39 protein-coding genes (1 of these 39 running past the window's edge) are annotated in these 42,567 nt (G+C 75.3%); 28 read left to right on the top strand and 11 right to left on the bottom strand.

The genetic code is table 11. The annotated features are described in order from the left end of the window. The 17 genes from BJP25_RS10125 to BJP25_RS10205 all read left to right on the top strand — a co-directional run. Positions 1-9,057 carry the 3' portion of a non-ribosomal peptide synthetase gene (locus BJP25_RS10125; RefSeq protein WP_084793844.1) on the top strand. It extends 5,709 nt beyond the left edge of the window, so 9,057 of the gene's 14,766 nt are visible here — the last part of the coding sequence; its start codon lies beyond the left edge, outside the window; it ends in the stop codon at positions 9,055-9,057. A gap of 24 nt (positions 9,058-9,081) precedes the next feature. Next, entirely contained in the window at positions 9,082-9,294 is a 213-nt protein-coding gene (locus BJP25_RS10130; protein ID WP_075974567.1) for an MbtH family protein, read from the top strand. Positions 9,295-9,437: 143 nt separating this feature from the next. Beyond that, on the top strand, positions 9,438-10,178 hold the full coding sequence (fabG, locus tag BJP25_RS10135; RefSeq protein ID WP_075974568.1) for a 3-oxoacyl-[acyl-carrier-protein] reductase: 741 nt from the start codon (positions 9,438-9,440) through the stop codon (positions 10,176-10,178). Further along, positions 10,175-10,579, top strand: a complete 405-nt coding sequence (locus BJP25_RS10140) for a 3-hydroxyacyl-ACP dehydratase FabZ family protein (protein WP_075974569.1) — start codon at positions 10,175-10,177, stop codon at positions 10,577-10,579. Before fabG ends, BJP25_RS10140 begins: the two co-directional genes overlap by 4 nt. Next, a complete protein-coding gene (locus BJP25_RS10145; protein WP_075974570.1) occupies positions 10,576-11,040 on the top strand; it encodes a 3-hydroxyacyl-ACP dehydratase FabZ family protein in 465 nt (154 codons plus the stop codon). The genes BJP25_RS10140 and BJP25_RS10145 overlap by 4 nt, the downstream gene beginning before the upstream one ends. An 80-nt stretch (positions 11,041-11,120) precedes the next feature. Further along, on the top strand, positions 11,121-11,381 hold the full coding sequence (locus tag BJP25_RS10150) for an acyl carrier protein (protein ID WP_075974571.1): 261 nt from the start codon (positions 11,121-11,123) through the stop codon (positions 11,379-11,381). A gap of 1 nt (position 11,382) precedes the next feature. After that, positions 11,383-12,591: a beta-ketoacyl-[acyl-carrier-protein] synthase family protein gene (locus BJP25_RS10155; protein ID WP_075974572.1), complete on the top strand. Its 1,209-nt coding sequence runs from the start codon at positions 11,383-11,385 to the stop codon at positions 12,589-12,591. Beyond that, entirely contained in the window at positions 12,588-13,763 is a 1,176-nt protein-coding gene (locus BJP25_RS10160; RefSeq protein ID WP_075974573.1) for a beta-ketoacyl synthase N-terminal-like domain-containing protein, read from the top strand. Before BJP25_RS10155 ends, BJP25_RS10160 begins: the two co-directional genes overlap by 4 nt. Then, positions 13,747-14,880 (top strand): beta-ketoacyl synthase N-terminal-like domain-containing protein, encoded by a 1,134-nt coding sequence (locus BJP25_RS10165; RefSeq protein WP_233157989.1) that lies wholly within the window; start codon positions 13,747-13,749, stop codon positions 14,878-14,880. Before BJP25_RS10160 ends, BJP25_RS10165 begins: the two co-directional genes overlap by 17 nt. Further along, entirely contained in the window at positions 14,880-15,701 is an 822-nt protein-coding gene (locus tag BJP25_RS10170) for a beta-ketoacyl synthase N-terminal-like domain-containing protein (RefSeq protein WP_075974574.1), read from the top strand. The genes BJP25_RS10165 and BJP25_RS10170 overlap by 1 nt, the downstream gene beginning before the upstream one ends. Beyond that, positions 15,698-16,501 (top strand): alpha/beta fold hydrolase, encoded by an 804-nt coding sequence (locus tag BJP25_RS10175; RefSeq protein WP_084793845.1) that lies wholly within the window; start codon positions 15,698-15,700, stop codon positions 16,499-16,501. Before BJP25_RS10170 ends, BJP25_RS10175 begins: the two co-directional genes overlap by 4 nt. After that, complete coding sequence (locus BJP25_RS10180; protein ID WP_084793846.1) at positions 16,498-17,481, top strand: thioesterase family protein; 984 nt, start codon at positions 16,498-16,500, stop codon at positions 17,479-17,481. Before BJP25_RS10175 ends, BJP25_RS10180 begins: the two co-directional genes overlap by 4 nt. Then, positions 17,481-18,227, top strand: a complete 747-nt coding sequence (locus BJP25_RS10185) for a 2-hydroxychromene-2-carboxylate isomerase (RefSeq protein WP_075974575.1) — start codon at positions 17,481-17,483, stop codon at positions 18,225-18,227. Before BJP25_RS10180 ends, BJP25_RS10185 begins: the two co-directional genes overlap by 1 nt. Further along, positions 18,227-18,670 (top strand): cobalamin B12-binding domain-containing protein, encoded by a 444-nt coding sequence (locus BJP25_RS10190; protein ID WP_075974576.1) that lies wholly within the window; start codon positions 18,227-18,229, stop codon positions 18,668-18,670. The genes BJP25_RS10185 and BJP25_RS10190 overlap by 1 nt, the downstream gene beginning before the upstream one ends. Then, positions 18,667-19,926, top strand: a complete 1,260-nt coding sequence (locus BJP25_RS10195; RefSeq protein ID WP_075974577.1) for a methylaspartate mutase — start codon at positions 18,667-18,669, stop codon at positions 19,924-19,926. The genes BJP25_RS10190 and BJP25_RS10195 overlap by 4 nt, the downstream gene beginning before the upstream one ends. Beyond that, positions 19,880-20,473: a hypothetical protein gene (locus BJP25_RS10200; protein WP_084793847.1), complete on the top strand. Its 594-nt coding sequence runs from the start codon at positions 19,880-19,882 to the stop codon at positions 20,471-20,473. The genes BJP25_RS10195 and BJP25_RS10200 overlap by 47 nt, the downstream gene beginning before the upstream one ends. Before the next feature lie 11 nt (positions 20,474-20,484). Further along, positions 20,485-20,997, top strand: coding sequence for a DUF3995 domain-containing protein (locus BJP25_RS10205; RefSeq protein ID WP_075974811.1), 513 nt, complete (start codon positions 20,485-20,487; stop codon positions 20,995-20,997). Between the two features lies 1 nt (position 20,998). On the opposite strand, the gene BJP25_RS10210 is transcribed toward BJP25_RS10205, so the two are convergent. Together BJP25_RS10210 and BJP25_RS10215 are read right to left on the bottom strand one after the other, a co-directional pair. Beyond that, positions 20,999-21,394, bottom strand: a complete 396-nt coding sequence (locus BJP25_RS10210) for a PPOX class F420-dependent oxidoreductase (RefSeq protein ID WP_143218976.1) — start codon at positions 21,392-21,394, stop codon at positions 20,999-21,001. Between the two features lie 29 nt (positions 21,395-21,423). After that, on the bottom strand, positions 21,424-22,599 hold the full coding sequence (locus tag BJP25_RS10215; RefSeq protein WP_075974578.1) for an epoxide hydrolase family protein: 1,176 nt from the start codon (positions 22,597-22,599) through the stop codon (positions 21,424-21,426). Positions 22,600-22,704: 105 nt separating this feature from the next. Between BJP25_RS10215 and BJP25_RS10220 the strand changes: the two genes are divergently transcribed. Together BJP25_RS10220 and BJP25_RS10225 are read left to right on the top strand one after the other, a co-directional pair. Beyond that, entirely contained in the window at positions 22,705-23,337 is a 633-nt protein-coding gene (locus tag BJP25_RS10220) for a TetR/AcrR family transcriptional regulator (protein WP_198943413.1), read from the top strand. 53 nt (positions 23,338-23,390) lie between these two features. Next, on the top strand, positions 23,391-25,247 hold the full coding sequence (locus BJP25_RS10225; RefSeq protein ID WP_075974580.1) for a glycoside hydrolase family 5 protein: 1,857 nt from the start codon (positions 23,391-23,393) through the stop codon (positions 25,245-25,247). Positions 25,248-25,357: 110 nt separating this feature from the next. Here BJP25_RS10225 and BJP25_RS10230 read toward each other — a convergent pair whose 3' ends face one another. Next, positions 25,358-26,086: an SDR family oxidoreductase gene (locus BJP25_RS10230; RefSeq protein ID WP_075974581.1), complete on the bottom strand. Its 729-nt coding sequence runs from the start codon at positions 26,084-26,086 to the stop codon at positions 25,358-25,360. Next, positions 26,083-26,421, bottom strand: coding sequence for a darcynin family protein (locus BJP25_RS10235; RefSeq protein WP_075974582.1), 339 nt, complete (start codon positions 26,419-26,421; stop codon positions 26,083-26,085). Before BJP25_RS10235 ends, BJP25_RS10230 begins: the two co-directional genes overlap by 4 nt. A 40-nt stretch (positions 26,422-26,461) precedes the next feature. Here BJP25_RS10235 and BJP25_RS10240 point away from each other — a divergent pair, with 40 nt between their 5' ends. Both BJP25_RS10240 and BJP25_RS10245 read left to right on the top strand, forming a co-directional pair. Beyond that, positions 26,462-26,989 carry a TetR family transcriptional regulator gene (locus tag BJP25_RS10240; protein WP_075974583.1) on the top strand — a complete coding sequence of 176 codons (528 nt, stop codon included), beginning with the start codon at positions 26,462-26,464 and terminating at the stop codon, positions 26,987-26,989. A gap of 171 nt (positions 26,990-27,160) precedes the next feature. After that, a complete protein-coding gene (locus tag BJP25_RS10245; protein WP_233157990.1) occupies positions 27,161-28,078 on the top strand; it encodes an arsenic resistance protein in 918 nt (305 codons plus the stop codon). Positions 28,079-28,087: 9 nt separating this feature from the next. Here the strand turns inward: BJP25_RS10245 and BJP25_RS10250 are convergent, their stop codons facing one another. Beyond that, the gene (locus BJP25_RS10250; protein ID WP_075974584.1) at positions 28,088-29,665 is read right to left on the bottom strand and encodes an FAD-dependent oxidoreductase; all 1,578 of its coding nucleotides are present in this window, start codon (positions 29,663-29,665) and stop codon (positions 28,088-28,090) included. Positions 29,666-29,860: 195 nt separating this feature from the next. Here BJP25_RS10250 and BJP25_RS10255 point away from each other — a divergent pair, with 195 nt between their 5' ends. Genes BJP25_RS10255 through BJP25_RS10265 form a run of 3 tightly spaced genes read left to right on the top strand, consistent with a single transcriptional unit; the run spans position 29,861 to position 33,224 of the window. Then, a complete protein-coding gene (locus BJP25_RS10255) occupies positions 29,861-30,664 on the top strand; it encodes a carotenoid biosynthesis protein (protein ID WP_075974585.1) in 804 nt (267 codons plus the stop codon). Continuing rightward, positions 30,661-31,752 carry a glycosyltransferase gene (locus BJP25_RS10260; protein WP_075974586.1) on the top strand — a complete coding sequence of 364 codons (1,092 nt, stop codon included), beginning with the start codon at positions 30,661-30,663 and terminating at the stop codon, positions 31,750-31,752. Before BJP25_RS10255 ends, BJP25_RS10260 begins: the two co-directional genes overlap by 4 nt. Beyond that, a complete protein-coding gene (locus tag BJP25_RS10265) occupies positions 31,752-33,224 on the top strand; it encodes a phytoene desaturase family protein (protein ID WP_075974587.1) in 1,473 nt (490 codons plus the stop codon). Before BJP25_RS10260 ends, BJP25_RS10265 begins: the two co-directional genes overlap by 1 nt. Here BJP25_RS10265 and BJP25_RS10270 read toward each other — a convergent pair. Then, entirely contained in the window at positions 33,208-33,873 is a 666-nt protein-coding gene (locus BJP25_RS10270; RefSeq protein ID WP_075974588.1) for a CDP-alcohol phosphatidyltransferase family protein, read from the bottom strand. The two genes, BJP25_RS10265 and BJP25_RS10270, sit on opposite strands and share 17 nt — an antisense overlap. A gap of 55 nt (positions 33,874-33,928) precedes the next feature. Here BJP25_RS10270 and BJP25_RS10275 point away from each other — a divergent pair, with 55 nt between their 5' ends. Continuing rightward, positions 33,929-34,756, top strand: a complete 828-nt coding sequence (locus BJP25_RS10275) for a YhjD/YihY/BrkB family envelope integrity protein (protein ID WP_084793850.1) — start codon at positions 33,929-33,931, stop codon at positions 34,754-34,756. 46 nt (positions 34,757-34,802) lie between these two features. Beyond that, positions 34,803-35,807 carry a DUF5914 domain-containing protein gene (locus tag BJP25_RS10280; RefSeq protein WP_408607127.1) on the top strand — a complete coding sequence of 335 codons (1,005 nt, stop codon included), beginning with the start codon at positions 34,803-34,805 and terminating at the stop codon, positions 35,805-35,807. A gap of 7 nt (positions 35,808-35,814) precedes the next feature. Here the strand turns inward: BJP25_RS10280 and BJP25_RS10285 are convergent, their stop codons facing one another. The 5 genes from BJP25_RS10285 to BJP25_RS33165 form a co-directional block, all read right to left on the bottom strand. Next, entirely contained in the window at positions 35,815-36,510 is a 696-nt protein-coding gene (locus tag BJP25_RS10285; protein ID WP_075974590.1) for a class I SAM-dependent methyltransferase, read from the bottom strand. Further along, positions 36,507-37,490 (bottom strand): phytoene/squalene synthase family protein, encoded by a 984-nt coding sequence (locus tag BJP25_RS10290; protein ID WP_075974591.1) that lies wholly within the window; start codon positions 37,488-37,490, stop codon positions 36,507-36,509. The genes BJP25_RS10285 and BJP25_RS10290 overlap by 4 nt, the downstream gene beginning before the upstream one ends. After that, complete coding sequence (gene crtI / locus BJP25_RS10295) at positions 37,487-38,965, bottom strand: phytoene desaturase family protein (RefSeq protein WP_075974815.1); 1,479 nt, start codon at positions 38,963-38,965, stop codon at positions 37,487-37,489. The genes BJP25_RS10290 and crtI overlap by 4 nt, the downstream gene beginning before the upstream one ends. A gap of 11 nt (positions 38,966-38,976) precedes the next feature. After that, positions 38,977-40,101, bottom strand: coding sequence for a polyprenyl synthetase family protein (locus BJP25_RS10300; RefSeq protein ID WP_084793851.1), 1,125 nt, complete (start codon positions 40,099-40,101; stop codon positions 38,977-38,979). A gap of 148 nt (positions 40,102-40,249) precedes the next feature. Further along, the gene (locus tag BJP25_RS33165) at positions 40,250-40,894 is read right to left on the bottom strand and encodes an arsenate-mycothiol transferase ArsC (RefSeq protein WP_075974593.1); all 645 of its coding nucleotides are present in this window, start codon (positions 40,892-40,894) and stop codon (positions 40,250-40,252) included. Between the two features lie 44 nt (positions 40,895-40,938). On the opposite strand from BJP25_RS33165, the gene BJP25_RS34080 reads away from it, so the two are divergent. Together BJP25_RS34080 and BJP25_RS10315 are read left to right on the top strand one after the other, a co-directional pair. Next, entirely contained in the window at positions 40,939-41,487 is a 549-nt protein-coding gene (locus BJP25_RS34080; protein WP_075974594.1) for a hypothetical protein, read from the top strand. A gap of 567 nt (positions 41,488-42,054) precedes the next feature. Next, entirely contained in the window at positions 42,055-42,531 is a 477-nt protein-coding gene (locus BJP25_RS10315; RefSeq protein WP_075974595.1) for a hypothetical protein, read from the top strand. Positions 42,532-42,567 lie beyond the last annotated feature (36 nt).

The raw sequence follows: 42,567 nt of genomic DNA on the forward strand, positions 1-42,567 counted from the left end.
CTGACCCTCACCCTCGACCACCGCGCCGACGTGGTCGACGCCGAGGCCGCGCAGGCCGTCGGCGCCCGCCTGCTCGCCCTGCTGGCCCTGCTCACCGACGCCCCCGACACCCCCGTCGGCCGCGTCGACGTGCTCACCCCCGCCGAGCGGGAGCGGCTGCTGGCCGCCTCCCGGGGCGCCGAGCGCGACACCCCCGCCGACACGGTCCACCAGCGCTTCGCCGCCCAAGTCGCCCGCACCCCGGACGCGGTCGCCCTGCACACCGCGGGCACCCGGATCACCTACGCCGAGCTGGACGCGCGGGCCAACCGGCTCGCGCACCGGCTGATCGGCCTGGGCGTGCGGCCGCAGGACACCGTGGCGCTGTACCAGCAGCGGTCGGTCGACCTGGTCGTCGCCACCCTCGCGACGCTCAAGGCGGGCGCCGCCTACGTCCCGCTCGACGCCCGCAGCCCCCGCGCCCGGCTCACCGCCGTCCTGGAGACCACCGGCGCCGCCGCCCTGCTCACCGACCGGGCGCTGCGCGACGACCTGCCGGAGAACTCCTGCCGGGTGCTCGTCGTCGACGACGACCTGGCGCTGGCCGCCCAGCCCGCCACCGACCCCGGTGCCGCCTGCCACCCGGACGCGCTGGCCTACGCCATGTTCACCTCCGGCTCCACCGGCGTGCCCAAGGGCGTCGCGGTCACCCACCGCGACGTGCTCGCCCTGGCCACCGACAGCGCCTGGGACGGGCCCAACCAGCAGCGGGTGCTGCTGCACTCCCCGCACGCCTTCGACGCCTCCACCTACGAGCTGTGGACGCCGCTGCTGTCCGGCCGCGAGGTCGTGGTGGCCCCGGCGGGCGAGCTGGACCTCGCGGAGCTGGCGGAGGTCATCCGGACCGGCGGGGTGACCGGGCTCTGGCTCACCGCGGGCCTGTTCCGGCTGCTGGCCGAGGAGGACCCCGGCTGCTTCGCCGGGGTGCGCGAGGTGTGGTCGGGCGGCGACGTCGTGCCCGCCGCCCTGGTGCGCAAGGTGCTCACCGCCAACCCCGGCCTGGTCTTCGGCGACGGCTACGGCCCCACCGAGACCACCACCTTCGCCACCTACCACCGCGTCGACGACCCGGAGCGGGTCGGGCAGACCGTGCCCATCGGCAGGCCGCTGGACGGCATGCGCGCCCTGGTGCTCGACGACCGGCTGCGGCTGGTGCCGCACGGCGTCGCGGGCGAGCTGTACATCGGCGGCCTCGGCGTCTCCCGCGGCTACCTGGGCCGCCCCGGCCTGACCGCCCACCGGTTCGTCGCCGACCCGCACGGCGGCGCCGGGCAGCGGCTCTACCGCACCGGCGACGTCGTGCGCTGGACCGGCGCGGCGGACCGGCCGGTGCTGGAGTTCGTCGGCCGCGCCGACGAGCAGGTCAAGATCCGCGGCTTCCGCATCGAGCTGGGCGAGGTCGAGGCCGCCATCGCCGAGGTCGAGGGCGTGGCGCAGGTCGCGGTCATCGTCCGCGAGGACCGCCCCGGCGACAAGCGGCTGGTCGCCTACGTCGTCGGCACCGCCACCACGGGGGCGCTGCGCGAGCACGCCGCCGCCGCGCTGCCGGAGTACATGGTCCCCGCCGCGTGGGTCGAGCTGGGCACCCTGCCGCTGACCGCCAACGGCAAGCTGGACCGGCGCGCCCTGCCCGTGCCGGACCTGACCAGGGACAAGGCGTCGCGGGCGCCGCGCAGCCCGCGCGAGGAGCTGCTCTGCGGCCTGTTCGCCGACGTGCTGGGCGTGCCCGCGGTCGGCATCGACGACGGGTTCTTCGCCCTGGGCGGGCACTCGCTGCTGGCCACCCGCCTGGTCAGCCGCATCCGCACCGCCCTGGGCATCGAGGTGCCGGTGCGGGCGCTGTTCGAGGCGCCCACCGTCGCCGGGCTGGTCGGCGTGCTCGACGAGTCGGCCCGCGTCCGGGTGCCGCTGGTGCCCGCCGAGCGCGGGGAGCTGGTGCCCGCGTCCTTCGGCCAGCGCCGCCTGTGGTTCCTCGACCGGCTGGAGGGCGCCGAGTCGCCCTACAAGATCCCGATCGGCCTGCGCCTGCGCGGCACCCTGGACGTGCCCGCGCTCACCGCCGCCCTGCGCGACGTGGTGGGCAGGCACGAGGTGCTGCGCACCGCCTACCCCGAGGTCGGCGGCGAACCGGTGCAGCTGGTGCTCGACGTCGACGCCGCCGCCCCGCCGGTGCTGGTCCGCGAGCTGCCCGAGGCCGAGCTGCGCGCCGCGGTGCTCGACGAGGTCGCCAGGGGCTTCGACCTGGCCACCGAGGGCCCGCTGCACGTGACCGCCTACCGGGTCGACGAGCAGGAGTGGTTCCTGCTCATCGTCCTGCACCACATCGCCGGTGACGGCTGGTCGATGGCCCCGCTGGCCCGCGACCTGTCCACCGCCTACACCGCCCGGCTGGCCGGTGCGGGTCCGGAGTGGACGGACCTGCCGGTGCAGTACGCCGACTACGCGATCTGGCAGCGCGCGGTCATGGGCTCCGAGGACGACCCCGGTTCGCAGATCGCCCAGCAGGCCGCCTACTGGCGCGACACCCTCGCCGGGCTGCCCGACGAGCTGGAGCTGCCCGCCGACCGGCCCCGGCCCGCCGCGCCGACCTACGCGGGCGGCACCCTCCTGTTCGACCTCGACGCCGAGCTGCACGCCAAGCTCGGCGCCTTGGTCGCCGACGGGCAGGCCAGCCTGTTCATGGTGCTGCAAGCCGCCGTGTCGGCGCTGCTGACCCGGCTGGGCGCGGGCACCGACATCCCGCTGGGCTCCCCGATCGCGGGCCGCACCGATGAAGCGCTCGACGAGCTGGTCGGGTTCTTCGTCAACACCCTGGTGCTGCGCACCGACACGTCCGGCGACCCCACCTTCCGCGAGCTGCTCGGCCGGGTGCGGGAGACGGTGCTCGGCGCCTACGCCCACCAGGACCTGCCGTTCGAGCGGCTGGTGGAGATCCTGAACCCGCCGCGCTCGATGGGCCGCAACCCGCTGTTCCAGACCCTGCTGGTGCTCCAGAACAACCGCACCGGCGACCTGGCGCTGCCCGGCCTGGCCGTCGAGGTCGAGCCGACCGGGGCGCACGCCGCCCAGTTCGACCTGTCGTTCGACTTCACCGAGCGCACCGCCGACGGCCGCCCCGCCGGGCTCGCGGGCCGCTTCGACTACAGCAGCGAGCTGTTCGACGCCGCCACCGCCCAGGCCGTGCTGGACCGGCTCACCCGGCTGCTGCGCGCCGTCGCGGACGACCCGGACGTGCGCGTCAGCGCCGTCCCGCTGCTCGGGGAGCAGGAGCGCGCCCGGCTGCTGACGGAGTTCACCGACACCGCCGCCCCGCTCGACATCGCGGGCAGCAAGGGCATCGTGGAGCGGGTCCGCGCGCTGGCGGTGTCCACACCGGACGCCACCGCGCTCGTCGACGACGCGGGGACCTGCTCCTACGCCGAACTGGCCGCCCGGGCGGGCGCGCTGGCCGCCGAGCTGTCCGACGCCCGCACCGGCGACATCGCCGCCGTGCTGTCCGACCGCTGCGCCCTGGTGCCCACCGCGTTCCTCGGCGTGCTCTGGGCCGGTGCCGCCTACACCCCGCTCGACCCGAAGGCCCCCGCCGCGCGCTCCGCGGGCCTGCTGCGCGACAGCGGTGCCCGCTGGCTGCTGGCCGCCCCGGCCCGCGCCGAGCAGGCCGCCGCGCTGGCCGCCGAGGCGGGCACCGGCGTCCGGGTCGTCGTGCTCGACGAGGACCTGCTCGGGCGGCGCGGCCCGCTGCCCGAGGTGCGCGGGGAGGACGACGACCTCGCCTACGTCATCTTCACCTCCGGGTCCACCGGCAAGCCCAAGGGCGCCATGGTCCACCGGCTCGGCATGGTGAACCACCTGCTGTGCAAGGTGGAGGACCTGGAGCTGGCCCCGGGTGGCGCGCTGGTGCAGAACGCGCCGCTGTCGTTCGACATCTCGGTGTGGCAGATGCTCGCCGCGCTCGCCGCGGGCGGCACCACCCGGGTCGTCGGCGACGAGACCGCGCAGGACCCCGACGCGCTGTTCGCCCTGACCCGCGACGAGCACATCGGCGTCCTGGAGGTCGTGCCCTCGCTGCTGCGCACCGCCCTGGACGCCTGGGACGCCGGTGCCGAGGTGCCCGCCCTGGACCGCCTGCGGTACCTGGTGGTCACCGGCGAGACGCTGCCCGCCCCGGTGTGCGCCCGCTGGTTCGAGCGCTTCCCCGGCATCCCGCTGGTCAACGCCTACGGGCCCACCGAGTGCTCCGACGACGTCACCCACGCGGTGCTGGCGTCGATGGCCGACATCCCCGGCACCCGGGTGCCCATCGGCCGCTCCATCCGCAACACCCGCCTCTACGTGCTCGACGAGCTGCTCAACCCGGTGCCCCTCGGGGTCGTCGGGGAGCTGTGCGTCGGCGGCGTCGGGGTGGGCCTGGGCTACCTGGGCGACCCGGAGAAGACCGCCAGGGCCTTCGTCGACGACCCGTTCGAGCCCGGCGCCCGCCTCTACCGCACCGGCGACCGCGTCCGCCACCTGCCCGACGGGCGCATCGAGTTCCTGGGCCGGGTCGACCACCAGGTGAAGATCCGCGGCCAGCGCATCGAGCTGGGCGAGGTCGAGGCCGCGCTGCGCGGCCTGCCCGGGGTCTCCGACGCGGTCACCGCCGTGCACGCCGACCCCGCCGGGCAGAACCGCCTCGTCGGGTACGTGCTCGGCCTCGACGACGCCCGCGGCCTGCGCGACGCGCTCGGCGCCGTGCTGCCCGAGGCGATGGTGCCCTCGGTCGTGCTGGCGCTGGCGGAGTTCCCGCTCACCCGCAACGGCAAGGTCGACCGCAAGGCGCTGCCCGCACCCGACTTCGGCGCGGTGGCCACCGGCCGCGCGGCCCGCACCCCCGCCGAGCACGTGCTGTGCGCGGTGTTCGCGGAGGTCCTGGGCGTGGCCGCGGTGGGCGCCACGGACGACTTCTTCGACCTGGGCGGCCACTCCCTGCTGGCCACCCGCCTGGTCAACCGCGTCCGCGCGGTGCTGGGCGTGGAGCTGCCGGTGCGGGTGCTGTTCGAGTCGCCCACCCCGGCCGCGGTCGCGGAGCGGCTCACCGGGGCCGGTGGCGCCCGCGCCGCGCTGACCGCCCAGCCGCGGCCCGAGCGGGTCCCGCTGTCGTTCACCCAGCGCAGGCTGTGGTTCCTCAACCAGCTGGAGCCGGGGTCGGCCGCCTACAACGTGCCGCTGGCGCTGCGCCTCGACGGCGCGCTGGACGTGGCCGCGCTGCGCGCCGCGCTGGCCGACGTGGTGGGCAGGCACGAGAGCCTGCGCACCCGCTTCCCCGAGGTCGACGGCGAACCCCACCAGCTCGTCGTGCCCGCCGCCGAGGCCGCGCCCGCGCTGCCGGTGACCGCGCTGCCCGCCGCCGAGGTGGGCGCCGCCGTCGCCGCGGCCGCCCGCCGCGGCTTCGACCTGGGCACCGACCTGCCGCTGCGCGCCGACCTGCTCGCCGTCGGCGCCGAGGAGCACGTGCTGGTGCTGGTGGTCCACCACATCGCCAGCGACGGCGGCTCGGCGGGCCCGCTGGCCCGCGACCTGGCCGCCGCCTACACCGCCCGCGCCGAGGGCCGCGCCCCGGCCTGGTCGCCGCTGCCGGTGCAGTACGCGGACTTCGCGCTGTGGCAGCGGCGGGTGCTCGGCTCCGACACCGACCCGGGCAGCCCGCTGTCCGCGCAGCTCGCGCACTGGCGCACCGCCCTGGCCGGGCTGCCCGAGGGCATCGAGCTGCCCACCGACCGCCCGCGCCAGGCCACCTCCGAGTTCGCCTCCGGCTCGGTCGAGCTGGCGCTGCCCGCCGAGCTGCACGCCCGGCTCGACGGCGTGGCCAGGGCGCACTCGGTGAGCCTGTTCATGGTCGTGCAGGCGGCGCTGTCGGCCCTGCTGACCCGGTTGGGCGCGGGCACCGACATCCCGCTGGGCTCCCCGGTCGCGGGCCGCACCGATGAAGCGCTCGACGACCTCGTCGGGTTCTTCGTCAACACCCTGGTGCTGCGCGCGGACACCTCCGGCGACCCCACCTTCGCCGAGCTGCTGGACCGGGTCCGCGAGACCGACCTGGCCGCCTTCGCCCACCAGGACCTGCCGTTCGAGCGGCTGGTGGAAGAGCTGAACCCGCCGCGCTCGATGAGCAGGCACCCGCTGTTCCAGGTGGTGCTGTCCTTCCAGGGCCACACCCCGGTCGCCGCCGAGCTGCCCGGCCTGCGGATCACCGGCCTGCCGGTGTCCTCGGGCGGGGCGAAGTTCGACCTCACCGTCCACCTGGCCGAGCACCGCGCGGCCGACGGCGCCGCCGCGGGCGTGGCGGGCCGGGTCGAGTTCCGCCGCGACCTGTTCGACGCGGGCTCCGCCCAGGCCATCGGTGACCGGCTGGTGCGCTTCCTCGCCGCAGTCGCCGACGACCCCGGCCTGCGCGTCGGCGCCGTCGACCTGCTCGACGCCGCCGAGCGGGAGAAGGTCGTGGTCACCTGGAACGACACCGCCACCACCGACCCGGTGCTGCCCGCCCCCGCGCTGTTCGAGGCCCAGGTGGACCGCACCCCGGGTGCCACGGCCGTCGTCGACGGGGACGTGGAGTTGACCTACGCCGAGCTCGACGCCCGGGCCAACGGCCTGGCCGCCCACCTCGTCGGGCTCGGCGTCGGCCCGGAGCGGTTCGTCGCGGTGGCCCTGCCCCGCTCGGCCGCGCTGCTCACCGCGCAGCTGGCCGTGCTCAAGGCGGGCGGGGCCTACGTCCCGGTCGACCCGGACTACCCGGCCGAGCGGATCGCGTTCATGCTCGACGACGCCGACCCGACCCTGGTGATCACCGGCACGGGCGTCGAGCTGCCCGCCACGCCCGCGCCCCGGCTGCTGCTCGACCGGCTCGACGTGGCGCCCAGCACCGAGCGCAGGCAGCCGCCCGCGCTGCGCACCCCCGCCTACGTCATCTTCACCTCCGGCTCCACCGGGCGGCCCAAGGGCGTCGTCGTCGAGCACTACTCCTTCGCCGACTACCTCCAGTTCGCCGCCGCCTCCTACGACGGGGTGGGCGGGCTGGCCCTGCTGCACTCGCCCATCTCGTTCGACCTCACCGTCACCGCCACCTACGTCCCGCTGGTCACCGGCGGCACGGTGCAGGTCGCCTCGTTCGAGGAGGCCGACGACGCCACCGTCGCCCGGCTGCGGCAGCGGCCCGCGACCTTCGTCAAGGCCACCCCGAGCCACCTGCCGCTGCTCTCGGCGCTGCCGCCGGAGTACTCGCCCACGACCGAGCTGCTGCTCGGCGGCGAGCTGCTGCTGGGCGAGCTGGTCGACCAGTGGCGCGAGGACCACCCCGGCGCGGCCGTGCTCAACATGTACGGCCCCACCGAGACCACGGTGAACTGCAGCCAGTTCCGCGTGGCGCCCGGCACGGCGATCGGCCCCGGCCCGCTGCCCATCGGCGGCCCGCTGGACAACACGCTGTTCTACGTCCTCGACGACCAGCTGCGGCTGGTGCCCCCCGGCGCCCCCGGCGAGCTGTACGTGGCGGGCAACTGCCTGGCCCGCGGCTACCTCAACCGGCCGGGGATGACCAGCGCGAAGTTCGTGCCCGACCCGTTCGCCGCCGACGGCTCCCGGATGTACCGCACCGGCGACGTCGTGCGGTGGAACGCCGACGGCACGCTGAGCTTCCTGCGCCGCGTCGACGACCAGGTCAAGCTGCGCGGGTTCCGCGTGGAGCTGGGCGAGGTCGAGGCCGTGCTGGCCGGGCACCCGGCGGTGGCCCGCGCCACCGCCGTCGTCCGCGAGGACCGGCCCGGCGACCAGCGGCTGGTGGCCTACGCCGTGCTCGACGCCCCGGCCGAACCGGGCGAGCTGCGCGCCCACGTCGCCGCCGGGCTGCCCGAGTACATGGTGCCCAGCGCGGTGGTGGTGCTCGACGCGCTGCCGCTGACCCCCAACGGCAAGGTCGACCGCGCGGCGCTGCCCGCCCCCGACCTCGCCGCGGGCACCGGGCGCGGGCCGCGCGACCAGCGCGAGCGGCTGATGACCGAGCTGTTCGCCGAGGTCCTGGCCGTGCCGTCGGTGTCGATCGACGACGGGTTCTTCGACCTGGGCGGGCACTCGCTGCTGGCCACCAGGCTGATCAGCCGGGTGCGCGCGGTGTTCGGCGTCGCCCTCGGGGTGCGCACGCTGTTCGAGGCGCCCACCCCCGCCGAGCTGGCCGCCCGCCTCGACGGCGGCGACGAGCGCGCCGGTGCCTTCGACACGCTGCTGCCGCTGCGCGGCCGGGGTGGCCGGGCCCCGCTGTTCTGCCTGCCGCCCGCCAGCGGGTTCGGCTGGTCCTACGCCGGGCTGATGCGCCACCTGGACCCCGACGTGCCGATCTACGCGCTGCAATCGGCGGGCCTGGCCGAGGACGTGCCGCTGCCGACGACGGTGGCCGAGACCGCCGAGCGGTACCTGGCCGACATCCGCGCGGTCGCCCCGCACGGGCCCTACCGGCTGCTCGGCTGGTCCTACGGCGGTGTGGTGGCCCACGAGGTCGCCGCGCGGCTGGAGGCCGCGGGGGAGCGGGTGGAGCTGCTGGCGCTGCTCGACTCCTTCCCCAAGACCGACGCCGAGCGCGCCGGGGACCGGGTGGTCGACCAGCGCGAGCTGTACGAGGCCATGCTCGACCTCGCCGGGTACGACCGCTCCGGCCTGGCCGACCCGCTCGACGAGACCGCCGTGGTGGCCCTGCTGCGCGAGCAGGGCGGCGTGCTCGGCGACCTCGACGAGCGCGGCCTGACCGCCCTGCACCGGGTGTTCGCCAACAACACCGCGCTCGCCCGCGACTTCACCCCCGGCACCGTCACCGCCGACGCGCTGCTGTTCGTCGCCGCCCGCGACGCCGTGCCCGGCGCCGTCGACCGGTGGACCCCGCACCTGCGCGGTGGTCTGTCCACAGTGGATGTCGACGCCACGCACAACGACCTGACCCAGCCCGAGCCGCTGGCCGCCATCGGCGCGGTGCTGGCCCGGCTGCTCGCCTGACCCATTCCGAGAGGGAGACCCACCATGAGCACCAACCCGTTCGACAACACCGACGGCCGGTTCCTCGTCCTGGTCAACACCGAGAACCAGCACTCGCTGTGGCCGGTGTTCGCCGAGGTGCCCGACGGCTGGTCCGTCGCGCTCACCGAGTCCAGCCACACCGACGCGCTGGCCTTCGTCGAGCGCAACTGGACCGACATGCGCCCGGCGAGCCTCGTCGCGGCCATGGACCGCTGAGCGCGGTTGCAGGAAGTGGAAGAAGCGTTGGGACCCCCGCCGCGCCGCACTAGCGTTGGCGGCGCGATGGGGGAGACCCGGCCAGGCCCGGGGGAACAGGGCGCAGCGGCGCCGATCCCCGCGACGAACACGAGGTGACCGAGATGACTGAACGACGCCGCGCGCTGGTCACCGGGGGCTCCCGGGGCATCGGTCGCGCCGTGGCGCTCGCCCTGGCCGAGCGGGACCACGACATCGCCTTCTGCTACCGCGCCGAGTCCGACGCCGCCCGGCGGACCGCCGAGGAGCTGGCCGGGCTGGGCGCCAGGGTGCACCACGCCCCCTGCGACGTGGCCGACGGCGAGGCGGTGGAGACCTTCGTCAAGACCGCCGAGGCCGAGCTCGGCCCGCTCGACGTGCTGGTGAACTCCGCGGGCATCACCCGCGACAGCGCGCTGGTGATGATGTCGCCCGCCGACTGGTCGTCGGTCATCGACACCAACCTCACCGGCGTGTTCAACTTCTGCCGCACCGTCTCCTTCGGCTTCATGAAGCGCCGGGCGGGCACCATCGTCAACGTGTCCTCGGTGGCCGGGGTGTACGGCAACCGCGGTCAGGCCAACTACTCCGCGTCCAAGGCGGGCATCAACGGCATGAGCCGCGCCCTGGCCAAGGAGCTGGCCGGGGCCGGGGTCCGGGTCAACGTGGTGGCCCCCGGCTACATCGAGACCGACATGACCGAGGAGCTGTCCGACAAGGTCAAGAAGACCGCCATGGCCTCGATCCCGCTGCGCCGCTTCGGCACCGCGCGGGACGTGGCCGAGGTGGTGGCCTTCCTGGCCTCCGACCGGGCCGGGTACATCACCGGCCAGGTGATCCAGGTCGACGGCGGGATCGTGCTGTGACGCGCGCCTTCGCCGCACCGCTGACCGCGGTGGACCACGTCGAGCGGACCGGGCTCGACGCGGTCACCGCGGTCAAGCGGATCACCGCGGACGACCCCTACCTGGGCGGGCACTACCCGCACCTGACGATCTACCCCGGCGTGTTCAGCGTCGAGACCGTCTACCAGGCCGCGCGCGCCGAGGTGCTGCGCGACCGGGCGGGCGCGACCGCCACGCTGGTCGCGGTGGACTCGGTGAGCTTCCGCGCCCCGCTGCTGCCCGGCGACACCCTGCGCGCCGAGTGCACGCTGTCCGAGGTGGAGGACGGGCGGGTCACCGTCCGCGCCACCTGCAAGCGCTCCGACGGCCAGACCGCCGCCAAGGTGCGCATGACCCTCGCCGTGCGGGAGGACCAGCCGTGATCGAGCACTCCGAGCTCAAGCTGCTCCTGCCGCACCGCCACCCCATCCTCCAGGTCGACCGCGTCCTGGAACTGGTCCCCGGCGAGCGGGTCGTGGCGGTCAAGGCCGTCACCGGCTCCGAGCCCTGCTTCGCCGACCTCGGCGCGGGCGGCGACCACGGCTACCCCGTGTCGCTGCTGCTGGAGTCGCTGGGCCAGACGGCCGCGGTGCTCTGGCTGCGCTCCGCCGAGCTGGCTGGCCGCCCCACCGACGGCACCCTGGTCTTCGGCGCCGCGCGCGGCATCGAGGTGCGCGGCCCCGTGCTCCCCGGCGACGTGCTGCGCCACGTCGTCGAGATGGAGTCGGACAAGGGCGACACCGCGCTGCTGCGCGGCGAAACCTGGGTCGGTGAGCGGCGCGTGGCCACCGTCGCCTCGATGCACGTGGCCCTGCGCGGCGCCGCCGCGCTCACCCCCGCCTGAACCGGCGGACCCGACCCACCACCCCCGAAAGACCCCGCCGGGCGACGCCCGGCGGGACAACCCCCGAGGAGGAACCCCCCATGACCACAGCCATCAGCGCCGAGCGCATGCAGGCCCTGCGCGACATCGCGGTCGAGGTCCTGGAGATCGAGGACGACGAGATCACCGAGACCAGCCTGTTCGCCGAGGACCACGACGCCGACTCGCTGCGCGCCATCGAGATCCTCGCCCGCATCGAGAAGCAGTTCAAGGTGGACATCCCGCAGTCGGAGCTGCCGAACATGGTCAACCTGCAGGCGGTGTACGCCGTGGTGGCCCAGTACGCGGGCTGGCAGGACTGACATGGGCCGTCGAGTCGTCATCACCGGCCTGGGGCCGGTGTCGAGCATCGGCACCGGCGCGGCCGCGTTCTGCGCGGGCCTGCGCTCGGGCCGCAGCGGGATCTCCCCGATCACCGCGTTCGACACCACCGGGTTCCCGCACACCAGGGCGGGCGAGGTCACCGACTTCGACCCCAAGGCGCTGCTGGAGCGGATCTCCCCCCAGGACTGGGGCCGCACCAGCCAGTTCGCCGCCGCGGCGGCCAGGCTGGCCGTCCGCGACGCCGGGATCGACCCGACGGAGCTCTCCCGCGCCGCGGCGGGGTCCTGCATGGGCACGACGGGTGGTGAGTCCCAGGTCCTGGAGCGGTTGACCGAGGACGCGCTGGGGTCGGGCTTCGGCGGGGTCGACCGCGCGCTGGCCGCGCAGGTGCCCGGCTCCCGGCTGGCGGTCGCCGTCAACCGGGAGCTGGGGCTCACCGGCGAGGCCCTGACCCTGTCCACCGCGTGCTCGGCGTCGAACTACGCCGTCGGGCACGCCTACGACCAGATCCACACCGGCGAGGCGGACTACGTCGTCGCGGGCGGCGCCGACTCCGTCGAGCGCTGGTCGCACGCCGGGTTCTACCGGCTGGGCGCGGTGGCCGAGGAGTTCTGCCGCCCGTTCGACCGCGACCGCACCGGCATCCTCGTCGGCGAGGGCGGCGCGGCGCTGTTCCTGGAGTCGCTGGACTCCGCGCTGGCCCGGGGCGCCCGGGTCTACGCCGAGGTCCTGGGCTACGGGCTCAACTGCGACGCCCACCACATGACCGCGCCGAACAAGGACAGCATCGTGGCCTGCATCAAGCAGGCCCACCGCAACGCGGGCGTCGCGGCGTCCGAGGTCGACTACATCTGCGCGCACGGCACCGGCACCCCGGCCAACGACCTGGCCGAGGCGACCGCCGTGCACGAGGCCTTCGACGGCGCCCCGCCGCCGATCAGCTCGGTGAAGTCGATGCTCGGGCACACCATGGGCGCGGCCAGCGGGTTCAGCGCGATCGCCACCGTGCTGGGCATCCACGAGTCGTTCCTGCCGCCCACCACCAACTTCACCACCCCCGACCCGGCGCTGCCCGAGGTCGACCCGGTGCCGAACGCCGCGCGCGAGCAGCCGGTGCGGGTGGCCCAGGTCAACGGCTTCGCCTTCGGCGGCAACAACGCCATCACGATCTTCGGACGGTACTCATGACCGCACCAGCCACCGCCACCGAGCGGCCCGGCACCGGTGGACCGGCCGTGCTGGCCATCACCGGCTGGGGCGTGGTCAGCCCGATCGGCCTGGGCGCGGACGCCTTCGCCGACGGCCTGGCCACCGGCCGCACCGGCACCGCCGACGTCTCCGGGATGTTCGACGAGCCGATGCCGCGCCCCGACGGGTTCGCCGTCGTCGACTTCGCCGTCAAGGACCACCTGGGCCGCAAGGGCACCTCGTTCTTCGACCGGTCCACCTCGCTGGCCCTGGTCGCCTGCCAGCAGGCCATCGCCGACGCCGCGCTCGACGTGGCGGAGGTGGGCAGCGAGCGGGTCGGCATCGTCATGGGGACGACCGCGGGCAGCGTGAAGTCCACCAGCGACTACAGCAGGGCCACGTTCGTCGAGGACAAGCCCTACCTGGTCAACCCGCTGATCTTCCCCAACGCGGTGATGAACGCCGCCGCCGGGCAGGCCGCCATCCGGTTCAAGATGCGCGGGGTGAACGCCACCGTCGCCGGTGGGCAGGCCGCCGCGCTCTCCGCGCTGCGCTACGCCCGCGGCCAGATCGGGCTCGGCCGCGCCGACGTGCTGCTGGTCGGCGCCACCGAGGAGTTCTGCCCGCAGACCGCCTGGGGCACCGAGTTCGCCATGCGCGAGCACGGCGGCTCCCTGGCCGCGGGGGAGGGGGCCGCGGTGTTCGTGGTCGAGGACGCCGAGCGCGTCCGCGCCCAGGGCCGCACCCCCGACGCCGAGGTGCTGGCCGTGGAGGTCGGCACCCACCTGCCCGCGGACGAGGCCACCCCGGGCAGCGACTTCTCCCCGTCGCTGGCCCGCGTCATCACCCGGGCGCTGGAGCGCGCGGGCGTGCGGCCCGACGAGGTGTGGGCGGTGTCGTCGGCGGAGAACGGCATGCCGGTGCGCGACGGGTACGAGGACGCCGCCATCACCGCCGCGCTGGGCGGCGCCCCGGAGCGCATCCGGGTGAAGACCGCCGTCGGCGAGGGCGCCAGCGCCGCCAACGCGCTCCAGGTCGCCGCCGTGCTCGCCCGCCACCGCCGCGACGGCGCGCTCGACGGCCGCGCGTCGGTCGTCACCACGCGCACGCCCGACGGCGTCGTGGGCGCCGCCGTCCTGAGGGGGTGGCGGGGCCGTGACCGGCAGGGCTGAGCCGACCGCGATCACCGGCGGCGCGCTCGTGTGCTGCCTCGGGGACGCCGACGAGACCTTCACCGCGCTGCTCGACGGGCGCGACGGGCTGGGCCCGCTGCGCCACGTCGACCCGGCCGCGGTGGGCGTCGCGCACGGCTACTTCCTGCCCGAGGACGACGAGGAGCAGGGCCGGGTGGGCCGCTGGCTGGCCGCGGTGGTGGCCGAGGCCGCCGCCCAGGCGGGCCTGGACACCGACCGGCAGCGGGTGGCGGTGCTCGTCGGCACCGGGCTGCGCGAGCTGCGCGGCCTGGAGCGCGCGCACGCCGACGGCGCCCCCTTCGCCGCCCCGGACCTGCACTTCGACGCCGCCGTGCGCTCGGTGCTGCCCGGCGCGACCGAGGTCATCACGCTGTCCAACGCCTGCTCGGCCAGCGGGTTCGCCCTCGGCCTCGGCGTGGACATGCTCGCACTCGACGAGGCCGACGCGGTCGTCGTCGCCGGGTGCGACGGGATGACCGAGTCCATGCTCGCCGTCATCGGCCGGGTCGCCGTCGAGGCCTCCGACCGGGTGCGGCCCTTCGACGCCGACCGGCGCGGGGTGCTGCTCGGCGAGGGCGCGGTGGCCGTGGTCGTGCAGCGGCAGGCGGACCTGCCCCCCGGGCGGGCCCCGCTGGCGAAGGTGCTCGGCGTCGGCATGACCTGCGACGCCTTCCACGAGACCGCGCCGGTGCTGGCGGGCGTGGTCGCCGCGATCCGCGACGCGCACGCCCGCGCCGACCTCGACCCCGAGCAGGTCGACCTGGTCGTCGCGCACGGCACCGGCACCGCGCTCAACGACCCGACCGAGTCCGCCGCGCTCGTCGAGGTGTTCGGCGCCGACGGGCCCCTGGTCACCGGCATCAAGGGCGCCACGGGCCACACCTCGGGCAGCGCGGCCCTGATGAGCCTGCTCGTCGCGGTGCGCGCGCTGCGCACCGGGGCCGTCCCACCCGTGGTCGGCCTGCGCACCACCATCCCCGAGGCGGCGCCGCTGCGCATGGTCATCGGTGACCCGGTGGCCACGACCGGGTCCGTGGCCCAGGTCAACGCCTTCGGCTTCGGGGGAGTCAACGCCGTCACCCTGGTGGAGGTCTGATGCGAGTCGCGATCACCGGCCGGAGCACGCACGTCCCCGGCCTCACCGCCCGGGAGCTGCCCGGTTCCCCGCTGGAACCCGCGGCGAGCGCCGCCGACGCCCACCTCGTGCTGGGCCGCAAGGGCCTGCTGGCCAAGGAGCCCGCCACCCGGCTCGCGCTGTGCGCGGTGCACGAGGCGTTCGGGCTGCGCGGCAAGCTCACCGAACCGCTGCCCGGTGCCGCGGGCACCGCCGTGGTGGTGGCGTCCAACCTGGGCAACGCCGCCACGGTGTGCGAGATGGTCGACCAGGCCCGCGCGGGCGGCGGGGTCAGCGCGCTGGAGGCGCCCAACGCCTCCAGCAACGTCATCGCCTCGACCATCGCCATCCGCTACGGGTTCACCGGCCCGAACCTCATGGTGTGCAGCGGCGCGACCGCGGGCATGGACGCGGTGCGCCTGGCCGTGCTCCTGCTGCGCGCGGGCCGCACGCACCGCGTGGTCGTCGTGGGCGCCGAGCCCGACGACGCGGTCGCCACCGCGCTCGTGCCCGGCCTGCGCGCCGCGGCCGCCTGCGTGGTGCTCGAACCGCACGTGCGCGGCGACGGCGTGCTCCTGGGCGCCGTGCGCCGCGGCCGCGCCCGCGGCCTGGACCTGCCGGTGGGGCGGACCTACGGCGCCGAGGGCGTCCTGCAGGTCGCCGCCGCGGCGGCCCTGGCGGTCGACGGCGGCGCCGAGGTCGTCGCCGCCTGCGGCGCCGAGCCGGACGGGCACGCCTACACCACCCTGAGCCCGGTCACCAGCCGCGAGCTGGCGATCGTCGGCGGAGCCGTGGCCGGATGAGCACCCCCGACCCGTGGTCGCCGCACCGCGCCGGGGACCACCCGGCGTGGCGGCTCGGCGACCGCGGGCCGCTGGTGCTCGCCGTGCACGGCATCGAGGACCGCTGGCGCGGCTGGACGCCGCTGGCCCGCCTGCTCGCAGACCGGTTCCGGGTCGTCGCGGTGGACCCGCCGTGGCGCTCGGGCAACGACTACACCTGGCGGGCCCGGTGCTCGCCCGGCCAGTGGCTGGCGGACGCCGCCGCGGCGCTGGGCGAGCCGGTGGACGTCCTGCTCGCGCACTCCTTCGGCGCCAACGCGGCGCTGGAGGCCCTGGCGGGCGGGCTGCGCCCCGGCCGGGCGGTGCTCATCGCCCCCTCCTACCGACCGCTGGAGCACGCCGACGACGACGCGCTGCGCGCGGCGTCCACCGCCGCGCTCGGCGCGACCGTCCGCGACGGCCTGCGCGTGCGGCTGGGCCACCGCCGCGACCGGGTGGACGCCGAGCTGCTGCGCGGCATGGCCGCGGGCCTCAGCGACCACCTGGTGCCGCTGGCCTTCCCCGTGTTCTACCGCACCTTCACCGAGTCCGGCCGCCTGGCCCTGTCCGCTGTGGACACCCCGGCGCTGGTGCTCGGCGGCCGCGCGGACCCGGCGCTGGCCGGGTCCCGCGCGACCGGGCTGGCCAGGGACTTCCCGGCCGCCCGGGTCGTGCTGCGCGAGCACTACGGCCACTTCTGCCACATCGACCAGGCCGCCGAGGTGGCCGCCGACATCACCCCGTTCCTGTGCACCGACCCCGTGGGAGGACCCACCCGATGACCGCGCTCATCCCCGACCCGACCACCCCCGCGCCCTCCCTGCTCGACGGGCCCGCCGCCGTCCGGGTCGACCGCCCCCGCTACGAGGGCGCCAACATCCGCACCTGGATCGGGTTCAAGCACTTCATGTACCTGGTCGAGGAGGGCGTGCTCCAGTACTTCCGCGAGCGCGGCCTCGGCGCCCGCTCGCTCTACCAGGAGCACGGCCTCGGCCTGGAGGTCGTGGAGTTCTCCGCGCAACTGCCGCACCTGCTGGAGGTCGACGACGAGGTCGAGGTCGTCGTCGACACCGCGCCGCGGCAGAAGCCGGGGCACGGCCTCGCGCTCGTCGCCCAGCTGTTCCTGCTGCGCGACGGCGAGCGGCACCTGGCGCTCAAGGGCAAGCTGCGCGTGGCGCTGGTCCGCGAGGAGCACCCGCCCGCCACCGCGCCCGCCCCCGAGGCCGTGCTGCCCTTCGTCGTCGACGGCGTGGACGGGCTCGCGGACGCGGGCGGCGAGCCGCTGGCCATCGCCCCCGGGCAGTCGGTCGAGGACGTGCTGTCCCCGGCCGGGTCCAACGCCTTCGTCTGGTCCTGGCAGATCCCCTACTTCTACTGCCACTTCTCCAACCGCCTCCAGAGCTCGGGCTACGTGCGCGCGATGGAGGAGGTCACCGACCGCTTCCTGCGCGACCGCGGGTTGCAGATCGGCACCATCCTGCGCGAGCGCGCGTGGATCCCCGTGGTCTCCCGGGCGAAGGTGCACATGCTGGCCGACGCCTACATGGAGGAGGTCGTGCACACCGTCTTCACCGTGCAGGACATGATCAAGGACATCTCCTACACCGCCACCGTGGACCACTACGTCCAGCGCGGCGACCAGCTGGTGCGCACCGCCACCGGCACGATCATGCACGGCTACGCCTACAGCCGCGGCGAGCGCGCGGGCACCGTCGCCAGCATCGACCCGGCCACCGCCGCGCTGCTGCTCGGGGAGGCGTGATGGCGAAGCTGCCCAAGGGGGCGCCCAAGGTCTACTTCTCGCTGCGCAGCCCGTTCAGCTGGATGGCCGTGCGCCGCCTGCGCGAGCGCGTCCCGGACGCGCGCGAGCTGCTGGACTTCATCCCGTTCTACGAGCCGGACGACCGCTCGGCGGCCATGCTGGCCGAGCGCGGCGGCGAGTTCCACTACGTGCCGATGAGCAAGGCCAAGCACCTCTACATCCTCAACGACACCAAGCGCCTGGCCGCCCGCTTCGGCTACGCGATGAAGTGGCCGGTCGACATCGACCCGGTGTGGGAGCTGCCGCACCTGGCCTGGATCGTCGCGGGCGACCTCGGGGTGCAGGACGCCTACTACGACGCGGTGATGGCCGCCCGCTGGGAGCGCGGCGAGGACATCTGCGACCCGGCGGTGCTGCGCGGCGTGCTGGCGGGCGCGGGCCTGCCGGTCGAGCCGCTGCTGGGCGCCCCCGACGACGACGCGGTGCGCGGCCGGGGCGTGGACGCGCTCATGTCGATGTACTCCGACGACGTCTTCGGCGTGCCGTACTTCAAGTGGGGCGTGCACCGGTTCTGGGGCCTCGACCGGCTGGAGACCTTCCTGGACCTGCTGGAGCCCGCCCTGCCCGAGCTGCGCGCCCGCCGCGCCGCGGTGGCGCCGGAGGCCGCGCCGCTGGCCGGGCTGCCCGAGCCCGCGCTGGCCGCGGTCGGCGCGTACGACCGCGACACCGCGGGCGGCTGCGGCTGATGTCCGCCCCCGCCCGCCGCGCACCGCTGGTCCTGCTGTCCAGCGTGTCGTCGGACGCCCACACCTGGAACCTGGTCTTCCTCCAGCTGCTGCTGGAGGAGACCGGGCACCGGGTGGTGAACCTCGGCGCCTGCGTCCCCGACGACCTGCTCCTGGCCGAGGTCGCCGCGCACGCCCCGGACGCGGTGGTGATCTCCACGGTCAACGGCCACGGGCACGCCGACGGCGCCAGGGTCGTCGCCGCGCTGCGCGCCGGGCCCGCCGCCGCGGACCTGCCGATCGTGGTCGGCGGCAAGCTCGGCGTGGCCGGGCCCGACCCGGCGCTGGCCGAGGCGCTGGTGCGGGCCGGGGCGAGCGCGGTGTTCCAGGACGACGTCACCCCGGCCCGGCTGGTCACCACCCTGCGCGCCGCGCTCGGCCCGGCCGCGGCGGGCGCCCGGTGACCCCCGGGTTCGGCGCGGCGGTCCGCGCGGCGGGCGAGCTGGTCGTGCAGCCCAGGATGGGCTTCGCCGACCCGCGGGCCATGCGCGCGGGCCTGCTGGCCACCCGCGGCGCCCGCGCCACCACCGTCGGCACCATCACCGTCGACAGCTACACCCGGGTCGGTGACCTGGCCGCCGCCCGGCTCGCCGCCGAGCGCGGCACCCCGCTCAACGGGTACCCGATCGCCACCGCCGACCCGGTGGCCACCGCGGAGATGCTCGCGGCCGCCGCGTTCCCCGTGCAGGTCCGGCACGGGTCGGCCCTGCCCGCCCCGGTGTTCGACGCGATGGCCCGGCTCGGCCTGGCCGCCACCGAGGGCGGCCCGGTGTCCTACTGCCTGCCCTACAGCCGCGTCCCGCTCAGCCGCGCGGTGCCCGGCTGGGCCGAGTGCGTGCGCAGGCTCGCGGGCAGCGCCGAGGACGCGCACCTGGAGACCTTCGGCGGCTGCATGCTCGGCCAGCTCTGCCCACCCGGTCTGCTGGTGGCCCTGTCGGTGCTCGAAGCGCTGTTCTTCCGCTCGCACGGCGTGCGCGACGTCTCGCTGAGCCTGACCCAGCAGACCAACCGCGAGCAGGACCTCGAAGCGCTGCACGCCCTGCGCGCGCTGGCCGCCCGGTTCCTGCCGGACACCAGCTGGCACGTGGTCCTCTACGCGTACATGGGCGTGTACCCGCGCACCCCGTCCGGGGCCAGGGCGCTGCTCGCCGACGCCGCCGAGCTGGCCGTGCGCGGCGGGGCCGCGCGGCTGATCGTCAAGACCGAGGCCGAGGCCCACCGCATCCCCACCACCGCGGAGAACGTCGCCGCCCTGGAGCTGGCCGCCGCCGCGGCGCGGGCCGCCACCCCCGACCCGCTGCCGCCCCCGGACACCGGGCTGCTGGCCGAGGCGACCGCGTTGGTGGAAGCTGTCCTGGACCTCGACGCCGACCTGGGCAGGGCGCTGGTCCGCGCGTTCGCCGCTGGCGTGCTCGACGTGCCCTTCTGCCTGCACGCCGACAACGCGGGCCGGGCCCGCAGCCACGTCGACGACGACGGCTGGCTGCGCTGGTCGTCGGTGGGCTCCATGCCGCTCGACCGCGGCCGGGCGCACCGGGCGCCCGCGCTGTCGAGCTCCGGGCTGCTGGCGGCGCTGAGCCGCGTGCAACGCCGCTACGACGAGGAGGAGAGCCGTGTACTGGGCGATCGACCGAGTCCTGCCGCACTGGGACCAGCGTGAGCGCCACGAGCGCTGGATCGCCGCCGACCCGGACCGGGTCTGGTGGGCGCTGGCCGACCTGCGCGCCGACGAGCTGCCGCTGACCTCGCTGCTGTCGCGGGTGCGCGGCGGCCCGGCGGCCTGGCGCGGCGGCCAGCCGGAGCTGGCCGGGCTCAAGGTGCTGGAGAACATGGCCCCGCGCAGGCTGCACGCCGACCCACCGCGCGAGCTGCTGCTGGGCGACATCGCCCGCTACGCCGCGCTGCGCCCCAGCCGCCCGGACGTGCCCCGGGGCGACCTGTGCGCCTTCCGCGCGTTCAACGACCCGGGGTGGACCAAGGTGGCCATGAACTTCACCCTCTGCACGCAGGGGGGTGGCACGCTGCTGCGCACCGAGACCAGGGTGCTGAGCACCGACGCGGCCGCCAAGCGGGCCTTCGCCCGCTACTGGCTGCTGGTGCGCGCGGGCAGCGGGTTGATCAGACGTGACATCCTCAGGGGCGTCGACGCGCGCGTCGGCGCCGTGGCCGGGGCACCGGTCGTCGGGACAGGAGTCGGGGAAGGATGATGGGGTTGACGGTGAACGCGGCGGGGGCCCGGCAGGAGACCGGGGTTCGCCACCAGAAGACGTGGGCGGCGTGGGCGGCCTTCGCCTGGGCCGCGGTGTTCGCCGCGGTGAGCGCGTACTGGGCGCTGGGCGGCACGGTCGGCATCGACACCGTGGGCGGCGCCATCGCGGACCTGGTGCACTCCGGCGACAGCGCCGCCTCGGTGCTGGCCTGGGTGGCGGTGCTGATGAAGGTCGCGGGCATGGTCTACGCGCTGGCGCTCATCCAGCGCTGGGGGCGGGTGTTCCCGCGCTGGCTGATGCTCACCGGCGGGTGGGGCGCGACGGTCCTGCTGATCGTCTACGGCGGCGCGATCGTCGTCGTCGGGGCGCTGGTGGTCACCGGGGTGATCGAGGCGGCCCCCACCACGGACATGTACGCGATCCGCTGGCACCTGTTCCTGTGGGACCCCTACTTCGTCATCTGGGGCGTCCTGCTGGGCATCGCCACGGCCCACTACGCCAAGGCCACCCGCCGCGGTTAGCTCACCCGGGGGTGTGCACCCGGTCGGCCTCGACGGTGAGCACCACCCGCTGCTGGTCCCGCCCGCCGTACCAGGGGTAGGGCCTGCCCAGGTACTTGTGCGCGAGGGCGTCGATGTGCGCGTCGGCGCCCTCCGTCGTGCTCGACACCACCCGCCCGCGCACCGACCAGTACCGCGCGGGCGCGGACGGGTCGCTGACGGCCACCGCCACCCGGGGGTCGCGCGCGACGTTGCGCGCCTTCTGGTGCGTGGTGACGGTGTTGATGACGATGTGCTCGCCGTCGGTGTCCACCCAGGTCTGGGTGAGCTGCGGGGAGCCGTCGGGCATGAGCGTGGTGATGTGGCACAGCGCCGGTCCGGACAGGACATCGATCAGGTCGGGCGGCAAGGCGGTCACGTGCTGCTCCTCAGGTGTTCGTCGGGTGTTCAGCGCAGGGCACCGAAAGTGTGCTTGATCTCGGCCGCCAGCAGTTCCGGCTGTTCCAGTGCGGCGAAGTGCCCGCCCCTGGGCAGTTCGGCGAAGCGCACCAGGTTCGGGTAGCGCCGCTGGGTCCAGCGCAGCGACTTGCGCGCGTACTCGCCGGGCATGACGGTGACGCCGGTGGGCAGCGGGACCGGGCCGCGCGCCGAGGGCGGCGCCCACCGCCCGTTGGCCATCTCCCAGTACATCCGCGCCGCCGAGGTCGCCGTGCCCGGCAGCCAGTGCAGCATGATCCCGTCGATCAGCTCGTCGAGGGCGATGTGCCGCTCGGGGTCGCCGTGCTCGTCGTGGGTGCCGGTCACGTCCTGGACGAGGCCGTAGATCCAGGCCGCCAGCCCGGCGGGGGAGTCCGCGAGCGAGTAGCCGATGGTCTGCGGGCGGGTCGACATCTGCTGGGCGTAGGCGGAGAGCACCCGCTGGTAGTGCTCGGCCTCGGCCAGCATCCGGCGCTCGTCGGCATCGGCGTCGGCGACCTCCTGCGGCGTGGGCGGGAAGATCGCCATGTTCAGGTGCATGCCCACCAGCCCGGTGCCCGGCAGCACGGCGATCTCCTCAGTGACGGCCGCCCCGAGGTCGCCGCCCTGGGCGAACCAGCGGTCGTAGCCCAGCCGGGCCATCAGCGCCGCCCAGGCCCGCGCGGTGCGCCGCAGGTCCCAGCCCGGGGTGGTGGGGCGCCCGGAGAAGCCGAACCCGGGCAGGCTCGGGATCACCAGGTGGTACTCGTCGACGAGCAGGTCGACCAGTCCCCGGAACTCCAGCACCGACCCGGGCCACCCGTGGGTGAGCAGGATCGGCACGGCGTCCGGCGCGGGGGAGCGCACGTGCAGGAAGTGGATGTCGAGGCCGTCGATGGTGGTCTTGTGCTGGCCGAGGCCGTTGAGCGCGCGTTCCGCCCGGCGCCAGTCGTAGTCGGTGGCCCAGTGGTGCACGAGGCGCTGGAGGGTGGCGAGCCGCGGGCCCTGCGAGGTGTCCTCCACCGTCTCGGCGTCGGGCCAGCGGGTCGCGAGCAGGCGGGCGCGCAGCGCGGCCAGTTCGCTGTCGGGGACGTCGAGGGTGAAGGGGATGACGTCGTGCTGCGCTGGCTCCACGGTGTTCGTGGTGGTGTTCGTGGTGGTGGTCATGTCGGGCCTCCCGGCTGTCGGGATCGACCGTACCCGGAAGTGGAATAGCTCTTCAACTTGAAAGGCGTGTTTCCACTTCGCGTCCGGTGATCTAGGGTGGGGCGCGTGGGAACGCAGGCTGAGCCGTTGCGCCGGGACGCGCGGCGCAACCGGGAGCTGGTGCTCGCCGCCGCCCGGCGGCTCATGGCCGAGCGCGGGCTCGACGTGGGCTACGAGGAGATCGCCCGCGCCGCCGGGGTCGGCATGGGCACCGTCTACCGCCGCTTCCCCGAGCGCACGGCGCTCATCGACGCCCTGTTCAACGACCACATCGATACCCTCGTCGGACTGGCGGAGCAGGCCGGCGGGTGCGCTGACCCCTGGCACGGGCTGGTGGGGTTCATGGAGCAGAGCTTGCAGTTGCAGGAGGGCGATCGAGGTCTGTCCGAGGTCCTGCGCGGCCACCTGCACGCGGCCCGGCTGTCCAGCTCGGCCACCGAACGCGTCGCCCCCGTCGTGCAGGACCTCGTCGACCGGGCGCGGGCGGCGGGGGCGCTGCCCGACGACGTCACGCCCGGCGACTTCGCCCTCGTGCACCGGATGGTCTCGGGGGTGATGGACAGCGCGCCCGGCTCGCCGCTGTGGCGCCGCGCGCTGCACGTGGCCCTGGCGGGGCTGCGCTCGGGGAGCCCGCTGCCGGGTCCGGCCCCCGACCACGCCGCGATCGACGCGTTGCAAGGCGGCCGTTCAGGCGAGTAGGGGGCTGTGGACAACCGGTTGGCCCGGCGCGTCCGGTTGGATACTGTCGGCGCGTGAAGATTCCTGGTGCACTGCTCACCGCGCTGCTGGCCGTCGGGCTGGCCCTGCCCGTCTCGGCGTCCGCGCGCGCCGACGCGGCGGCGGACCCGGCCGCGTGGACGGGCCCGCTGAGCACCAGGGGTCGCTACATCGTCGACGCGAACGGCAACCGGTTCAAGCTCAAGTCCGCCAACTGGCACGGCGCCAGCGGCACCTACAACGGCTCCGGCGACATCACCGACCCGGCCAACCACCACGCGGGGGAGTTGGCGCGCCAAACCCCGCTCGGCCTCGACCGGGTGTCCATCGACACCGTGATCGACGGGCTGGCCGACCTCGGGCTCAACAGCGTGCGGCTGCCCTTCTCCAACGCGATGGTGCACGACACCGCGCCCGTGCCGGACCTGCCCGCCAACCCCGACCTGCGCGGCAAGACGCCGTTGCAGGTCTACGACCGGGTGGTCGAGCGGCTGACCGCGCGCGGGTTCGCCGTCGTGCTCAACAACCACACCACCACGTCCCGCTGGTGCTGCGGGCTCGACGGCAACGAGCGCTGGAACACCGCCCAGTCCGAGCAGCAGTGGCAGGAGGACTGGCTGTTCATGGCCCGCCGCTACGCGGCGAACAAGCGCGTCGTCGGCGCCGACCTGTACAACGAGGTCCGGCGCAACGCCCTCGACGACCCGAACTGGGGCTGGGGCAACGACAAGGACTGGCAGCGCGCTACCCAGCAGGTCGCTGACCGCATCCTCACCGAGGCCAACCGCGACCTGCTCATCATCGTCGAGGGCATCAACTGGACCGGGCTGCCCGTCGACGGCTTCCCGCACGGCAGGCCCACCCTGGAACCGGCGCGCACGCTGTCGCACACGCTGGTGGACTCGGGCAAGCTGGTGTACTCGGCGCACTTCTACGGCTACACCGGGCCGAACCACTCGGGTGCGAGCGGCGTCGGGGAGACCACCGACCCCCGGTACCGCGACCTGTCGCCGCAGGAGTTGCGCGACGTGCTGCACCGACAGGCGTTCTTCATCTCCGCCGACACCGGCAAGCACTACACGGCCCCGCTGTGGATCAGCGAGTTCGGTGAGGGGCGGGGCACCACCGACCCCGCCTCCCGCGCCTGGTTCACCAACTTCGTCGACTACCTCATCCAGGCGGACGCGGACTTCGCCTACTGGCCCGCCGTCGGCTTCCACACCGGCGGCTCCGGCGACGGCTGGTCGCTGCTGGCCTGGGACACCGTGGGCAGGCGCATCGACGTGCTGGACGGCACCGACTGGCGCGGCCCGGCCTGGCAACGCCTGGTGTCGGCGCCCGCGCGCACCGGCCTGGTGCAGCCCACGACGCAGTGGTCGATGCTCAACCTCGACCACGCGGACTTCCAGGCCTCCCGCACGGTCCGCGCGCTGCCCGACTGGAACTCCGGCGCCCGCAAGGGCGTGTGCCCGGACGGCCAGCGCCTCGCCGGGCTCGCCCACACCGGCAACCGCGGCCTGTGCACCGGCCCGGTCCCGGTGCCCACCGCGCTCGCCGCGGTGCGCGATGAGACCTATGTGGACACCGACTGGGCATCGGGCTACACGAAGGTCCAGTGCCCGCAGGACCACGCCGTCGTCGGCTACAGCGTGACGGGCGCGGCGTTCTCCGCCGCGCTGTGCGGCAAGTCCCCGACCCCGCTCGGCCGCACGACGAGCCGCACGGTCTGGTTCGACCGCGCTGACGCCCGGCCCGCCGGGGAACCGGGTGGCGACTTCGCCTCGGGCAAGCTCAAGGGCCAGTGCGCGCCCGGCGAGTACGTCGCGGGCATCGCCTACACCGGCCGCATCGGGTCGAGCCGCACCCCGGACGCCCTGCTCTGCCGCGCCTGACTGGGCTGTCCCCGCGGGGGAGGGTCGTGGTCGAGGCGGGCACCCGCACCCCGCCTTGGCCGCCGGCTCGTTCGTCCATGGTGCCGAGTTCGCGAGAACCGGGGGGCGGCCTAGTCGGCCACCAGCCGCGCGGCGAGGCGCGGGCTGAACCGGTGGACGCCGAGCAGGACGCCGACCTTGCCGACCCGCACGGTCGTGCCACCCCGCCGCAGTCCCGCCAGGATGCCGTCGGCCGCCGCGTCCGGGCTGATCTTCCCGCTGCCGCGCCCCGCCGTCATGGCCGTGTCCACCAGGGGCAGCACGACCTCCACCGCGCGCACGTTCGGCGCGTCGCGGGTCAGCTGGTGGTTGAGGGCGGTCGTGAACGCCGAGAGGGCGGCCTTCGTCGCGCAGTAGGTGGGCGCGGAGCGCTTGGGCACCGTCCCGAGCGCCGAGGTCACCGACACCACGGCGGCCGAGTCCTGGTCAGCGAGGACGGGAAGCAGGTGGGCGGTGAGCCGCAGCGGCGCCGCGAGGTTCGTGCCCAGTTCGGTGTCGGTGTCGTCGAGCAGCGCGGCCGGGTCGTGGGAGAGCCAGTCGCGGGGCAGTTGCACCGCGGCGTTGTTGACCAGCAGGTCCAGGCCGGGGAGCGTGGCGGCGACCAGCGCCACCCGGTCGACGTCGGCGGGCACGGCCAGGTCGGCGGTGACCGTGCGCAGCCCCGGCAGCCGCCGCCGGGCCGCGGCGAGGCGGTCCGGGTCGCGCCCGCAGGTGAGCACCGCCGTCCCGGTGGCGAGCAGCCGCTGGGCCAGGGCGAAGCCGACGCCGGAGGTCGCGCCGGTGACCAGCGCGGCGCTCACGACGCCGCCCGGTGGCCGTCCTCGATGCCCAGCAGCAGGTCGTCGAGGCGGAAGTAGGGCTCGGTGAACAGCGGGCTGTCGCGCAGCTCCTCGACCACCAGGTAGTAGTCGTCGAGGTCGCGCGTGGTGAAGACCGCGACGTCGCTGCTGCGCGCGCTGAACGCCTCCAGGTCGAAGAACCGCGCGGTGGTGCGCGGGTGGCGCGCCAGCGCGGTGCCCAGGGTCGCGTCCGCGACCCGTTCCCGCTCGGCACGGCTGAGGCGCAGCCACGCGGGCAGGGCGGTGAGCAGCATGAACGCGGTGTACTCGGTTTGTGGAGCGGTTGTTACATCCATGGCCGGGACGATAGGTGTAACACCTGCTACAGTCAACCCCGTGCCCCGCCCACCCGACGCCACCCGACGCGCCGAGCTCGTCGCCGCCACGCTCGACGACCTCGCCGCGCACGGGCTGGCCGAGTTCACCCTGCGCGGCCTCGCCGACCGGCTCGGCACCAGCGCGCGGATGCTCGTGCACTACTTCGGCGGGCGCGATCAGCTGCTCGCCGCCGCGTTCGCGGAGCACCGGGCCCGCGCCCAGGCCGCGATCGGCGCCGCCGCCGCGAGCGGTGACCCGCGCTCGGCCGCCCTGGCCGCGTGGGCGGCGATGACCGCCGATCCCGCGCACTTCACCGTCACCTTCCAGCTGCTGGCGGCCGCCCTCACCGAGGAACAGCCCACCGCCCGGGTCGCGATGACCGCGTGGACCGACTACGCCGCGGCCCTGCTGCCCGACCACGACCCCGCCGTCGCCACCGCGCTCGCCTCCGGCCTCAAGGGCGTGCTGCTCGACCGGATGGTCACCGGCGACACCGAGCGCTGCGACGCCGCCGCGGCCGTCCTGATCGAGCGGCTGGTGCCCTGACCCCCGTTCTGATCGGCAGGCGCCGCGCGCTGGTCTGGGTCAGTGACCGGTGTCATAGGGTTGTCCCCGGTGGGGAGCTTGCACGGCCCCCACAGGTCATCGTCGTCGAACCCTGACGACCTACCCCGGAGGCGACTGCTGCTCGACTCGCTGGAACGCCACCAGGTCGCGGTGTACGTGGGTGCCCTCGCCGTCGGCGCGCTCGTCGGCCTGCTCGTCCCCGCCGCCGGAACCGGGTTCGGGGTCGCGATCAACCCCCTGCTGGGAGCGCTGCTGTACGTGACGTTCCTCCAGGTGCCCGCCCGCGAGCTGGGCCGGTCGCTGCGGGCGGGCAGGTTCCTGGGCGCGACCCTGGTGGTGAACTTCGCCGTGGTGCCGGTGGTGGTCGCCGTCGTGCTGCCGCTGCTGCCCGCCGATCCGGCGGTGCGGCTCGGGGTGCTGCTCGTGCTGCTGGCCCCGTGCGTCGACTACGTGGTCGTCTTCACCGGACTGGCCGGGGGCAACGCCGCCCGGCTGCTCGCCGCCACCCCGCTGCTGCTGATCGCACAGGTGGTGCTGCTGCCCGGGTTCCTGCTGCTGTTCCTCGGCGCGGACCTCGCGGGCGTCGTCGAGCCCGGACCGTTCGTCCAGGCGTTCCTCGTCCTCATCGCCATCCCGCTGACTGCCGCGTGGGTCACCCAGGCGTGGGCGGCCCGCCGTCCGGCGGGGCGGCGGTTCGCGGCCATGGCGTCGACCACGATGGTGCCGTTGATGGCCGCCACCTTGGCGGCAGTGGTGGCCTCGCAGGTACCCGAACTCGGTGCAGGGGCGGCCCAGGTCGTGCGCGTGGTGCCGTTCTACGTGCTGTTCCTGGTCGTCATGGCCTTCGCGGGGTTGGCTGTGGCGCGCCTGTTCCGCTTGGACCCGCCGGACGGCCGCGCGGTCGTGTTCACCGGCGCCACCCGCAACTCCCTCGTCGTCCTCCCGCTCGCGCTCGCCCTGCCGGACACCCTGGCGATCGCGGCGGTGCTCGTGGTCACCCAGACACTCGTCGAGGTCGTTGGCATGCTCTGCTACGTCCGCATCGTCCCTCGGCTCCTGCCTGCCTAGCCGCGCGGATCAGCCGGTAGGCACCGGGCGCTTGCGGCGGGCGCCGACGCGCAGGAAGCGGGAGCGGCCCTCGTTGGGGACCGTCCACAGGTCGTGGCCGTGCAGGCCCCAGTGGGCCAGCAGGCCGTTCGCGGCGAGGAACCCGGTGGTGGCGGCCCGCTCCATCAGCGCGACCGGCAGGTCGACCCGCACCAGGTCACCGGCCACGACGACCGTCGGGTCCACTGTGGACACCGTGGGCCTGCTGGTGAAGCTGCCGGGGGAGAACAGCGGGCAGTCCGCGCGCACCACGTGCTCGGCGCGCAGCACCCTGGCCCCGCCCAGCTCCGGGTAGACCGTGCGGGCCTCGGCCATCAACGCGTCGATGGCCTGCTGCCGGTCGGCGTCCTCGTCGAGGGCGTAGGCGTGCAGCTCCACCACCGAGCCGCCGGTGCGCTCGCGCCAGCGGGCCGACTCCTGCTCGAAGCGGTCGAGCACGCTGATGTTGTCCAGGTGGGCGAACCCGCTCGTGCCCAGGAACTCCGGGCGCTCGGGGGCCACCGGCCGGTCCAGCCACAGCCTGCTCACCAGGAACGGCGGCGCGGTGCGCAGCGCCGACACCCCCGCCCGCCACTGCTCGGACGCCAGCTCGGGGGAGCGCTCGACCACCGACCGCAGACCCGGGATGTCGGCGGCGAGCACGACCGCGTCGAACTCCTCCGCGAGCGGTTCGACCCGGTGGGCCCGAGTGCTCCCCTGCTTGATCGACTCAACCTCGACGCCTGTGCACACCCGCGCGCCCATCCCCTCCAGCAGCGCGCTCAGCGGCTCCCAGATCGTCTTGGGGTAGGGGTCGTCGGGGACGTCGAACAGCAGGCCCTCGCTGGAACCCAGGAAGTAGATGTGGAACATCGCCGCCAGCTCCGCCGCCGACAGCTCGCCGGGGTGGGCGAAGAAGCTGCGGGAGAACACCTCGAACGCCAGGTGGCGCGCGGCCTGCGGGAACGCGATGTCGCGCAGGAACGCGTCGGCGTCGGTCCGGTCGAGCGCGGTGTAGGTGGCGGGGACGGACACGTCGAACAGGTCGACCGCCGCCACGGGGTTGATCCGCGCGACGTCCCGCAGGGTGAACGCCTGACTGCGCAGCACGAACGACGCCACGTTCCACGGCGGTGTCTTGGGCAGCCCGGCGAACGACTCCCGGGTGCCGTTGCTGTGCACCAGCGGGTAGTCGGCCACCGGCCGCAGGAACGACAGGTCCGGGTCGATGCGCCGCAGCAGGGCGCGCAGGTTGTAGTACTGGCGGAAGAAGGCGTGGAACCCGCGCGTCATCGTCGGCGCGTCGGCCTCCGGTCCGGTCGCCCACCCGGTCAGCCGACCGCCCAGGGCAGGCTCCCGCTCCACCAGGGTCACCGATACCCCGCGCTCGGCCAGCGCCACCGCCGCGGTGACCCCCGCGATGCCGCCCCCGACGACCGCGACCCGGGGTACCTCGCCGAGGTGGCGGGCGTGCGGGGCCCCGACCGGGCCGGGCAGCGCGCGGGCGCGGCGATCCCGACCGGGTGGGCGCGACCCGGCGCCGGGGCGGGGAGACCAGAGCGGCAGCATGCCGGAAGTCTCGCAGCGGCCCCGCCCCCGCGCAGGGCGAGCGAGCGCACCGCACTCCACCGCACCGTGGTGGGTGCTGTGCACGCACCACGCGCGCTGCCGCTGCTGTTCCACCGCGGTGCCGCTGCTCGGTGCTGCCGGGCTGGCGCGGCCTCCGGCGTGCCGGGGGCGGCCGCACTCCCTACGCTCGGGCGCATGCTCCTGTCCCGCACCGCCCCGCGCCCCGCCGCGCCCGTCGCTCGGGTCGCCGTGGTGCTGGCCTGCCTGGCCGGGTTGGCGGCGGTCGTCTGCCAGATCGTGTACTCGCAGACCGACCCCGCCGAGCGGGTGCCGCTGACCCTCGCCGCCGTCGTCGCGTTCGCCCTGGCCTCGGCGATCGATGCGGCGGCTCGGGCGGGGGTGCGCGCCCTGGTGGCGCTGGTGCTGGTGGCGGCGGGTGGCGGGCTGCTGGTCGAGGCGGTCGGGGTGGCGACGGGGTTCCCGTTCGGCGACTACGCCTACACCGGTGACCTCGGGTGGTCGGTGCTGGGTGTGCCCGCCGTGGTGCCGCTGGCGTGGCTGATGATGGCGTGGCCCGCGCTGCTGGTGGGTCGGGCCCTGGCGGCCGGGCCGTGGGTGGTGCCGGTGGCGGCGTGGGCGCTGGCGTCCTGGGACGTCTTCCTGGACCCGCAGATGGTCGACGCCGGGCACTGGGCGTGGGCGGACCCGACCCCGGGGCTGCCCGGGGTGGACGGCATCCCGCTCACGAACTTCGCGGGCTGGGTCGTCGTGGCGTTGGCCATGGTGGCCGTGCTGCACCGGGTCGTGCCCCGTGACGTGGCCCCGGCCGACGTCCGCAGGGGTCCGGCGCCGCTGCTGTACCTGTGGACCTACGGGTCGTCGGTCTGGGCGCACTCGTTCTTCTTCGGCAGGCCGTGGGTGTCGCTGGTGGGCGGGGTGCTCATGGGCGTGGTCGCCATCCCCTACGCCGTGGCGGTCGCGCGCGGGTCACGCCGGTGATCGTCAGGTCAGCGGCGTGGGCGGGCTGCGCCATCGCCCTGCACACCTTCGTGAACACGCGGCTGGTGCGCACGCCGTCCGCGTCCCCGCCCCCGTGCGGGGAACGGGTGTCGGTGCTCATGCCGGTGCGCGACGAAGCGCACCGCGTCGGCCCGGCGCTGCGGTCCGTGCTCGCCCAGACGGGTGTGGCTGACCTGGAAGTGGTCGTGCTCGACGACGGGTCCACCGACGGCACGGCCGACGTCGTGCGGGAGATCGGCGGCGACCGGGTCCGCGTGGTGGTGGGGACGCCACCGCCGCCCGGGGCCCTGGGCAAGCCGAACGCCTGCGCGGGCCTGGCCGCCGAGGCCACCGGCGACGTGCTCGTCTACGTCGACGCGGACGTGGTGCTGGCCCCGCACGCCGTAGCCGCCGCGGTGGCGCTGCTGCGGGCGAACGGGCTGGACCTGGTGTCGCCGTTCCCAGGCCAGCTCGCCGAGGGGTGGGCGGCCCGGCTGGCCCAACCGCTGCTCATCTGGTCCATCCTCGCCTCGCTGCCGCTGCGGCTGGCCGAGCGCACGGGCAGGCCGTCGATGGCGGTGGCCAACGGGCAGTTCCTGGTCGTGGACGCGGCCGCCCTGCGCCGCTGCGGCGGGTTCGAGTCCGTGCGCGGGGAAGTCCTCGACGACATGGCCATCGCCCGCCGGGTGCGGGTCGGCGGCGGGCGCACGGCGGTGGTCGACGGCAGCGGCGTCGCGCGGTGCCGGATGTACCAGGGGTGGGCGGAGGTCCGCGACGGCTACACCAAGTCGCTCTGGTCGGCCAGCGGGTCCCCGGCCGCGGCGGGGGCCTTCGCCGCCGCGTTCGCCTGGCTGTTCCTGCTGCCGCCGCTGGCCGCGCTGCGCGGGTCGCGCGCGGGGCTCATCGGGTACGCGGCCGCGGTGGTGAGCCGGGCGCTCGCCGCCCGCCGGACCGGTGGCCGGGTCGGGGACGCCGCGGCGCACCCGCTGTCGGCGGCGCTGGTGCTGGTGCTGCTCGCGCGCTCCTGGTGGGGGCGCAGGCGCGGGACGCTGACCTGGAAGGGCCGCGCGCTGGGCGGGGGCGGCTGATGGCGGTCGTCATCGGCGCCGGGGTCGGCGGGCTCGCCGTCGCTGCCCGGCTGGCCGCGGCGGGGCACCGGGTGGACGTCGTCGAGCGGGCCGCGACCCACGGCGGCAAGCTGGGCGCGTTCTCCCGCGACGGGTTCACCTTCGACACCGGGCCGTCGCTGCTCACCCTGCCCCAGGTCTTCCGCGACCTGTTCACCGACACCGGCGCGGACCTCGACACCGCCCTCGACCTGCGCCGGGTCGACCCGGCCTGCCACTACCGCTTCGCCGACGGCACCACCCTCGACGTGCCGCACGACGCCGACGCCGTGCCCGGCGCCCTCGACGCGGCGCTGGGCCCGCCCGCGGGCGAGCAGTGGGCGGCGCTCATGGCGGGCGCCGCCCGGCTGTGGGACCTCGTCGGCGAACCTGTCCTGCGCAACCCCCTCGGCGGGGTCACCGACCTGGTGAAGCGGGCGACGAACCTGCGCGACCTCGCCGCGATCGCGCCGTGGCGCACCCTGCACGGCCTGGGCCGCGGCCTCGACGACCTGCGGCTGCGCCAGTTCCTCGACCGCTACGCCACCTACTCCGGGTCCGACCCGCGCAAGCTGCCCGCGGTGATGTCGGTGGTGCCCTACGTCGAGCAGCGCTTCGGCGCCTGGCACCCGGCGGGCGGGATGCGCCGCCTGGCCGACGCGCTGCTCCAGCGCTGCACCGACCTGGGCGTGCGCTTCCACTTCGGCACCGAGGTCGTCGCCGTCGAGACGGACGCGGCGGGCGTGGTGGGGGTCCGGTTGGCGGACGGGGAACGGGTGGCCGACCGGACGGTCGTCTCCGACGCCGACGCGGGGAACCTCTACGGGCACCTGGTGCGCGACCGGCGCGCCCGCGGGCCGCTGCGCGCGCTGCGCTCGGTCCGCCCGTCCCTGGCCGGGTTCGTCCTCCTGCTGGCGCTGCGCGGGCGCACCGAGGACCCGCGCCACCACCGCGTGCTGTTCCCCGACGACTACGACGACGAGTTCCGCTCGATCTTCGGCAAACACCCGCGCCCGGTGCCGGACCCGACCGCGTACGTCTGCTCCCCCGGCGACCCCGGGTCGGCGCCCCCGGGGTGCGAGGGGTGGTTCGTCCTGGTCAACGCCCCCCGCCACGAACCGGGGTCCGGCGTGGACTGGGACCGCCCCGGGCTGGCCGACGAGTACGCAGACCTCGTCCTGGCCACGCTGGCCCGGCGCGGCCTCGACGTGCGCGACCGGCTGCGCTGGCGGGAGGTCCGCACCCCCGCCGACTGGGAGCGCGACACGGCCTCGCCCGGCGGCTCGATCTACGGCTCGTCGTCCAACGGCCCGCGCGCCGCCCTGCTGCGCCCGGCGAACCGCTCACCGGTGCCGGGCCTGCACCTCGTCGGCGGGTCCGCGCACCCCGGCGGCGGGTTGCCGATCGTCACCCTGTCGGCGGAGATCACCGCGCGGCTCATCGGCCCGGCGTGACCAGTTCCCGCCGCAGCGCCACGGCGAGCTGGACCGCCCCGACGACCCCGGTCACCGCCCACAGCACCGCACCCACCACCGCCCAGGACCAGTCGGTCAGCGGGGTGCCCGCGGGCAGCACCCCGGCGCCCAGCGCCACCACTGCGGCGATGATCACGCGCGTGGGCCGCTCGGCCACCGTCACCGCGCCGGGACCGGCCATGCCCGCCCCCTGGGCCCTGGCCCGCGCGTACTCGTGCAGCCACGTCAGCAGCACCAGCCCGGCGCACCACAGCGGGTCGGCGCCCAAGACGAGGAAGACGCCCACGAACGCCACGTCCGTGAGCCGGTCGGCCACGGCGTCGACCACCGCGCCCAGCGGGCGCGCGCGGCCGGTGCGCAGCGCCACCGCGCCGTCCAACCCGTCGAGCAGGCCCGTCAGCACCACGAGCACCGCCCCGGCGATCGCCCACCGCCCCTGCGCCGCGGCGAGCACCGCCACCCCGGCGCACACCACCCCGGCCGCGGACAGCGCGTCCGGGGGCACGCGGTCGAGCGGGCGGGCGCAGGCGTGCACGATCCGCAGCCACCCCACCACCAGCCGGTTGCCCGAGACGTCCGTGCCGTGCAGGCGCGACCACCCCGCTGTCGGGTCCTCCCGGGTGTTCACCCGATCACCGTAGGACGCAGGTGCCGCCGCCGCTGGGAACGGGTACCCCGCCGGTGTGCCTTCGACGACCGCCCGCCAGATCGCCCTCACCCGGCGGGTGGTCCGCCACTCGGTCCACGCGCTGCGCGGGCGCGACCTGTCCCTGTGGGCCGCCGGGCTCACCTTCTTCTCCCTGCTGGCGGGCATCCCGCTGCTGATCGTGGCGTTGCGCGGCGGTGCCGTGCTGGCCGGGGGAGACGCCGTCCGCTCCGCCGCCGCCGACCTCGTCGCAGCCCTGCCTGACGCGCACGACGGGCAGGGCGGGATACCCCGCTTGGTGGACGCGGCGCTCACCTGCTCGTGGGTGGTGGTGCTGGTGGCCTTGGTCCCCGCCACGTTCTACGGCGAGGGGCTGCGCCGGGGGATGCGGCAGCTCGCCGGGTCGCCGGTCGGGCGGATGGCCGGGTGGAAGGGCCGGCTGGGGTTCCTGCCCGTGGTCGCGCTGGGCCCGGTGTTCGTGACCCTGCTCGTCGCCACCGCGCCCGCGGTGCGCCCGCTCTACACCGGACCGCTGCCGGGGCCGGTCTGGGCGGTCATCGCGACCTTCCACGTCACCTGGCTGGTCGTCTCCACGGTGCTGTCGCTGGTGTACACGGTCTACTCGCCGTCCGGCATCCCGGCCACCACGACCATCGCCGCGGGCTTCGGCACCGGCGCGGTGGTGGCGGGGTTCCTGCACGGCTTCTTGGTGTTCCTGGCCATCCCGGTGGACTGGGCGACCCCCTTCGCCGGGGTCGCCGTGGCGGGCACCGGGGTGGCACTGGCCCTGTGGCTCTACCTGCTGCACGTGCTCGTCCTCCTCGGCTACCGGGTGGCGCTGAGCGCGCACGCCGTGCGGGGATGACCGGCAGGGGGCAGGGTGGGGTCCGAACCCCAGGGGAGGAGTGGTCGTGCACGGTTGGCTGCGGTCGCGGTGGCCGGATTCCGTCCCGGTGCGCCCGCTGGACCGCGAGGAGTGGTCCCGCCAGCGCCCCACCTACCGGGAGGCGTCGCCCGCGGTGATCGAGGCGGCCACCAAGCGCGCGCTCGCCCGCCCCGCGGGCAACTGGTTCGTGCTCGCCGCCAGCTCCGCCATCCGCGCCGACCGGCCGTTCGGCACCCACGTCGGCCCGGTCGAGCTCGTGGCCTGGCGCGACCAGGACGGCCGCCTCGTGGTGGGCCCCGGCGCCTGCCCGCACCTGGGCGCGCCGCTGGCCGACGGCCAGGTCGAGTGCGGCACCCTGCTCTGCCGCTGGCACGGCCTGCCGCTCACCGCCGACGGCGGACCGGGCTGGCGCGCGCTGCCCGCGCACGACGACGGCGTGCTGGCCTGGGTGCGCCTCGACGCCCTCGGCGGTGAGCCGCCGCTCGACGCGCCCGTGCTGGGCCCGCGCCCCGACCCGGCGACCGCCATCGCCTCGGTGGCCGAGCTGACGGGGGTGTGCGAGCCGGTGGACATCGTGGCCAACCGGCTCGACCCGTGGCACGGCGCGTGGTTCCACCCGTACTCGTTCTCCCGGCTGACCGTCACCCACGCCCCGCCGGAGGGCGAGGTCCTCGACGCCGAGGACCGCTTCCTCGTCGACGTGACCTTCCAGCTCACCAAGGGCTTGGGCGTGCCGGTCAAGGCGGAGTTCACCTGCCCCGAGCCGCGCACGGTGACGATGCGCATCACCGAGGGGGAGGGCACGGGCAGCGTCGTGGAGACCCACGCCACCCCGCGCCGACCCGGGCCGGACGGGCGCCCGCGCACGTCGGTGGTCGAGGCCGTGGTGGCCACCTCCGAGCGGCCCGGCTTCGCCACGGCGGGCCGGTTCGCACCGCTGCTGCGCCCGCTGATGCGGTGGGGTGCCGCCCGGCTGTGGCGCGACGACCTCGCCTACGCCGAACGCCGCTACGACCTCCGGCAGCGCTGACCGGCCGTCAGGGCCGGGCGAGGAACGTGTACTCGATCCCGCGCTGCCAGCCGTCCATGTCCCGCACCTCGACGTCGCTGAACCCGTTGCGGCGCAACCGGTCGGCGAACTCGGTGGCGTCGTCGAACTCCTTGACGCTGCGCCACAGGTGCCGGTAGAGCGGGGAGAACCCGCCCATGGGGATGATCACGGCCCAGCAGATGCCGTTCCACAGCGCCCGCGCCGCCCGGTTCGCCCCGCGCACGTACTCGTGCACCGCCAGCACGCCCCCGGGCGCCAGCAGCCCCTTGAGCGAGGTGAGCACGGCGTCGGGGTCCGCGAGGTTGCGCACCAGGTACGCGGCGAACACGGCGTCGAACGGGCCTTCGTCCGCGATGTCCTCAGCCCGCCCGTGCCGGAACCGCACGGTGCCCGGCCACGGCTTCTCCCGCGCCTTCGCCAGCATCTGCGCGGACGCGTCCACACCGGTGATGTCGGCCTCCGGCGCCACCTCCAGCAGCGCCGCCGTGGACAACCCCGTGCCGCACCCCACGTCGAGCACCCGCAGCCCGGCGCCGCGGTCGGGCAGGTCGAGCGCCGTCGCGGAGGCCAGCAGGTGCTCGTGGTAGCCGGGGTTGCGGCCGACGAGCTTGTCGTAGTTGCGCGCCTGGGTGTCGAACGCGGACGGCACGCGCTCGCGGCTCATCCCGCCCTTGCCGCTCATCCCGCCTCCCGCACCGCGGCGACGGCCTGCGCGGGCGCGGCCCGCGCCGCGCGCGCCCGGCGGCGGGCCCGCAGCGAGCTGACCAGCGCCGGTCCCGCGACCGACACCCGCTGCCGCAGGCCCACGCGGACCCGGCCCGCGAACACGTCGTGGTCGGCGTCGGCCAACCGGTCCAGGATCGCCGCGTACAGCGCCCGCGCGGTGGCCACGCACGGCCGCGCCACCGGGTCGAGCAGGGGGATGCCCGCGTCCGCGACCCGGTAGACCTCGTGCGCCACCGCGGCCTGGTGGGCCACGGCGCGCCGCACGGCCCCGTCCGCCGACCCGCGGGCGCGGCACCACAGCAGCCGCTCCCGGTCGACGCCGAAGGAGGCCAACTCGTCGGCGGGCAGGTACACCCGACCCCGGTCCAGGTCCTCGGCCACGTCCCGGATGAAGTTGGTCAGCTGGAACGCCTCCCCGAGCGCCGCCGCGTGCGGGGCCACCTCGTCGCGGGGCGCGACCGTGCCGAGCACCGGCAGCACCTGCAGGCCGATGACCTCCGCTGACCCGTGCACGTACTCCTTCAGCTCCGCGCGCGTCGGGTAGTCCGTGGTGTCCAGGTCCATGCGCATGGAGTGCAGGAACGCGGTGAACAGCTCGGAGCGCAGCTCCAGCCTGCGGGCCGTGTCGACGAGCGCGGACACCACGGGGTGGTCGGACCGGCCGTCGCGCAACCCCTCCACCGACACGCGCTCGGCCTCGGTCAGCCGCGCGCGCACCGCCTCGGGTGAGGTGTCCTCCGGCTCGTCCACCACGTCGTCCACCCAGCGGGCGAAGCCGTAGAGGGCGTGCACCGAGGCGCGCCTGGGCACCGGGAGCAGCCGGGTGGCCAGGAAGTAGGTGCGGCCGTGCTCGGCGTTGAGCGCGCGGCAGCGGCGGTAGGCCTCGCGCAGGTCGGGGTCGGTGACACCCGCCGCGTCCAGCTCCCGGGCGGTCACCGGCTGCCCGTCACGCGGTCGGCGGCCAGCTTCCCGGACACCAGCGCGGTCGGCACCCCGACCCCGGGCACCGTGCCCGACCCGGCGAGCACGGCGTTGGCGGTGCTGCGCGGGAAGTTCCCCGGCCGGAACGGGCCGGTCTGGGTGAGCGAGTGCGCGTAGCTGAACGGGGTCCCGTCGGTGAGGCCCATCGCGGCCCACTCGGCGGGGGTCACCAGGTGCGTCGCCTCCACCGAGGCGGCCAACCCGGGGTAGAGCCTGCGCTCGGCCACCGACACCACCTCCTCGGCGTAGGCCTTGCCCTCGCGTTCCCAGTCCAACGCGCCCGCCCGCCGGTTGGGCACGGGCGCGAGCACGTACAGCAGGTCCTTGCCCGCCGGGGCCAGGGCGGGGTCGCTCGCGGTCGGCCGGGTGATGAGCAGCGACGGGTCGCTCATCGTGCGCCCCTCGCGGATGATCTCGGTGAAGGTGCGCTCCCACTCACCGCCGAAGGAGATCGAGTGGTGCGCCGCGTCGGCCCACGTGCGGTCGGTGCCCAGGTGCACCACCACCGCGGACGGGGCGGCGCGCAGCCCGGTGGGCCTGCGCGGTGTCCGCCCGAGGAGGTCGTAGGAGAAGTCGGGTTCCGTGGTGAGGACCACCGCGTCGCACGGGAAGCGCTCACCCCCGGCGGTGGTGACGGCGGTGACCCGGTCGCCCTGCTTCTCCAGCCCGGTCACCCGGCGCTCGTAGGCGAAGGTCACCCCAGCGTCCGCCGCGGCGGCGGCTAGCGCGTCCGGCACGGCCCGCATCCCGCCGCGCGGGAAGTACACGCCCGCGATGGTGTCCATGTAGGCGATCACCGCGTACACCGCGAGCGCCCGCTGCGGCGATTCCCCGGCGTAGAGCGCCTGGAAGCTGAACACCCGCTGCAACCGCTCGTCGGAGACGAACCGGCCGATGGCCTTGTCCAGCCTGCCGAACCCGCCCATGGCCACCAGCCGCGCCAGGTCCCCCGACACCAGCGACAGCGGGGAGTCGAAGTTGGCCGCGATGAACCGGTCGTACTGCACCCGGTAGAGCTTGGTCAGCCACTCGCGCAACCGCAGGTAGCCGCGCTCCTGCTCCGGTCCGCACACCGCCAGCACCTCGGCGGCCATGGCGTCGCGGTCGCTGTGGACGTCCAACCGGGACCCGTCGGCGAAGTGCGCCCGGTACGCCGGGGCCAGCGGCAGCAGGTCCAGCCGCGCCGCCAGCGAGTCGCCCACCGCGGCGAACGCCTCGTCCAGCAGGTCGGGCATGGTCAGCACCGTCGGCCCGGTGTCCACCCGGAACCCGCCCATGTCGTGCCTGCCCGCGCGCCCACCGGGCACCGGCTCGCGCTCGACCACGGTGACCTCGCGTCCCCGGCCCGCCAGGTGCAGCGCCGCCGCCAGCCCGGACAACCCCGCGCCGACCACCACCACCCGGTCGGTCCTGCCCGACACCGTGCGCATCCCCACTCCGTTCACCTCGTCCGGTCGCAGCACACCCGCGCGAGCGCGGTCAGGTGCGCGCGGGCGCGCACGGGGATCGGCGCCGCCGCCAGCGCGGTGAGGCCGCGCTGGAGCCGCTGGTCGATCAGCTGCTCCACGCGCTCGCGCGCACCGGTCTCCTCGATGATCGCCAACCAGCGCAGCACCGCGTCGTCGTCGAGCCGGTCCTGCCCGCCCGCCCGCCGCAGGTCGCGCAGCCGGGCGCGCTGCGCGCCGGTCGCCAGCTCCTCGGCCACCGCCACCACGGTCACCGCCTTGCCCGCCCGCAGGTCGTCGCCCACCGGCTTGCCCGTCACCCCCGGGTCGCCGAACACCCCGAGCACGTCGTCGCGCAGCTGGAACGCCTCGCCCACCGCGTCGCCGTAGGCGCCCAGCGCCCCCAGCACCTCCGCGGGGCACCCGGCCAGGTCCGCGCCCAGCTCCAGCGGCCTGCGCACGGTGTAGTGCCCGGACTTCGCGCGGGCGATGGAGAGCACCCGCTCGACCGAGGTCTCCTGCTCGACGACGTTGAGCAGGTCGCGGAACTGGCCCACCGCCAGCTCCGCGCGCATCCAGTCGTAGCGCGGGGCGGCCCTGGCCACCGCTTCCGCGGGCAGCCCGCTCTCGCGCAGCATCTGCCCCGCCCACACCAGGCACAGGTCACCGGCCAGCACCGCGGCGGACTCACCGAAGCGCTGGGCCGATCCCGGCAGCCCCTCGGCCTGGTGCCACTGGGCGAACATGCTGTGCGCGCTGGGGGCGCCGCGGCGCAGCGCGGACTCGTCCATCACGTCGTCCTGCACCAGGGCGAAGCAGTGCAGCAGCTCGGCGCTGGCCGCCGCGCGCACCGCCGCCGGGTTCTCCTCGGCCCCGCACAACCAGCCGACCAGCACGAACAGCGAGCGCACCTGCTTGCCGCCGCTGGTGGCCGTGCCCAGCACCTTCGCGATCACCCGCGTCTCGTCGTCGAGGTGCTCGCGGTAGCGCCGGTCGAGGAAGTCGCGCAGGTGCGCGGAGGTCCGCGCGCGCACCTGCCGCTGCCAGTCCTCGAACTCGCGCGCCTCCACGTCCTCCGACGCCCCACCGGTTGTCCGGGCCCGAACGGTCCTCGACGTCATGTCCCCTCCCGCACTCGGTCCACTTCCCACAGGCCAGGCGCGCGAAGGAACACCGCCACCGCGCTCGTTCTACCCAACCACGGAATCGACAAACGCGCCGGGCTGTGCGCGGCACCTCCGCGCAGGTGAGAGACGCGTAACGCGCGGTTCACCGTCCCCGGGCGAGGCTCGCGCGGGTGCTCTGCCCGCGCTGGGCGGGGATCGACCGCGCCGCGGGGTGCGCGTCGTTGACGAGCGCGGAGATCGCGTCGACGGCGGTCGAGAGCTGGTGGACGGTGGCGGGCAGCAGGCGCGGGTCGGCGCTCGGGCCGGTGATGTCGTCCTCGGCCGGGTCGTCGGGCCGGGTCGGGCCGCGGTCGCGGATCGCGAGGCGGACCAGTTCCAGCATCGCCGCCCGCCCCCGGCCGGTCTCCAGCGCCCCCAGCCGCCCGGCGCAGCGGGCCAGCTCGGCGAGGGTCACGGTGCGGCGGATCGCGGTGGGGTCCAGGCGCATCGCGCTCGCCGCCTCCAGCCGGGTCATGGTGATGATCACCTCGCCGTCGCGGGCCAGGTCGGCGGTCAGCCTGCGCGTGCGGAACCGGTCGACGTCGAGGCCCGGGCGGGGCACGAACGGCGCGACGTCGCGGTCGACCGGGTCGCCGGGGTCGCAGTCGGTGCCCGCGCTGCTGATCTGCCAGCGGGTGCCCCGCACGCGCCGCAGCCGGGCGCCGAGCATCGCCTGCACCAGCGGTGAGCGGCGCTGGTTGTCGTCGCAGACGACGAGGATCCGGCAGGCGTTCGACGACGTGGTCACGCTTCCTCCAGTGCTGCTGCGGGTGCGGGGTGGGCGGGGGACCGGTGCCGGGCGGGTCCCGGGCGCCGATCGGCGGCGCCCGGGACCCGGTGGGTCAGCTGCCCGCGCCGGGCTCGGGCTCGGTCGAGCTCGACGGCTCCCCGGTCGGCTCCTCAGTCGGCTCCGCCGACGCGCTCGGCTCCTCGGTCGGCTCTTCCGTCGCGCTCGGCTCCTCGGTCGCGCACGGTTCGGTGGGCTCGGTCGGGTCGGTGGGCTCGGTCGGTTCGGTGCTCGCGGACGGCTCAGCGCTGCCCGAGGGCTCGGGGGTCTCCGAGGGCTCGGCGCTGGGGGTCGGCTCCGCCGCCGCCCGCTCGGTGGAGCTGTCCGCCGTGGACGGCGCAGCGCTCGGGGTGTCCGATTCGGAGGGTGGGCAGGTGGGCTCCTCAGTGGACTCGCTGCTGGTGGGCGTCGAGGACCCCGACGGGGTGGACGACTCCGAGGGGTCGGCGGACCCGGTGGTCGCGACCGCCTGCTGGGGCGCCGGGTCCGCGAGCGCCGCGGCGACGCCAGCGAGGGACAGGGCGGCTGAGGCGGTGATGGCTGCGATGACGTGAGCGGTCTTGTGGTGGCGCATCTGGTCGCTTTCTCGCTCGCCGGACAAGGTGAGCAAGAACTACCGCAGCCCGGCGGGGGACAACGAGTCGATCTTGCCGAGCGGGATCGGCGCGGGATGTCCACCGCGCGACAATTGCATTGTGGACGATCTCGACCGTGCTACGTGGACGGAGCCGGTCCCGGTTCCGGTAGCGCGGAGGTGACGCGCCGTGAGCGTTACCGCCAACCTGTCGCACGATCAGGTCGAGCCCATCGGGTTACCCCGACCGTGGTTCCCCGGCCCCTCGGCTCCCGGGGGGCCCGGCGTATGCCGTACGTGCTGGGTGGATGTCCGCATCGGGCCTGGTGATTGGCGGGACAACCAGGTGGCGCAGGGTGAAGCGGCACGCCGTCCGGGTGGTCGTCCACGGGGCTGAGCGGGTCAACCTCGCGGCGAGGGCGCTCCGGGTCGAGAAGTGTCGGCGGAATCCACTCCGCCCCGCGGCCGCCGAATGGACAAACCGTCAAACCACACTTTCGGGTGTGGTCTGGAATCCTGTGGCGCGGACGCCCCTATTCTGCCTGCCATGCAGCCTCGAATTTCCTACCGCGCCGCTGCGACGCACGAGGAGGAGCAATCGATAAACCGGCTGCACGCCCACGGCCTCTACTCCTGGCGCTTCGACGGCAGGCCCGCCGCGGTCGACCACGACCGCAGGCACTGCCCGTGCGCCCTGGCGCGCCCGCACTGCGCGGGCAAGCGCACGGCGTGGCAGACCGTCTGCGAGTTCGGCCGCGAGGTCCTCACCGGCGAGCGCAGGCCCGACGAGTGGTACCGCCGCGACGACCTGGTGGCGATCGTGCACTACCCCGACCGCATGCTCGGGTCCTGGCTGACGACGGCTCTGGGCGCGGCGAAGGCGATCGGGGTCGTGCTCGACATCGACCCGCACTGGGCGCTGCACTCGCCCAACCGCCGCACCACCGCGGTGATCCTCACCAAGCGGGGCATCGACGACCTGCTCCGGCCCGTGCACCTGCCCGCGCAGCACGCCACCAGGTGATCGACCGCGCTGTGATCGACCGCGCTGCCGCCGCCC

Source organism: Actinokineospora bangkokensis (assembly GCF_001940455.1).
GTDB lineage: Bacteria > Actinomycetota > Actinomycetes > Mycobacteriales > Pseudonocardiaceae > Actinokineospora > Actinokineospora bangkokensis.

What these genes read in the sequence shown, in the direction of transcription:
- BJP25_RS10130 (WP_075974567.1), top strand. Translation starts at nt 9,082, where the DNA reads ATGAGCACCAACCCGTTCGACAACACCGACGGCCGGTTCCTCGTCCTG.
- fabG (WP_075974568.1), top strand. Translation starts at nt 9,438, where the DNA reads ATGACTGAACGACGCCGCGCGCTGGTCACCGGGGGCTCCCGGGGCATC.
- BJP25_RS10150 (WP_075974571.1), top strand. Translation starts at nt 11,121, where the DNA reads ATGACCACAGCCATCAGCGCCGAGCGCATGCAGGCCCTGCGCGACATC.
- BJP25_RS10155 (WP_075974572.1), top strand. Translation starts at nt 11,383, where the DNA reads ATGGGCCGTCGAGTCGTCATCACCGGCCTGGGGCCGGTGTCGAGCATC.
- BJP25_RS10160 (WP_075974573.1), top strand. Translation starts at nt 12,588, where the DNA reads ATGACCGCACCAGCCACCGCCACCGAGCGGCCCGGCACCGGTGGACCG.
- BJP25_RS10170 (WP_075974574.1), top strand. Translation starts at nt 14,880, where the DNA reads ATGCGAGTCGCGATCACCGGCCGGAGCACGCACGTCCCCGGCCTCACC.
- BJP25_RS10175 (WP_084793845.1), top strand. Translation starts at nt 15,698, where the DNA reads ATGAGCACCCCCGACCCGTGGTCGCCGCACCGCGCCGGGGACCACCCG.
- BJP25_RS10180 (WP_084793846.1), top strand. Translation starts at nt 16,498, where the DNA reads ATGACCGCGCTCATCCCCGACCCGACCACCCCCGCGCCCTCCCTGCTC.
- BJP25_RS10185 (WP_075974575.1), top strand. Translation starts at nt 17,481, where the DNA reads ATGGCGAAGCTGCCCAAGGGGGCGCCCAAGGTCTACTTCTCGCTGCGC.
- BJP25_RS10190 (WP_075974576.1), top strand. Translation starts at nt 18,227, where the DNA reads ATGTCCGCCCCCGCCCGCCGCGCACCGCTGGTCCTGCTGTCCAGCGTG.
- BJP25_RS10215 (WP_075974578.1), bottom strand. Translation starts at nt 22,599, where the DNA reads ATGACCACCACCACGAACACCACCACGAACACCGTGGAGCCAGCGCAG.
- BJP25_RS10235 (WP_075974582.1), bottom strand. Translation starts at nt 26,421, where the DNA reads ATGGATGTAACAACCGCTCCACAAACCGAGTACACCGCGTTCATGCTG.
- BJP25_RS10250 (WP_075974584.1), bottom strand. Translation starts at nt 29,665, where the DNA reads ATGCTGCCGCTCTGGTCTCCCCGCCCCGGCGCCGGGTCGCGCCCACCC.
- BJP25_RS10255 (WP_075974585.1), top strand. Translation starts at nt 29,861, where the DNA reads ATGCTCCTGTCCCGCACCGCCCCGCGCCCCGCCGCGCCCGTCGCTCGG.
- BJP25_RS10265 (WP_075974587.1), top strand. Translation starts at nt 31,752, where the DNA reads ATGGCGGTCGTCATCGGCGCCGGGGTCGGCGGGCTCGCCGTCGCTGCC.
- BJP25_RS10285 (WP_075974590.1), bottom strand. Translation starts at nt 36,510, where the DNA reads ATGAGCGGCAAGGGCGGGATGAGCCGCGAGCGCGTGCCGTCCGCGTTC.
- crtI (WP_075974815.1), bottom strand. Translation starts at nt 38,965, where the DNA reads ATGCGCACGGTGTCGGGCAGGACCGACCGGGTGGTGGTGGTCGGCGCG.
- BJP25_RS10300 (WP_084793851.1), bottom strand. Translation starts at nt 40,101, where the DNA reads ATGACGTCGAGGACCGTTCGGGCCCGGACAACCGGTGGGGCGTCGGAG.
- BJP25_RS10315 (WP_075974595.1), top strand. Translation starts at nt 42,055, where the DNA reads ATGCAGCCTCGAATTTCCTACCGCGCCGCTGCGACGCACGAGGAGGAG.